Below are 47,562 nucleotides of genomic sequence, written 5' to 3' on the forward strand. Positions count from 1 at the left end.
CGGATGCCGGCCAGCATCAGCGTGGTCAGCGGGTAGTAGATCATCGGCTTGTCGTAGACCGGCAGCAGCTGCTTGCTGGCGACCAAGGTCAGCGGATACAGCCGGGTGCCGGATCCGCCGGCGAGCACGATGCCCTTCATCTGTCGGTCTCCGTGAGCGGCCCGAGCCGCGTGTCGAGGACGGCGTTCAGCGCCGCTTCCCAGGGCCGGCGCGGCACCGCGGCGGTGCCGGCCAGGGCGATGTCGAGGGTGCCGTTGTCGAGCACCGAGTAGGCCGGCCGCCGGGCCGGCGTCGGATAGTCGGCGGTCGCGATCGGCTGCACCGTCGGCCGGCGGCCCCAGTGCCGCTCGGCGCGCCGGAACACCGCCTCGGCGAGGCCGTGCCAGGTGGTCTCGCCGGCGGCGGTGCAATGGAAGGTGCCGCGCATCGCGTTGCCGTCGCGGCGCGCCGCCAGCAGCGCCGTGATCGCCGCGGCGATGTCGTCGGCCGAGGTCGGGGTGCCGCGCTGGTCGGCGACCACCCGCAGCTCGTCGCGCTCGGCCCCGACCCGCAGCATGGTGTTGACGAAGTTCCTGCCCTCGGCGGCGTAGACCCAGGCGGTGCGCAGGATCACGTGGTCGTCGTGGGCCTCGCGGACCGCCCGCTCGCCGGCTTCCTTGGAGATGCCGTAGACGCCGAGCGGGGCCACCGGATCGTCGCTCCGGTAGGGCCGGGTGCCGGTGCCGTCGAACACGTAGTCGGTCGACAGGTGGATCAGCGGGATGCCGCGTGCCGCGCAGGCTGCGGCCAGCGCCGCCGGGCCGTCGCGGTTGACCCGGAACGCGGTCTCGCTGTCCTCCTCGGCCTTGTCGACGGCGGTGTAGGCGGCGGGGTTGACCACGGCGTCCGGAGCCAGGGCGTCGACCGCCGCCGCCACGGAGCCCGGCGCCGACAGGTCGATCCGGTCGCGGCCGGCGGCGATCCACTCGATGCCCGCCGCCGGTCGTGCGACCAGGGCGCCGCCGACCTGACCGGTGACGCCGGTGACCAGGACCCGCATCGCTCAGCCCGCCTTGCGCGTCGTGGTTCCGACCCGGGCGAGGGCGTCCTGGCGCTGGATGATCGGCTGCCACCAGGCGGCGTTGTCCAGGTACCAGCGCACGGTCTTCTCGATCCCGCTCTCGAAGGTCTCGCGCGGGGTCCAGCCGAGCTCGCGGTCGATCTTGCCCGGATCGATGGCGTAGCGCTGGTCGTGGCCGGGCCGGTCGGCGACGAAGGTGATCTGGCTGCGGCGCGACACGCCGTCGGCGCGCGGGCTGAAGCGGTCCAGCAGGTCGCAGATCGTCTGCACGACCTCGAGGTTGGTCTTCTCGTTGTGGCCGCCGACGTTGTAGCTGGCGCCGGGCACGCCCTGGCTCAGCACGGTCCACAGCGCCCGGGCGTGATCCTCGACGAACAGCCAGTCGCGGACGTTGGAGCCGTCGCCGTAGACCGGCAGCTGCTCGCCGCGCAGCCCCTTGAGGATCATCAGCGGGATCAGCTTCTCGGGGAAGTGGAACGGCCCGTAGTTGTTCGAGCAGTTCGACAGCAGCACCGGCAGCCCGTAGGTCTCGCCCCAGGCCCGCACCAGGTGGTCGGACGCCGCCTTCGAGGCCGAATAGGGCGAGCGCGGGTCGTAGGCGGTGTCCTCGGTGAAGAAGCCGTCGGCGCCCAGCGAGCCGAACACCTCGTCGGTCGAGACGTGGTGGAAGCGGAAACCGGCGCGGGCCTCGCCCTCGAGGGTCTCCCAGTAGGCGCGCGCGGCCTGCAGCAGGCGGAAGGTGCCGACCACGTTGGTCTGGATGAAGTCCTCCGGCCCGTCGATCGAGCGGTCGACATGCGACTCGGCGGCCAGGTGCATGACCGCGTCCGGACGGTGCCGGGCAAAGATCCCGGTCAGCCGGTCGGCGTCGCGGATGTCGGCCTGTTCGAAGGCATAGCGCGGGCTGCCCTCGACTTCGGCGAGCGCGGTGCCGCTGGCGGCGTAGGTCAGGGCGTCCAGGTTCACCACCCGCGCCTCGGTCTCGGCGATCAGCAGCCGGACGACCGCGGAGCCGATGAACCCGGCGCCGCCGGTCACCAGGATGGTCTGCGGCATCGGCATGGCGGGTTCCTCAGAAGGTGAAGTGGGCCGGCAGATCGGCCAGCCGGGGATGACGGGTGTCCTTGTCGGACAGGGTCGGCCGGATGCCGTCGAGCGGCCAGGCCACCGCGATGTCCGGGTCGTCCCAGGCGATGCCGCGGTCGTGCTCCGGCGCGTAGGGCGCGGTCACCTTGTACAGGACCTCGGTGTCGGGCTCGAGGGTAACGAAGCCGTGGGCGAACCCCTTCGGCACCAGGATCTGGTTCCAGGCCTCGGCCGAGATCTCGGCGCCGACCCACTTGCCGAAGCTCGGCGAGCCGTGGCGGATGTCGACGGCGACGTCGAAGATCCGGCCGCGCACCACCCGCAGCAGCTTGTCCTGGGCGAATGGCGGGATCTGGAAGTGCAGGCCGCGCAGCACGCCGGTCGCCGCCGACAAGGACTGATTGTCCTGCACGAAGTCGAGATGCAGGCCCGCCGCCTCGAACGCCGGTTTGCTGTAGGTCTCCGAGAAGAAGCCGCGATGGTCACCGAATTTCTTCGGCGTGATGATCTTCACATCGGGGATCGCGAGCGATTCGACCTGCACGCTTCTGCCTCCGGAACCGGATCGGAACGCCGGGGCCTATAGCATGCTGCTCGAAGCCGGGACAAGAAGCGCGGCGGTTCCGGACGACGGGTGAATCCGCGGATCCGAGGGGGGCGGCCGTCCGTGTTGCTCGTTTCGCGCAATACCGACCCTGTGCTACTGTCGCAAGGTACGTTGCCGCGAATTCGGAATAGTGCGGTCTGAGCCCTGGTCTATGGTTGCCTGTCGAAGGCCCGTAAACGATTGGTTTGATCTCTTGAATATCCAACCGCTGCCAAATACCGAGCACTCCCAACTCGTCCCGTACCGGCCGAAGGCAGCGGCATCTTCCCAGGATCGAGTGGTGCGCACCAACAGCGGTTCTCTCGGGACCTGTTCGGTGGTGATCGTCTCGTATCGCACCGGGCCGGTGCTGATCGACAGCCTGCGCGCGGCGCTCGACCAGGAGGCGGTCGACGCCGTGGTGCTGGTCGACAACGGCAATTCGGCGGAGACCCGGCGGGCCGTCGACGGTCTGGCCGCCGCCGACAAGCGGCTGCGGATTCTCAGGGGGCACGGCAATGTCGGATTCGCCCGCGGCTGCAACCTCGGGGTCGCGGCCGCGACCGGAAGCCACCTGCTGCTGCTGAACCCGGACTGCATGCTGCGCCCCGGGGTGGTCGCGCGCGGACTGCAGGTGATGGCCGACAATCCCGGGACCGGCGCGCTGACGGTGCGGGTCGAGAACACCGACGGCACCGAGCAGCGCGGCGGCCGGCGCAACCTGATGACGCCCTGGACCTGCCTGGTCGAGCAGTTCCGGCTCGACCGGCTGATGCCGAATCACCCGCATTTCCAGCGCCTGAATCTGAACGAGGCCGAGCCGCTGACCGAGATCACCCCGGTGCAGTGCATCTCCGGCGCCTTCATGCTGATGCCGCGTACCGTCTACGAGCGGGTCGGCGGCATGGACGAGGACTATTTCCTGCACGTCGAGGACGTCGACCTCTGCCTGCGGATCCAGAAAGCCGGCAGCTCGATCCTGTACGTGCCGGATGCTGCGGTGACCCATGTGAAGGGTACCAGCCGGGTGTTCCCGCTGGTGGTCGAGTGGCACAAATCGGTCAGCGTCGCGAAGTACTTCGGCAAGCACTTCCGTCCGCAGTATCCCGACCTGGCGCTGCGCCTGATCAGCCTGGCGATCTTCATGCGGCTGGCGGTGCGCGCGGTGCCGCTGACCCTGGGCTGGCTGCTGGAGCGTCTCGGCCTCAAGGCCGCCAAGGAGGAGTAGGCTCGCGGCCGGCGCTCAGTCCCGCCAGCCCTCCAGCTGACCCTTCAGGATCGCGGCCAGCTTCGCCGCCTTGTCGTCCTCCCAGGCGATCGCCTTCCAGACATCGTACAGCGCCGCCGCCAGGTCGAAGGCCAGCCAGCCCAGGCAGGCCGTGCCATGCCGGCGCCACACCCGCACCCGATTGCGGTGGATCAGCCGGCGCCGCCACGCCTCGTGGGTGCTCAGCGTCTTCTCGCGGCCGAGCAGGCGGGCCGTCCGGACCTCGCCCAGCCGGTGCTGCAGCACGGCGTCGCCGACCCCGACGATCTCGAAGCCGGCGCGGCGCAGGCGCAGGCTGAACTCGACGTCGACGTAGTCGATGAAGAACCGCTCGTCCATGCGGCCGGCGACCTCCAGGACCCGGGCCCGCAGCAGGCTGCCCGACGCGATCGCGAACACCCCGTCGCGGACCACCGCGCCCGGCACCAGCGGCGTGCGGGCCAGGTCGAAGCGGCCGCGGGCGGTCAGCAGGCGCGGCCGCAGGGTGCCCTCCGGGTCGGTCAGGCGCGGGGTCAGCAGCGCCACCCGCCGGCGGTCCGGGAGCTCCCGCCAGGCCGCCAGCATGGCCGCGACCATGCCGTCGCCGGGCACGCTGTCGTCGTCCAGCAGCAGGATCCAGTCGGCCCCGGCGGCCAGCGCCGCCGCCAGCCCCTGGTTCTGGGCGGTCGCCAGCCCGACGTTGTCCGGATTGGCGATCAGGGTCAGCCGGTCGTCGTCGCGGGCGCGGGCGGCCAGCCGGTCCTGCACCGCGGCGCCCGACCCGTTGTCGACCAGCACCACCCGCCCGGCCTGGGCGAGGGCGGCGTCCAGCACCCGGTCGAGGGTCCGGTCCGGCCGGTAGCTGACGATCACCGCCACCACCCCGGCGCCGTCGCCCGGCGGCTCGGCCACCCGCGCCGGCAGGTCCGGGATCGGCCGCAGGTCGACGGCCCGGCGCAGATAGCGCAGCGGCGACCAGGTCAGGGCCCGCGCGAAGGCGCCGACCGTGGCCCGGCGCGACGACTGGATGGCCCGGCGCTCGGCCAGGGTCGGGCCGAGCCCGCGCGCCGCCTCGGCGAACGCCGCCGCCCGCGCGGTCCCGCGGCCGCGGACCAGGTCGACGAGCACGCCGGCCGCCCAGATCGCCGCGGTCGCCGGCAGGGTCGCCGCCAGCAGCGGCCCCGGCATGCCGCGCAGCCAGGCCCAGACCCGGTTGCGGGTGGCGTGGCGCAGCACGAAGGCGGACGGCGCCGAGGCCGAGCCGACATGCCGGACCACGGCGTCCGGGGTCACCACGGCGGACCAGCCGGCCAGCCGCAGCCGGACCGCCAGGTCGACGTCCTCGTAGAAGCAGAAGAACCGCTCGCAGAACCCGCCGGCTGCCTGGAAGGCGTCGCGCCGGTACAGGGCGGCGGCCGCGCACACCCCGAAGGTCGCGCTTTCCGCCACCGGCCGCGCCGGCTGCAGCCGGCCGCCGCGCCAGGCGGCCCCGGTGGCGTGCAGCGGGTCGCCGACGCCGTCGAACAGCCCGGGGTCGGCGTCGAGCAATTGCACCGAGCCGACCGAGCCGGCCTCGGGATGGCGCCCGGCGGCGGCCACCAGGGCGGCCAGCCAGCCGGGCTCGGCGAAGGCGTCCGGGTTCAGGGTGACGAGGTATTTCCCCCGCGCGAGCGCCGCCGCCCGGTTGTTGCCGGCGGCGAAGCCGAGGTTGGTCGCCGACCGCTCGATCCGCAGCCACGGCCGCGGCGCCAGGGCGTCGACCGCGCCGTCGGTCGAGGCGTTGTCGAGCAGCACGACCTCGAAGTCGCGCCAGGTCTGGCGGTCCAGCGCCTCCAGGCAGCGCGCCAGGTGCCGCCCGGACTGCCAGGCGACGATCAGGACCGAGACGGCCGGGGCGGGATCGGATGGAGCGGTCGGATCGGTCATGGCCGTCTGGTCTGCGATTCGGCGGCGACCATAGCACGCGGCGGCCGGCGCGTGGGGCCCGGATCGGCCGCCGCGCCGGTCGGGACGGCCCGTCAAACCGTCCTTGACAGCACACCCCGCGAACCGCCGAATGCCCGCGTCGCCCGTGCCGAGGTTCCGCCATGACCCGCATCGTCTCGCGTTTCCCGCTGCCGCCGATGAGCCTCGGCACCGAGCGCTATCTGACGGTGCATGCGTTCGGCGATCCCGAGGCCCGGCCGAAGGCCTACCTGCAGGCCGGACTGCATGCCGGGGAGCTGCCGGGCCTGCTGGTGCTGCACCACCTGATCCGGCGGCTCGACGCCGGCGAGGACCCGCTCCTCGGGCAGGTGGTGATCGTCCCGGTGGCCAACCCGATCGGCCAGAGCCAGGTGCTGCGCGGCCACATGCTGGGGCGCACCAGCATGGCCGACGGCAGCAACTTCAACCGCGAATACCCGGACCTGGCAGGCGCCGTCGGCGACATGGTCGACGGCCGGCTCGGCCCCGACGCCGCCGTCAACACGGCGCTGATCCGCGACGCCCTGGGCGAGATCCTGGCCGACCGCGCCGCCCGGTCCGAGGGCGAGGGCGCCTATCTGCGCCTGACCCTGATGCGGCTGGCGCACGATGCCGACGTCGCCCTCGACCTGCACTGCGACGACGAGGCCGGCTTCCACGTCTACCTGGCCGACCACCTGTGGCCGGACGCCGCCGACCTGCCGGCCTTCCTGGAGAGCCCGGTGACCATGCTGGCCGACGAATCCGGCGGCAACCCGTTCGACGAGGCGCTGAGCAAGCCGTGGCTCGACCTGCGCAACCGGTTCGGCGCGGCCACGCCGGTGCCGTCGGCCTGCCTGTCGGCGACCGTCGAGCTGCGCGGCATGGCCGATGTCGGCGACGCGCTGGCCGAGGAGGACGCCGACCGGCTGTACCGGTTCCTGCAGCACCGCGGCGTGATCGGCGGCGACCCGGGCCCGGTGCCGGCACTGGCCCGGCCGGCGACCCCGCTGGCCGGCATGGAGATCGTGAAGGCGCCGCTGCCGGGGATCGTCAGCTACCGGGTGCCGCTCGGCAGCGAGGTGACGGCCGGCCAGCCGATCGCCGACCTGATCGACCCGACCGCCGACGACCCGGCGGAGGGCCGCATCGAGATCGCCGCCGGCACCTCGGGCCTGCTGTTCGCGCGCAAGACCCACCGCTTCGTGTGGCCGGGCGAGACGATCGCCAAGATCGCCGGCGGCCAGGCCCTGGCCGGGCGCAGCGGCAAGCTGCTGACGGACTGACCCCGTAGTTTCCCGAATTTGCGGATTCCGGGTACGCCGCTAGGGTGGGGAGAGCGCGGCGCCGATGCGGGCGGCCGTGCCGATCCGGCTACAGCGAGATTGCCGTGACCACACTCCTGGCGCTGAAGGACCGGTTGCTCCGCTTCGAGCCGACCGCCCGGGTGCTCGACCACTGGCTCGCCCGGCAGGAGCTTGGCGCTCTGCGGCCGTTCGACTTCGACCCGGTCGCGGTGCCGTCGGTCCTGCCCTTCGTCTATCTGCTCGAACGGCTCGGCGACCGGCTGCGGTACCGGGTGTCGGGCGAGGAGGTGAACCGGCTGTTCGGCTCCAACCACACCGGCCTGCATCTCGACGAGGTGGTCCCGCCCGAGGTCTATCCGGTCGTCGCCCCCTACTTCCTGCGGGTGTTCGACCCGGCGGTCTGCATCTTCAAGGGACGCGTGGTGCTGCCGGACCGGGACTACCTGGAGTTCGAGCGGGTGCTGATGCCGGTCAGGCACAACGGCCGCCTGCACCTGCTGGGCTGCCTGGCGCTGAGCGGCGGCAGTCCGCTGCGCCGCGACGGCATCGTGGTCGAGGAGATCGGGCCGGGCTTCGACTTCACGGTGTTCGATCTGGCAACCGGCGCCGTCGAGCACGACCGCGTCGAGGCGGTCCCGGTGCTGCCGCGGACCGGGGTGTGGCGCCAGCAGCTGGGATGACGGCGTTCGGGGGCTATCGCCCCCTCGCCGTCACTTCAGCAGGTCGATCACGAATTTCGGCAGCGCGAAGCAGGCCTGGTGGATCGCCGGGGTGTAGTAGCGGGTCGCGATGCCGAGCGGCGCGAAGCGGGCCTCGACGGTGGCGACGTCGTGCCGGCGCTTGGCCGGGTCGTCGCTGGCCCAGCCCAGCGTCATGAAGCCGCCCTGGTAGGTCGGCACCGCCGCCACGTAGAACCACACGTCCGCGAACGACTGCCCGAGCCGGTTCCAGGAGTTGGTGACTTCAGAGCCCTGCAGCGACGGCACCCCGTTCTGGGTGACGACGATGCCGCCCGCGGTCAGGCAGCGCTTGCAGTCGGCGTAGAACGCGGCGGTGAACAGCACCTCGCCCGGGCCGATCGGATCGGTCGAGTCGACGATGATCACGTCGAACCGCTCGTCCGTCTCGGCCACGAATCGGGCACCGTCGGCGATCACCAGGTCGAGGCGCGGGTCGTCGAAGGCGCCGGCCGACAGCGACGGCAGGTGCTCGACGCTCATGTCGACCACGCCGCGGTCGATCTCGACCATGGTGACCTTCTCGACCGCCCGGTGCTTGAGGACCTCGCGGGCCATGCCGCCGTCGCCGCCGCCGACGATCAGCACCCGGCGCGCGGCACCGTGCGCCACGATCGGCACATGCGCCATCATCTCGTGGTAGACGAACTCGTCGCCCTCGGTGGTCTGCACCACGCCGTCCAGCGTCAGCACCCGCCCGAAGCGCTCGTTCTCGAAGATGATCAAGTCCTGGTGTTCCGTCTTGTCGCGGAACAGCACGCGGTCGATCCGGAGACGCTGCGCCAGCCAGGGGTGCAGCGTCTCCGTGAACCACTCGCTCATACCACCATGCCCCGCTTGTGGTCGCCGATGTTGACCGCGGTCGGCACGAAGGCCCGCTTCAGCACGTCGATCGCGGCATGCGGCCTGGCGTCGCCGCACATGAACACGTCGAGGGCGGCGTAGCCGCACTCCGGCCAAGTGTGGATCGAGATGTGCGATTCCGCCAGCACGGCCACGCCCGACACCCCGCCGTTCGGCGAGAAGTGGTGCAGGTGGATGTGCAGAAGGGTGGCGCCGGCGGCGGTCACGCACTCCTTGAGGGCTTCCTCGATGTGCTCGATCTCGTCGAGCCGCTTCGCACCCCACAGGTCGATGATCAGGTGGGTGCCCGCGAAGGTCAGGCCGTCGCGCTTGACGAAGTGGTCGAGCCGCTCGTCCGAGGAGGTGACCCCGGCGGACGGCAGGCGGATGACGTTGTCCTCCGACCGGGTGTCGCGGTCGAGGGTTTCGGCATGGAATTCGCTCGGCTGAGTGGCCGAGTCCATCCCCAATTTGGCGGCGAGCTTGTTGTCCAACACTCGTTCCTCCTAACCAGAAGATTGACCCAGCTACCCTTAGACCCTCCACCCCCATGGACCACGGCGGGCCCTACGGGACGAGCGGAATGGGCAGACAAGAAAACCCACCCCCAAGGGGGCGGGCTGACACGGGATTTCGCCGGGCGATTACCGTGCGTATGTGTGCGTCGAGTACCTCCGAACGGGCGGAATGCCGCCCCGAAAAGCGATCGGCCAGGAAACGTGGGGAACACCCCCGCCGCTGCCCAGCCGTTCGTGGTGCGGAGAATGGCGATCGGGGACCGGGGGGTCAAGGGGGAATCCGGGACTTTCCGTCGCATGGCGGCATCGCGGCCGGCGCATGGCGGGGCGGCCGCTTAAGGATTTGTGCACGCTTTGGGTATCTCATCGGCCGACGCGCGGCGCCATGATCCGGACGACGAGGCCGAGACCACCGTGAACGGCATACCCGATGCACCGCAACCGCCCGCCGGATCGGCGCACCTGGCGGCGGCCGAGGCCCTGAGCGTGGCGAGCGCGACGCTCGACGCGGCCGGCGTCGTCCTCGAGGCGTCGCCGCTGTTCGTGCGGTGGACGGCGGGTGCCAGGGAGCGCTGCGTCGGCAGCGGCTTCGCCGACCATCTGCACCCCGACGACCGCCCGGGCTTCGCCGCCGCGCTCGCGAACTGGCGCCGGCGCCTGGACGCCGACTCCGCAATCTACGTCTGGCGCCTCGGCGGCGACGGGGAGCGCCGTGTGCGCGCGGCGCTGCGGCCGTTCGGCGACGGCGGCAGGTCCTTCTACGCGCTGGTCCTGGCCGAGCACGCCGTCGGCCGCAGCGCCGTCGACGCGATCGCCGACAGCCAGCGCGCCGACGCGCAGGCGGTGGCCCTGCGGGCGGTGTTCGACAAGCTTCCGCTCGCGGTGGTGGTCGGGCACAACGCCGACCGTCGCTGGCTCTACGTGAACGGGCAGTTCACCCGGATGACCGGCTACACCCTCGACGACATCGGCAGCACCTTCGATTGGTACGAGCGGGCCTATCCCGACCCGGCCTATCGCGCCGAAGTCCTGGCCGGCTACGAGGCCCGGCGGTCGTCCGGCATGGCCAGGATCGACGACTACACCTCCAACGCCAGCGGCACCCACATCCGCTGCAAGGACGGTAGCGGGCGGTTCGTCCGGACCACGGCCTTCACCTTCCAGGAGACCACGATCGCCGTCCTGGTCGACATCACCGAGCACAAGGCGCTGGAGACCTCGCTGCTGGCGGCGCGCGAGGCGGCCGAGCAGGCGAACCGGGCGAAGAGCCAGTTCCTGGCGAGCATGAGCCACGAGATCCGCACCCCGATGAACGCGGTGCTCGGCTTCGCCCAGCTCTGTTCGATGCAGCCGGACCTGAACGAGCGGGTCCGCGACCACCTGGCGACGATCCTGCGCGCCGGGGAGCACCTGCTGACCCTCATCAACGGCATCCTCGACATGTCGCGGATCGAGAGCGGCCGGGTCGCGATCGACCTCGAGGCGTTCGATCCCGGCGACCTCCTGGCGTCGGCCTGCGACCTGCTGGCGGCGCGCGCCCGCTCGAAGGGCCTGGACTTCGACCTGGCCGGCGCCGGAACGCTGCCGCCGGCCGCGCTGGGCGACGCCGGGCGGATCCGGCAGATCGTGTTCAACCTCATCGGCAACGCCATCAAGTTCACCGCCCGCGGCCACGTCCGGGTCGAGGCGACGGTCGATCGGGACGGCGGTGCCGATGACGACATCTTCGTGCTGCGGGTCGCCGTCGAGGACAGCGGGCCCGGCATCGCCGAGGACGAGCTGGCGCGGCTGTTCCGCCCGTTCGAGCAGGCCGCCGCCGGGCGCGACGCCGGCGACGGCACCGGACTCGGCCTCGCCATCTCGCGCGAGTACGCCCGGCTGATGGACGGCGACATCACGGTCCGCAGCAGCCCCGGCCGCGGCAGCCGCTTCGTCTTCAGCGTGCCGCTGCGGCGGACCGATCGCGCGGCGGCGGCGCGGCCCGCGCTGCCCGAGCTGCCGCGCCGGCTGGCGCCCGGCCAGGCGGTGCCGCGCATCCTGGTGGTCGACGACCGCGAGGCGAACCGTCGCCTGCTCGTCGGCGCGCTCGAGGCGGTCGGCTTCGTGACGCGGGACTGCCGCGACGGCGTCGAGTCCCTGGCGCAGTTCGCCGAATGGGCGCCGGACGCCGTGCTGGTCGACCTCGAACTCCCCGGTATCGACGGCGCCGAGGTGATCCGGCGTATCCGGGCCGCTCCGCAGCGCTGCGACACGCCGGTGATCGTGGTGTCCGCCGTCGCCTTCGAGGCCGACCGCCAGCGCGCGCTGCGGGCGGGGGCCGACGCCTACCTCGCCAAGCCGGTGCAACTGGCCGACGTGTTCGGCCATCTGGGCCGGCTGCTCGACCTGCGCTACGCCTGACCCGCGGCCGGCCGGCCGCGCCCGCCGCTACCGCCAGTGCTCCGGCACCCAGCCGTGGCGGATCTGGTGCGGCTTCGGCTCGGTCGGGAAGGTCACGATCCGGATGCCGGTCCTGGCGAGGCCGGGGGAGTCGAGGTCCGGGTGAAGCCCGCGGTAGACGTGGGCGAGGCCGTGCGGGAACGTGTCGATCCCGGGCATGCACTCCTCGATCCAGTCCTGGTCGCCGGGCAGCCGGTCCATGTCCTGCTGCCGGAAGTCCCGGTGCAGCGGGGCCGCGAAGGCCCGGTCGAACAGCATGACGGAGGAGTTGAAGCCGGGCGCGTCGGGATGCTCCATGATGTGGAACCCGACCTTCAGCTCGCCGATGAACCGGAGGTCGCCGACGACCACCGTGTCGAGGTCGAGATACAGCACCGTGCGGTCGGCGATCGGGGTCGCCGGGTCGAACAGCGCCAGCTTCGTCCACCAGCCCCGCAACCCGGTCCGCGATATGTCGATGACGCCGACCTCCGGCCGGAGCCCGCTCGGGTCGTCGGTATGGCAGACGAACCGCCAGTCGCCCGGGAGATGCCGCCGCACCATGGCGTACAGGCGGTTGACGTAGTCGGGCCCGTATTTCGTCCCGTGCTTGACGCAGGCGACGGTCAGGGCGTTCAGGTCGACCGGCCGGGCGTCGCGGTGCTGCGACGGCGGCCCGTCGCGCAGCAGCGCCCGGGCGCGCAGCAGGGTCCGCCTGAGCAGCGGATGCCGGTTCGCCTGCGGGAAGTCCTCGATGACCCGTGCCGCCCGCGCCGGGTCGCCGGTGAGGACGAAGATCCGCGCCAGCCGCGCCAGCACGGCGCCGACGAACTGCGCCTGCTCGTCCTTCGGGTCGGCGCCGAACACCTCCCGGGCCTGCGAAAGCGTGCGTTCCAGCACCGCGGCGGCCCGGTCGAACTCGCCGCGGATGCGGTGCACCCGGGCGATCGCCGTGAGGACGTTGATCTCAAGCGGGCCGTCCGGCGACGCCGCGCGCAGCGCCTCCAGAACCGTCATCGCCTCGTCGCACCGCCCGGTGTCGGTCAGCAGGTTGCCGAGCTGGAAGGTCTGCCAGGTGTCCTGCGGAAAGGCGGCGTGCAGGGCCCGCCGGTGCCGGAGTGCGGCCTCGCGGTCGCGGTCCAGGTGGTTGACGCCGGCGTCCCGGCGGACTCCCGGCGCCCTGGTGTAGTGCTGGATCAGGGCCTTGCGCAGATCGGGGACGTGCTCGCCCGCCGGGGACTCGCGGATGTAGGCCTCGGCCCGCTCGACGGCCGCCGGTTCGCCCGCGATGATCCTCTGTATGAACGTCGCCAAGGGAGGGACCGAATAGCTGCGGGCCGTTCCGGCGCGCGCACCGAACCAGCCGGACCATGTATCACCCGCCGGCGGCCCCTGGCCACCGATTCCTGCCGGGCTGCGGGGACGTTGTCCGCCCCCGCAGCGGCCGACTCTCCTGGTGCCTTGCACACCATCGAATGTTCCCGCTACGTTCTCATCATGCGGAACGACTGGGTCTATGCCGGGGATGCGCTCGGGACGTTCGTCCGGCAGGGCGCTACGCATCTGCAGTTCTGGTGCGTCACGCCGAAATGCCTCAACCGCGACACCGTGCCGATCCAGACCCTGATCTCGCGCTACGGCCCGGCGATGCCGCTGGTGATGCTGGCCCGCAAGGCGCGCTGCCGGCATTGCGGCCGGCGCGGCTGCCACGTCCAGCCCGCCCCGCCGCCGGCCCAGGGCCAGCCCGGGCACCGGGAATGGCAGGCGCGCTTCGGGGCCAGGCAATAGCGGCGGGCCCGGCGCTCGGGGGTTGACGCGGGCCCCGGGAGCGGGATTGCTCCGGTGTGCGGTCGCCGCGCCCGTCGTCGTGGCGGCCGCCGCCAACCGGGAGGAACCGATGGCCTTCGAGACCTGGCTCGCCTTTGTCGCCGCGTCCTTCGCGATGCTGATCATCCCGGGGCCGACCGTGATGCTGGTGGTCGGCTATGCGCTCGGCGAGGGCCGCAGGGCGGCGTTCGGGACCATGACCGGGGTGCTGCTCGGCGACCTGGTGGCGATCTCGCTGTGCGCGGTCGGCCTCGGCGCCCTGCTGGCGGCCTCGGCGACCGTGTTCACGCTGTTCAAGTGGGTGGGGGCCGCCTACCTGGTCTGGCTCGGGGTCAGGCTGTGGCGGGCCCCGGTCAATCCCCAGGGGGTCGAGCAGGTGGCGGCGTCGGGCCGCAGCCGCCGGGCGATCCACGGCTTCGTCGTGACCGCGCTGAACCCCAAGGGGCTGGCGTTCTTCGTCGCCTTCCTGCCGCAGTTCATGACCGCCGAGGCGCCGGTGCTGCCGCAGCTGGCGGTCCTGGCGCCGACCTTCGTGCTGCTCGGCGGCCTGACCAACGCGGCCTTCATCCTGGCGGCCGGCGGGGTGCGGGCGCGGCTGCGCAGCCCGGCGGTGCTGCGTGCCATCAACCGGGTCGGCGGCTCGTTCCTGATCGGCGCCGGGGTGCTGACTGCCGCCATGCGGCGGGCGTGACGGCCATGAAGCTCAGGCAGATGTCCTTCGAGCCCGACGAGATCATCGTCGAGCCCGGCCAGCCCTGCGTCGGGGCCTTCCTGATCGAGTCCGGCAGGGTCGAGGTCTCGCGCATGGCGGGCGACCGCAAGGTCGTGGTGGCGGTGCTCGGCAAGGGCGAGATCTTCGGCGAGATGGCGCTGGTCGACCACGTGGCGCACGCCCGCACCGTGCGGGCGCTCGAGGGCACCGATTGCCTGCTGATCTCGCGCGCGCAGTACGAGACACTGCTGGCGGACACCCCGCCGATCATGAAGCTGATCCTGACCCGCGTGGTGCGCAAGCTGCGCAAGACCACCGACCTGGCGTTCGGGCGGTAGCCTGCCGCGAAGGGCCTACGTCCGGTTCAGCAGCCGCGCGCGGATGGTGCCGGGCAGGGTGCGGATCTCGGTCAGGATGTCGAAGGCGTTCGGGACCTCGCCCTCGGCGTCGAGCACCACGTAGCCGATCTCGCCGTCGGTCTGGTAGTGCTGGGCGGCGATGTTCAGGCGGTGCCGGGCGAACAGGTCGTTCAGCTTGCCGAGCTCGCCCGGCAGGTTGCGCTGGACCTGGATGAACCGGGTCACCGAGCCGCCCTTCGGCAGCTGCACCTGCGGGAAGTTGACGGCGCCGACGGTCGAGCCGACGTCGGAATACTCCACCAGCTTGCGTGCCACCTCGTCGCCGATGCGCTCCTGCGCCTCCTCGGTCGAGCCGCCGACATGCGGTGTGAGGATCACGTTGTCGAGGCCGACCAGCGGGCTCTCGAACGGGTCGGCGTTGGACTTCGGCTCGCTCGGGAACACGTCGACCGCGGCGCCGGCCAGGTGGCCGTCCCGCAGGGCGGCGGCCAGGGCGTCGATGTCGACCAGGCTGCCGCGGGCGTTGTTGATCAGGAAGCTGCCCGGCTTCATGGCGCGGATCCGGGCGGCGTCGAACAGGCCGCGGGTCTCCGCGGTCTCCGGCAGGTGCAGCGACACCACGTCGGCGCGCGCCAGCAGGTCGCCGAGGCTGTCGGTCGGCTCGACGTTGCCGTGGCGCAGCTTGTCGGTGCGGTCGAAATAGATCACCCGCATGCCCATGGCCTCGGCCAGCACCGCCAGCTGGCTGCCGATGTTGCCGTAGCCGACGATGCCCAGGGTCTTGCCGCGGATCTCGCGGCTGCCGGCGGCGCTCTTGATCCACTCGCCGCGGTGGGCGGCGGTCGACTTGGCGAAGATCCCGCGGGCCAGCATGACGATCTCGGCGATCGTCAGCTCGGCGACGCTGCGGGTGTTGGAGAACGGCGCGTTGAACACCGGCACGCCGAGCCGGGCGGCGGCCTCGAGCTCGACCTGGTTGGTGCCGACCGAGAAGCAGCCGACCGCCACCACCGACGGGGCCGCCTGCAGCACCGCGTCGGTGAGCTGGGTGCGCGAGCGGATGCCGAGCATCTGCACGTCCTTCAGGGCCTCGATCAGCGCCGGCTGCTCGAGCGCCTTCGGCAGCACCTCGACATTGTCGTAGCCGTTGCCGCGCAGCACCTCGACCGCCGACGGCGAGATGCCCTCCAGCAGCAGGAAGCGGATCTGGTTCTTCGGTCGCGACAGGCCCTTGCTCATCCTGGTCTCGCATGTCCGGTGAGGCGGCGGAACCTGCCAGGAAACGCGCCGGCGATCCACCGCGTTGATGCCGCAGGTGCGAACACGGCCCGCGACGGCTGTCGTGCCGCGCCGGCGGTTTGCATCGGCAGCCGGATCGGCTACCTGTTCGATATACGGAACGCACGTTCGATATGAAGGAGAGGCGGCCATGAGCGATCACCACCACCATCACGACGGCCCCCCGGCGAGCGGGACGGTCGACTGGAAGAACAACGGCATCAAGGTGATCCCGGGCGACCAGCTCGACCCGAACACCGCCCAGACGCCGGGCATGAACCGGGCCGCCGCGATCAATACCGCGCGCGCCGGCGCCAAGAAGCTGTGGGCCGGCACCGTCAAGATCTTCCCGAACGCCAAGACCGGCGCCCACCACCACGGCGAGCTGGAGAGCGTGATCTACGTGGTCAGCGGCCGTGCCCGCATGCGCTGGGGCGAGAACCTGGAATACGTGGCCGAGGCCGGGCCCGGCGACTTCATCTTCGTGCCGCCCTTCGTGCCGCACCAGGAGATCAACGCCTCGACCGACGAGCCGCTGGACTGCGTGCTGGTGCGCAGCGACAACGAGAACGTGGTGGTCAACCTGGACATCGAGCCGGTCGAGAAGCCGGAAGCCGTGAAGTGGGTCGACCCGATCCACCGCGGCGAGACCTGAGGGGCGGACCCTAGTGCCTGGCGAACGGGTCGAAGGTCGGAACGCCGAAGGCTGCGAAGTCGCGGGTATTGCGGGTTACCACGGTCAGCTGGTGAACCAGCGCGACGGCGGCGATCATCGCGTCCTCGTAGAGCGCGTCGGAGCGCCGGTGCATCAGCTTCGCCCAGGCGCGGAACGTCCTCGCGTCCATGGCGAGCACGTTGTAGGCCGCGGCAACCTGGTCGGCCCAGCGGTCGAGTTCGGCCGCCTTCGCCGGATCCTGCTCCCGGGTGATCTCGATCCCGGCCTGGATCTCGCCGAGCGTCACCGCCGAGAGATGCAGGTCGCCGTCGTCGACCGACCGCAGCCAGGCGACCACGCCGCCATGTGGCCGGGGCCGGCGCAGTTCCGAGACGACGTTGGTGTCCAGGAGATACACCCCGGCGTCAGCCCAGTTCGGCCGGCGGCCGGCGTCTCGCGACGCCGCGCCGGGGCAGGACGAACTCCGTTCGTGCCTCATCGGACAACAGCAGGTCCTTCAGGGCCGGACGGGCGGCCGCGGTCAGGCGACGCCAGTCGTCGACCGGAACCAGGACGGCGGCCTCGGCTCCCCGCCGCGTCACCATCTGCGGGCCCTCCGTGACGCAGGCGTCCAGCATCTCGCTGAAGCGGGCCTTGGCGTCCTGTACCTGCCAAGTCTTCATGATCGCCGATCGATCTGACTAGTTATCTGACTAGTCTGTAATGTGGCGCAACCTTGCGCCGTCGGCAAGACAGCCGCTCATCGGATCGTGATCGACACGCCGGCGCGCTCCGCTCCACACTCCGCCGCGTCTTTCCCCGCGGGTGGCCCGTGCCGCCCCGCCAACCTGCCGATACCGGAGGCATGCCGTGCTGAAATTCTACTACAACACCGGTCCGAACCCGATGAAGGTGGCCCTTTTCCTCGAGGAGGCGGGCCTGGAGTACGAGCCGATCCCGGTCGACGGCCGCAAGGGCGACCAGTTCAAGCCGGAATACCTGGCGATCAACCCGAACGCCAAGGCGCCGTCCCTGGTCGACGGCGACGTGAACGTCTTCGACAGCAACGCCATCCTGCTGTACCTGGGCGAGAAGACCGGCAAGTTCATGCCGGCCGGCGACCCGAAGTCGCGCGGCCAGCTGCTGTCCTGGCTGATGTTCGTGGCCACCGGCCTCGGCCCGTATTCCGGCCAGGCCGTGCATTTCAAGCGCATGGCGCCCGAGAAGGTGCCCTATGCCATCAACCGCTACGACTTCGAGGCCGAGCGCCACTACAAGATCCTGGACGACCAGCTCGCCCGGCACCGCTACATGCTCGGCGACACCTACACCATCGTCGACATGGCGGTCTGGGGCTGGGTGCGGATGGCGAACCTGGTGCTCGACGAGGGCGCGATGGCCAAGTTCCCGAACCTCAAGCGGCTGGTCGACGAGATCAGCGCCCGGCCGGCGGCGGCCGCGGCGGTTGCCTTGAAGGAGAAGGCCGGCCACGCCTTCAAGACCGAGATGGACGCCGAGGCCAAGAAGTTCATGTTCCCGTCGAACGAGCGCCTGGCCGGCTGAGCCGGTCGTTCAGGCTGCGGTGGCGCGGGGGCGCAGACGCCCCGGCGGCAGGGCGACCGTGACGGTGGTCCCGGTCCCGACCGCGCTCTCGATCGAGAGCGTGCCACCGTGCAGCTCGACCAGCTGCCTCGACAGGGGCAGCCCGAGGCCGCTGCCCTGGTAGCGGCGGCTGAGGCGGCTGTCGACCTGCCCGAACGGCTCCAGCGCCCTTGGAACATCCTCGGCGGCGATGCCGATGCCGGTATCGGCGACCGACACGGTCAGGCCGGCGCTGTCGACGGCGGCCGACACCGTCACCCGACCCCCCTCGGGCGTGAATTTCAGGGCGTTGGATACCAGGTTCAGCAGCACCTGCCGCAGCCGGCGGGCGTCGGCCGACAGGGCCGGCAGGTTGGCCGGAACCTCTGCCTCGAGCCGGAGACCGGCCTGATCCGCCTGGCCTTCCAGCATCCGCAGGGCCCCGTCCACCAGTTCGCCGACGTCGATGTCGGTCTCCTGCAGCTCGAGCCGCCCGGCGTCCAGGCCCGACACGTCGAGCACGTCGTTGATCAGGTCGAGCAGGTGCTGCCCGCTGCTCACGATGGTCCGCGCGAACTCGGCGTATCGCGGATCGCCGTGCGGGCCGTAGATCTCGCGGTTCATCATCTCGGCGAAGCCGATGACGGCGTTGAGCGGCGTGCGCAGCTCGTGGCTCATGGTCGCCAGGAACTGGGTCTTCGCCTCGCTGCCGGCGGCCGCCGCCTGGAGGGCGGCCTGCAGCTGTTCGGTGGTCGCCTGCAGGTCGCGCTTGGTCGCCTCGAGTTCGACGACGTGGCGGCGCAGGCGTTCGGCTTCCGTCGCGTTGCGGCGGGCCAGGCGCTCATCGATCATCGCTCCCAGCAGGCCGAAGCCGACGATAAGCATGGCGACCACCGCCACCGCCACCGCCAGCCAGTCCGGGGCGATCATGGTGTCCGGCAGGGCGATCCGCGGATCGGCCCGCAGGCTGAAGGCGGCCATGCCCGTGAAATGCAGCCCGCAGATCGTCAGCACCAGCAATCCGACGGACAGCGGACGTTCGAGCGGACCACGGCCGGCCGCCGCGAAGGCGCCGGCGCCGCCGGCAATGCCGATCAGGACCGAGGCCGCGACATAGGCCGGATCCCAGAGCTTGACCGCCGGCACCTCGAAGGCCGCCATTCCCAGATAGTGCATCGACACGACGCCGACGCCGATGACGGCGCCGCCGAGTACCGGGGCGCCTGCGACCACCGTCGCCAGCAGGCCGGTTCCGGCCAGCGCGACGGCGACCGCGACGGAGGCCGCCGTCAGCCCGAGGTCGTAGCCGACCGGTACGTCGGCCGTATAGGCCAGCATCGCGATGAAGTGGGTCGCCCACACGCCGCCGCCGGTGGTCGCCGCCGCGGCGGCGAGCCAGGCCAGGCGGGCCGACCGGTCGAGCGACCGGGCCCGGGCGACCAGGCTGAACGCCGTGTAGCTGGCGAACAGACAGACGGCCCCGGCCAGGACAACCAGCCAGGCTTCGTGCCGATCGGCTATGCAGTCGTAGATCTTCAGCATGGCGGGGGCGTATCATGCCGATCTTCAATGAATCATTAATTCGAGCCGCTTAGTCGGGTGTCGGTGCGGGGAATCGTGGTTTCCAAGGCGAAGCGAAGTTCGCTGAAGTGAATCGCTCCGCCTGCCAGCATTTGTGAAAAATGTCCGGGTGACTTTCGAAGTCCCTGCATGGTTTCCCCGGCCGGGCCGATGTGGCACCGTGGCCGCCGCGAACCGGTCCCGGAAGGATTGCACCGATGCGCTGGCTCCTCGGAACGTTGATGTGCCTTTGGGCCGGTGCCGTGGTCGCTCAGCCGGCTCGGCTGCAGGCGGTTCCCGGGCTCGGCCAGGACTCGGTCACGGTCTCCGGCCTTTCGTCCGGCGCGTTCTTCGCGCACCAGCTGCATGTCGCGTTCTCCCGGGTGATCGAAGGGGCCGGACTGGTGGCGGGCGGGCCCTACGGCTGCGCCGAACCGCCCGACGAGCCCTGGTGGCTCGCCATCCACCCCTACGGCCGCACCCTGACCGCCCTGAGCGTGTGCACCCGGGTGGCCCGCGACACGGTGGAGGCCTGGGCCGGCTGGTGGGGCGAACTGCCGGAGGTGCCGACCGTCGAGCGGGCCATCACCGTGACCGACGTGACCCGGGCCGGAGCCGGGATCGACGATCCCGCCAACCTCGCCGACGACCGGGTCTGGCTGTTCCATGGAACCCGGGACACCGTGGTCCCGCCGGCGACCGGGGCGGTCCTGGCGGAGTATTACCGCCGGGCCGGGGTGACCGGCGACCGCCTGGCGGTGGTCAGCACCGTGTCCGCCGGGCACGGCTTTCCGGTCGACGACTTCCGCGGTGAGAGCCGGTTCCGCAAGCTGACCTGTGCCGAGCAGGCGCCGCCCTTCGTCGTCGACTGCGATCGCGACGCCGCCGGCGAGCTGCTCCGCCACCTGCTGCCGGACGGGTTCGCCGGGATGCCGGCAGAGCCGCGGCGCGAGCGCCTGATCGGCTTCGACCAGCGCGAGTTCTTCGACGCCGGGACCAAGAGCGCCAGCCTCGCCGACATCGGCTACGTCTATGTGCCGGCGGCCTGCGACTCCGCGGATGCCGGCTGCCGGCTGCATGTCGCGCTGCACGGCTGCAGCCAGAATGTCGAGGCGGTCGACGACGACTTCGTCTGGGACGCCGGCTACAACCGCTGGGCCGAGGCCAACCGGATCGTCGTCCTGTATCCCCAGACAACGGGCTGGACGCCGGCGTGGGATGCGCTCGGCTGGGGCGGCAATCCGCAGGGCTGCTGGGACTGGTGGGGCTACAGCGGCGAGGCCTATGCCGAGCGCGGCGGCGTCCAGATGCAGGCGGTGCGGACGATGATCGCGCGCCTGCGTGCCGAGTAGTGCTGCCCGGCTTCCCAGCCCCGTCCGGTCGTCCCTAGACTGGGAGACCACCCGCGAGGCCCGCCCGATGCCGACTGTCCGTACTCCCGCCTTCTGCACCCAGTGCCGGTCGCGCTGCGGCTGCGTCGCCGTCGTTGCGGACGGCCGACTGACCGGGATCGAGCCGCTGCCCGACCATCCGAGCGGCGAGAAGCTGTGCCCCAAGGGACGGGCCGCCCCCGAGCTGGTCTATCACCCCGACCGCCTGACCCGGCCGATGCGGCGCACGGCGCCGAAGGGCGCCGCCGACCCCGGCTGGGTGCCGGTCTCCTGGGACGAGGCGCTGTCGGAGATCGCCGGCCGGATGGCCGCGGTCGCCGCCGAGCACGGCCCGGAACAGGTGGCGTTCTCGGTCACCACGCCGAGCGGGACCCACATCTCCGATTCGATCGCCTGGATCGAGCGGCTGATCCGCGCCTATGGCAGCCCGAACACCATCTACGGAACCGAGATCTGCAACTGGCACAAGGACTTCGCCAGCCGCTTCACCTTCGGGACCGACATCGGCACGCCGGATTTCGCGAACGCCGACTGTGTGCTGCTGTGGGGCAACAACCCGTCGGCCACCTGGCTGGCCCGGGCCGTCGAGGTCCAGAAGGCGATGCGGCGCGGCGCCCGGCTGATCGTCGTCGATCCGAGGCCGACCGGCCTGGCCCGCCGGGCCGACCCGTGGCTGCCCGTGCGGCCGGGGACCGACCAGGCGCTCGCCCTCGGCCTCGCCAACCTGCTGATCGAGCGCGGCCGCTTCGACGCCGGCTTCATGGCGCGCTGGAGCAACGGGCCGCTGCTGGTGCGCGCCGACAGCGGGCGGTTCCTGCGCGCCAGCGACCTCGTTCCGGGCGACCTCCTGCCGGACGGCTGCGACGACGTTCTGCTGGCGGTCGATGCCGAGGGCCGCCGACTGCGCTTCGATGCCGGCCGCGGCGACTGGCTCGACGGCGGCGAGCCGGCGCTGTGGTCGAGCATCGAGGTGGCGACGGTCGACGGCCGGGTCGCCTGCCGCAGCGCGTTCGAACTGTATGCCGAGGCCGCCGCCGCATGGCCGCCCGACCGGGTGGCGGCGGTGACCGGGGTCGCGCCCGAGGACCTGGATGCGGCGGCCCGGGGCCTCGCGGAGGCCGGCTCGGTCGCCTACTACGCCTGGAACGGCGTCGGCCAGAGCCCGACCGCCACCCAGACCGACCGGGCGATCTCGCTGCTCTACGCCCTGACCGGCAGCTACGGGAAGGCGGGCGGTAACGTGCCGGGCGGGGCGGCGGCGTTCCGCGACATCGCCGGCGGCGACCTGCTCGCGCCGTGGCAGCGGGCCAAGGCGCTCGGGCTCGACGCGCGGCCGCTCGGCCCGGGCCTGAACGGCTGGGTGACGGCGCGCGACGTCTGGCGGGCGGTGCTGGACCGCGATCCCTATCCGGTGCGGATGCTGGTGTCGTTCGGCACCAACCTGCTGGTGTCGCAGCCGGACGCCGACGTGACGGCCCGGGCGCTCGCCGCCCTCGAGTTCCACGTCCACGCCGATTTCTTCCTGAACGCCACCGCGCGCCATGCCGACATCGTGCTGCCGGCGGCGACGTCCTGGGAGCGCGAGGGCCTGCGCACCGGCTTCGACTCCAGCCTGGAGGGCCTGCGGCGCGTGCAGCTCAGGCCGCCGGTGGTCGCGCCGGTCGGCGAGGCCCGGTCCGACACCGACATCGTGCTCGGCCTGGCCGATCGGCTCGGGCTTTCCGACCTGTTCTTCGGCGGCAGCGCCGACGCCGGCCACGACCATGTGCTGGCCGATACCGGGCTGACGGTCGCCGCGCTACGGGCGTCGCCGGAGGGGCTGGCGGTCGGCGGAGAGGCCGTGCTGGAGGCGCATGCGGCGGCCGATGCCGACGGCATGCCGCGCGGCTTTCCGACCCCGACCCGCCGGATCGAGGTGTATTCGGAACGGCTGCACGACCACGGCCAGCGGCCGGTGCCGGCCTTCGAGCCGGCCGACCTGATCCCGGCCGACCCGCGCTACCCGCTGCGCCTCGGCTCGGCCAAGACCGTCGCCTACTGCCACAGCCAGCACCGCAACATCGCCTCGCTGCGCCGGCTGATGCCGGACCCGGTGGTCGAGATGGCGGCCGCGGACGCGGCGGCGCGCGGCCTGGCGCAGGGCGACTGGGCGGCGGTCGTGACCGCGCGCGGCCGGGCGGTGGCGCGGGTCTCGATCCTGCGCGACCTGCCGGCCGGCGCGGTGTTCGGCCAGCACGGCTGGTGGGTCGACGGGCCGGACGGCAGCCCCTACGACGGGTCGCACCCGCTGGCCGCCAACATCAACGCGGCCATCGACACCGGCCGGTCGGACCCGGTCAGCGGCTCGATCCCGCTGCGCTGCTCATGGTGCGAGGTCGAGCGGCTGTGACGGCGGGTCAGCCGGGCGCCGGGCCGGCGGCCCGCTCGTCGCTGACCAGGCGGCCGTCGACCAGGTGAATGCGCCGCCCCATGCGGGCCGCCAGCTCCAGGTCGTGGGTGACGGCGACGACGGTCTTGCCGCGCTCGCGCACCAGGTCGGCGAGGATCGCGAACACCTGCTCGGAGCTCTGGCTGTCCAGGCTGCCGGTCGGCTCGTCGGCCAGCACCAGCGGCGGGTCGTTGGCCAGCGCCCGGGCGACCGCCACCCGCTGGCGCTGGCCGCCGGACAGCTGGTCGGGCCGCTTGTCGACATGGCCGGCCAGCCCCAGCGACTCCAGCAGCTCGCCGGCCCGCGCCCGGGACCGCTCGCGCGGCAGCCGGCCCAGCCGGCGCATCGGGATCTCGACGTTCTCGCGGGCGGTGAACTCCGGCAGCAGGAAGTGGAACTGGAACACGAACCCGATCAGGGCCAGCCGGTGCGCCGCCCGGGCCGCCTCGTTCATCGGCGCGGTGTCCTCGCCGGCCAGCCGCAGGGTCCCGGCGGTCGGCCGGTCGAGCAGGCCGAGCAGGTACAGCAGCGACGACTTGCCCGACCCGGACGGCCCGGTGATGGCGACGAACTCGCGCGTCCCGATCGCCAGGGTGACGTCCTCGACCAGGGTCACCGGCACCACCTCCGGCAGGATCCTGGTCAGCCCCTCGGCCTCGATCAGCGCGCTCATGACGTGCACCGGATCACGAGGCGCCCCGGATGATGTCGACCGGATGCTGGCGGGCGGCCCGCCGCGCCGGCAGGTAGCCGGCGACCGCCGCCGAGGCGACCGCGAAGCCGGCCGCGATCGCATAGTGCAGGGGATCCCAGGCGATCGGCAGCCGGGTCAGCTCGCGGCCGCCGGCGGACAGCTCGAAATGCACCAGCGAGAGCGCGTAGACCAGGGCGAAGCCGAGCAGCCAGCCCAGCGCCGAGCCGGCGGCGCCGATCGCCACGCCCTCCAGCACGAACAGCCGCTGCATGTCGCCCCGGCTGAAGCCGAGCGACTTCATGATGGCGATGTCGCGTGCCTTCTCGTGGGTGATCGTGGAGATGATGTTGAAGATGCCGAAGCCGGCGACCAGCATGATGGCGGCGACCACCGTGTACATGATGACGTTGCGCACCACGACCGCCTCCAGGATCTGCCGGTTGGCCTCCTGCCACGACACCGACTTGTAGCCGAGCCGCGCCTCGGCGCGGCGCGCGGCCGCCGGAGCCGCCGCCGGGTCGTCCAGCTTGATCCGGATCTGGTTGATGACGTTGATGCGCTCGTCGAGGATCTGGGCGCTCTTGAGCAGGACGTAGACCTCGTGCTCGTCGCGCGCCGTGATGCCGGTGTGGAACAGCCCGGCGATCTTGAAGCCGCGCGACTGTCCGGTCGCCGCCACCACGGTGACGGTGTCGCCCATCCCGGCCCCCAGCCGCGCCGCCATGCGGTCGCCGATCACGGCGTTGTTGCCGCCGGCGCCCAGGGCCTCGAAGCTGCCCTGGACAAAATTCCCGATGATCGGCGAGACGCCGCGCTCGGCCTTCGGCTCGATGCCGACGACGGTGGCGCCGACGTCGCGCCCGAGATAGCGGATCACGCCCTGGGTCTCGAGGCTCGCGGCCACGCGGCCGGGCACCCATTCCCGCAGCCAGGTGAAGGCCGCCGTCGGGTTGATGATGCCGCGGCGGTCCTCGCGCGGGCGCAGGCCGGCGATGGCCACGGCATCGAACGCCGCCTCCGCCGGCTGCGTCGGCGGCTGCCGCCGGTCGTCGGTGATCTCCACATGCGGCATGGTGTCGACCAGCTTGGCGATCAGATCGTCCTGCCCGCCCTGCATCAGCGCCGCCATGGCGATCGAGAACCCGACGCCGACCGCCACGCCCAGCACCGCGACCAGGGTCTGGCGGCCGCGCCCGGCGATGTGGGTGACCGCGATGTCGAGGATCAGCCGCACGGCCGGGTCACTCGGGCCGGACGGTGACGCGCGCGCCGTCCGTCAGGTCCGGCGGATAGGGCACCACGACCCGCTCGCCGGGGCCGAGTCCGGACCGGATCTCGGTGGCGCGGATGCCCCGGATGCCGACCTCGACGGGCCGGCGTCGCGCGACGCCGTCCTCGGCGACGAACACCGCGCCGCCCTCGACCGCCAAGCCGGGGACCAGCAAGGTTTCCTCGGACACCCGGACCACGACGTTCACGTCGACCGTCATTCCGATATGCAGCGGCGTGTCCGCCGGCAGCCGGAGCCGCACCCGGAAGGTCTTGGTCACGGGGTCGCCCTTCGGGGTGACGCTGTCGACCACCGCCGCCAGCTCGCGCTCGGGAAAGGCGTCGGACCGCAGCAGCGCGCGCTGGCCGACCGCGATCCGCGGCACGTCCTCCTCGTTGACGTCGGCGATCACCAGCAGCGGGCGCGGCCGGCCGACCCAGAACAGCACGGTTCCGGGCTCCGCGATCTCGCCGACCTCGCCGTCCTGCCGCAGCACCACGCCGGCCATCGGCGCCCGTAGCAGGTAGCTCTCCAGCCGGGCGCTCTGGCCGGCCACCAGCGCCTCGTACTGCGCGACCTCGCTGCGGGCCCGGTCGAGGGCCTGCTGGCTGGTCACGTTCCGCCCGGCCAGGACCGCCTGCCGCTCGAGCTCGTCATGGGCCAGGCGCAGCCGCGCCTTGAGCTCGGCCAGCGCCGCCTGGGCCTCGCGGTCGTCGAGGCGGGCGAGTTCGGCACCGGTCGCGACCGCCTCGCCCTCGCAGTTGCACAGCGCGGTGATGCGCTCGCGCAGCAGCGGCGTGACCTTGGCCCAGGTCCGCGGCTCCACGACGCCGGTGGCGTAGACGATCTCGGCGGCGTCGCCGCGCCGGGCAGCCGCGGTCTCGACCGGGACCGGCCGCAGATACAGCCAGTAGCCGGCCGCTCCGGCGGCGGCCAGCACGGCCACCGCGAACAGGCTGCGCAGGAAGGTCACGGTCGGGCTCCGGTGGCCACGGGGCGACGGCGCAGGCCGGGACCGGTCCGACACCGGGCAGCAGGCTGTGGCGCCCGCCCGGGGGATGTCAACCGGCGCGCGGGTAGGTCTGCGGGATCGGCCGCTGGATGCGGCGTTCCAGTTCCTCGGCCTCGGCCCCGGACAGGATCCGATGGCCGACCGGCAGGTTGCAGACCAGGAACCTCGCGCACGGCCTGTCGCGATCGGACAGCGGCAGGATCAGCCGGCGCCAGGAGCGGGCGTTGAGATAGGGCGGCGACAGGTGCTCGCTGAACAGCGGTGCCGGCCGCAGGCATACGGCGCGGTAACAGGCCCGGTACAGCAGGGCCGCCGGAGTCCGGGTGGTCAGGTTCATCTCGGACACCCGGAACCCGGTCCAGTCGCGGGCCGCCCGGTCGGCCACCGCGGTGCCGTAGACCCGGTACACCGCGTCGAAGCCGTCGCGCTCGGGCTCCAGCATCATCAGGTTGCCGAGCGCCGGCACCAGGTCGAGCACGTCGACGGCGCCGCGGTCCGGGATGCCGCCGGCCGCCGCCTTCAGGGACAACCAGTGCTCCAGCATGAAGGCCAGCTTCGGCTCATCCAGCTGGTCGGGGCGCTCGATCCAGGCGATCCGCTCGACGCAGGCGTCGATGGCCTTGACGACGCCGGGCGCGACCTCGCCGGACGCGCGCAGGATTTCCGTCGCCGCCGCCGCGATGGCGGCGTCGGTCGGATCGATCCAGTCCGTGCCGTCGGGCGACGGCGCGGCCTTGCGGCCCGGGTCTTCGGTCAACTTGGTGATCCCCTGGATGCGTGCGGTCGACTGTTCAGCCCGATCGGATGCGTCGCTGCTGTTCCTCGACCTCCTGCTTCGAGAGGACACGCTGTCCGACCGGCAGGTTGCCGACCAGATAGCGGGCACAGGCGACACCGTCCTGCGACAGCGGCAGGATCAGGCGCCGCCACGTATACACGCCGAGCCATTTCGCCGACGCATGCTCAGTATACAGCGGCGCCGGCCGCCGGGACACCGCGCGGTAGCAGCTCCGGTACAGCAGTGCCGCCGGTGTCCTGGTGATGCGGTTCATCTCGGAGACCCGGTACCCCGTCCAGTCGCGCCCGGCCCGGTCGGCGACGCCGGTACCGTAGACCCGGTAGACCGCGTCGAAGCCGTCGCGCTCGGCTTCCAGCATCATCAGGTTGCCGATCGTCGGCACCAGGTCGAGCACGTCGAGTTCGCTGCGGTCCGGGATGCCGCCGGCCTTGTCGGCCAGCGCCCGCCAGTGCTCCAGCAGAAAGGCGAGCTTCGGCTCGTCGAGCTGGTCGGGCCGCTCGATCCAGGTGATCTCCGTGGCGTCCGGGTCGATATCCTTGACGATCCCGCGGTCGACCGCGGCGGGGAATCCCAGGATACGGTCGGCGGCGGCCTCGATGGCCTGATCGGACGGGTCGGTCCAGGGGTCGTTCTCGCCGGCGGTCATTCCCGAGCCCGTTGCGGTTTCCGGTGCGGCAGGGGAGCGCCCCCGCGAACCGGAGTAAAGCGCCGGGCCGGTTTCGGATCGGTTAACGGGCCAGCCGTTCGACCGCGGCGATCACCTGCTCGGGGTCGAGCCGCCGGGTGTAGTCCGGGTCGACGTCGGCCAGGGCGACCCGGCCGTCGGCATCGACCACGAAGGTGCCGGGGACCGGCAGCTCCCAGGACCCGTCGCCGTTGCGCCTCTCCAGGTCGTTGCCGTTGCGCCGGTAGATCTCCACCAGCTCGTCGCTGAGCCGGAACACCAGGCCGAAGGACCGGGCGACCGCGTTGCCGGCGTCGCTCAGGACGTCGAACGCCAGCGCGTTGCTCGCGACGGTCTTCGCGGTCTCGTCGGGAACCTCCGGCGAGATCGCCACGACCGTGGCACCTGCCGCCGCCAGACGCGCGGCCTGGGCCTGGTAGGCGCGCAGCTCGAGATTGCAGTACGGGCACCAGCCGCCGCGGTAGAAGGTCACGACCAGCGGCCCCCGGCCCAGCAGGTCGGCGGACCGCACCGTCGCGCCGTCGGCGTTCGGCAGCGCGAAGCCGGGCATGCTGTCGCCGACCGCGAGGGCCCGGCCGGCGATGCCGTCGGCGCGCAGCTCGTCGATGCCCTTCTCGTAGGCGGCGATCACCTCGGCGCCGCGCTTCTCCACCGACATCCGCTTGATGCCCGCGAGTTCGTCCTGGAAGCTCATCGTCCTGGCTCCGTTCGGTCACAACCAACGGTCAATGACGTAGACCGCGCGGCGGTAACGGCCAACCGGGCCGAACGGCGGTGATCCCGTTCCGCCCTGGCGGCAATGCCCCGGCGGCCGGGAGCGGCGCGGGTCCGGTTCAGGGGCGCTGGTCAGGGCCGCCTGGCCACGAAGTCGATCTCGACCAGCCCGCCGCGGGCCAGAGCGGTGACGCCGATGCAGGTGCGGGCCGGGCGCCGCTCGGCGGGGAAGTAGGCGGCGTAGACCGCGTTCATGGCGGCGTAGTCGCGTTCGAAATGCGTGAGGAACACCCGGGCCTGCAGCACATGCTCGAAGCCGAGGCCGAGGCCGGCGAGCACCCGGCGCAGGTTGTCCATGGTCTTGTGGGTCTGGGCCTCGATGCCGTCCGGCAGCGGCGTGGCGTCGTCGTCCGGGTCGGTCGGCAGCTGGCCCGTGACCAGCACCCAGCCGTCGGTCTCGACCGCGTGGCTGTAAGGGGCGACCGGGGCCGGCGCCCCCGCCAGCATGTGAAAGATCGGACCGGGCATCGCGGGCTCCTTCTGTCGGTTCTAGGCTCGCCGCCGGCGGCCGCGCCGCCGCTCGGAGTCGTCGCCGCCGGGGCCGCCGGGGCCGCCGGGGCCGCCGATCTCGCTGCCGGCCAGCCGCCCGGGCTTCGCCCAGGGGGCGCCCAGCACCTCGGTGACGCGCGCCAGGTCGGGGCGCGCGCCCGGGACGTAGCCGGCCAGGGCGTCGGCGATCGCCTTGACGTGCACGGCGGTCGACCCGCAGCAGCCGCCGACGATGCGGGCGCCGGCGTCGCGCACCAGCCGGGCATAGGCGGCCATCGCCTCGGGCGTGCCGTTGTAGACGATCTGCCCCTCGACATACTGCGGTATGCCGCAATTGCCCTTGGCGACGACCATGGCGGCCGGGTCGGCAGCGGTGATCGCCAGAATGCTGTCGGCCAGTTCGGCCGGCCCGACGCCGCAGTTCGCGCCGATCGCCGCCGGAACCGGGTCGAGGCTGCGCGCGAAGTCGGCGAAACCGCCCGGCGTCAGCCCCATCATGGTGCGGCCGTTGGTGTCGAAGGTCATGGTCACCACCACCGGCAGCCCGGTCCGGGCGGCCCCGGCGACCGCGGCCGAGACCTCCTCCGGCGCCGACATGGTCTCGACCCACAGCAGATCGACGCCGCCCTCGGCCAGGCCGGCGGCCTGTTCGGCGAAGGCCGCGACGGCCTCGTCCGCGGTCAGGCTGCCGAGCGGCACGAACAGCTCGCCGGTCGGCCCCATGGAGCCGGCGACCAGGGCCCGCCGGCCGGTGCGCGCGGCATGGGCGTCGACCGCGGCGCGGGCGATGCGGGCGGCGGCGGCGTTCAGCTCGCGGACCCGGTCCTGGGCGTGGTGCAGCTTCAGGCGATGGCGGCTGCCGCCGAAGCTGTTGGTCAGCACGATGTCGGAGCCGGCGGCCAGGAAGTCCCGGTGCACCGTCGCCACCCGGTCGGGGTGCTCGACGTTCCACAGCTCCGGGGAATCGCCTGTCTCGAGGCCGAGCGCGAACAGGTTGGTGCCCATCGCGCCGTCGGCGATCAGGTGGCCGCGGTCGGCCAGCAATTCGGTCAGGCAGTCGGTCACGGCGGGCTCCGGGTCTTCAAGCGGTCAAGGGGTTCCGGCGGAATCCTGCCGGGCCTGGCGCCGCCTCGTGACCCGGCGGCGGTCCTGGCCGGCTTCGCGCTGGCGCTCGCGCAGGCGTTCCAGCACCTCCAGGCGCTGGGGATCGCCATAGCGCGACCAGTGCGCGATCTCCTCGATGGTGCGCCAGCACCCGAGGCAGAAGCGGGTGTCGCGGTCGATCTGGCAGACCCCGACGCACGGGCTCGCGATGGTACGCGGCACGTCGGCTGCGGCCGGGTTGGTCGAGGGCTGCTGGGGGTTCATCATGGAAACGGACACTAGGCGGATTCGAGGGCGGGCGCTCCAACGAAAAACGACGCCGACGGTTCCGTCGGCGTCGCTTTCGCGGCGATTCTTCGGTCCGGTCCGCGCGATCGCGGCGCCGGGATCAGGCGGCCGTGATCAGGCTGCCTGGGCGTCGGTCTCGCGCTCGTAGGCGGCGACGACCTCGATGAAGCGATCCATCGCCTCACGCACGCCCTCGACGCCGTTGGCGGTGACCAGCGAGCCCTCGACCACGACCGGGCCGGCTTCCCAGCTGGCGCCGGCGGTCTCCAGGTCGGCCTTGGCCTCCTCGCTCGAGGTCAGCGTGCGGCCCTTGGCGGCCTCGACGACAGCCAGCAGCTTGCCGGCGTCGCCGATCACGGCGACCGGCATGGAGGCGCGCATGAACGCCTTCAGAACGCGCTTGGAATGCGGTTCCTCGGACAGCTTCTCGACCGCGCGGAACCCACCGGGAACCACCAGGCCGTCGAAATCGACCGCCAGGGTCTCCGCCAGATCGACGTCGACCGGGAAGAAGTGGCCCCAGGAACCTTCGTACCAGCCGTTGACCAAGCCGTTGGCGCGCGAGACCACCTTGGTGGTGGCGCCGGCCTCGATCAGCTTCTTCTGCGGCTCGGTGAATTCGATTTCGTCGAAACCATTGGCAAGCATTACGGCAATGACGCGTCCGGCGAGCGGCTTATCAGCCATACAGAACCTCCTCTCGATGTTATGGCGTCGCGCCGAAAATACGGGCCGATTGCCGGCTCTCAGGCGCGAACGACGCGCAGGCTGGCCGGCATTCGACCAACGGGGCGCGTGTATGATGGGAACTCGAAGGCGCCTCACTTAGCGCCTGAGCCCGATTATTTCAAGACTGTTCCGGGGGTGGCCGCGACACCATGCCGCGATCGGTGGCGTTTCCCGCGGTCGGATCGCCGTCATCCCGCGCGGCGGCCACCGATTCGCCGTGCGTAGCGGCAGCGACGTCGGTGGCATGCGGTTCGGCGTCGGAGCGCGGATCGAGGGCGCCCAGGGCCGGCGAGGTGCCCGGTGTCGCAACGAAGTCCGGGCGGTCCTCCGGCGCCGGCGCCGCCCGCGCCCGCATCCGGACCACCACGAACCCCGTGAAGCCGAGATAGACCACCGCGATGTACGGGAACAGCAGGTCGGCGTCGGCGATGCCGGTCGCCCAGGAGGCGATCATCGGGCCGGCGATCGCGCCGATCGCAAACACCATGAGCATGCCCGAGGACGCCTCCACGAACCCGTCCGGCTCGACGAAGTCGTTCATGTGCGCGACCGACAGCGAGTAGACCGGCATGGCGGTCAGGCCGAACAGGAAGGCCCCGACATACAGTCCGGGCGCGAACAGGCCGGCCACCACCGGCAGCAGGGCAGCGGTCGCGCACACGCCGATCGTCGCCCCCAGGATCACCCGGCGGCGGTCGGTGCGGTCGGACAGCTTGCCGAGCGGGTACTGGCCGATCGCGCCGCCGAGCACCACCAGGCTCATGAAGGTCGCGACACCGTTGACGGTGAGGCCGCTGCCGGTCGCGAACACCGGCGCCAGCGACCAGAACGCGCCGTTCCCGAGCCCGACCGCGAAGGCGCCCATGAATCCGACCGGCGAGATCCGGTAGAGCCGCATGAGCCGTATCTTGGTGCTTCGCAGCGGGGCCGGCGCCAGCGCGGTGGTCAGCGCTACCGGCAGTGCCGCCAGCGACACCAGGATCGAGGCCAGGGCAAAGGGCGCGAAGGACGCCGGGTCGTAGACCGTCAACAGCATCTGGCCTGCCATGATCACGGTCAGGTTGATGACCGTGTAGATCGACATGACGGTGCCGCGGGTCTCGTTGCTGGCGCGCTCGTTCAGCCAGCTCTCGATGACCATGTACAGGATCGCGAAGGCGAAGCCTGTCAGCGCGCGGAACGGCCACCAGGCCCAGGGTTCGGTGATCATGGCGTGGGCCAGCGCCACCGTGGAGGCGAGCGCGGTGGCCGCGGTGAAGGTGCGGATGTGCCCGACCCGCCCGACCACCACCGGGCCGTACAGGCAGCCGAGCGCGAAGCCCAGGAAGTAGGCCGAGCCCATGACGCCGATGGCGACCGGGCCGAATGTCTCGATCTCGGCGCGGATCGGGAGCAGCGTTCCCTGCAGGCCGTTTCCCATCAGCAGCAGGGCCACGCTGGCCAGCAATGCCCCGACCGGGGCGACGACCTGAATCATGATGTGTCCGGATTTTCCTTTTGCGCAGTGTGCCGTGCCCGGCACCCGGTTGAGAACCCCCTCCGAACCGCGCGGTCGTTGCAGGCGGAGGCCTCCGAAGCTCGCGGCCGGGCGGTTCACGGCTCCGTGAGCGGGTCGCCGTCGTTTGTGTTTTGCATAAAATGCTGATAAAAAATTGATTTAATGACCGCTTAAGCGGGGAACGGGCTTTGAATTCAAGGGCCTGGGTGTGGGGACAGCAATGCCGGATGCGATGCGGCCCGGGTCGGTAATCGCCGACTACGACCGCGACTCGATCCATACACTGCCGTTGACCGTGCTGCCGGTGTCGAACGCCGCGCTGAGCAAGGCGCGGTTGATCAAGAATCATCGCCTGGAGACCCGGGTCGAGCTGTTCCGCGAGACCGGCATCGGCTCCGGCCAGATCGCCATCGACGAGATCCCCGACTTCTTCTCGGGCGACCCGGCCGGCCTGCAGGACGACATGGCGCTGCTGCGCCGGATCGGCCAGCTGCCGGCATTCGACCCCTATACGCTGCGCATCGGACTGCGCCAGGCCGGTGTCGACGTGCTGAGCCTGGAGGCGCTGCGGCTGTCGCCGGCCAAGCGTGCCGAGCTGCTGCCGCTGATGCGCAACATCACGCGGCCGCTGATCGTCCATCTGTATGGCGACGGCACGGTCGATCCGGACGACCTGGAAGCCATCATCCATATGATCGCCTACCCGAACACCCCGAAGGTGCGTGCCCGCATCCAGTCGATGGCGGCCGGCCTGAAGGTGGGTATCGACGCCCTGCCGGACATGCTCGAGGACTACGGCGACACCTGCCTGGCGCTGTCCTACTACCGCAGCTACTTCCAGTACGCGCTGCCCGTGCTCGACCGGATCCTGGAATGGATGCGCGAGGTCCGCGACAACTCCTTCCTGCGCAGCGACCCGAACGCCCGGCAGGCCTTCCAGCAGGTCGAGGACGTCATCACCCATGTGTCGGCCTCGGTGATCCGGCGGTTCGACGGCTTCGACCGTCACACGGTCGTGAACTGGGAAATGGTCACGGTCGGTACCTTCGGCGGGGTCCGCGAACTGATCTCCGCACACCAGCGGTCGCTGGCCCAGGTGCTGTGCGGCCTGACCGTGAAGATCTACGAGTGGGAGCAGCGCTTCCCGAACGGCGGCGGCAGCCCGGACAAGCGCGCCGAGTTCATCGCCTCGGACCTGCGGCCGGGGCTCGATGCGCTCTGGGGCGTCGAACGCCGTGCGCCGCGTTTCGAGAACGGCGGCGAGGCGGCGGCCTGAACCGGCACGCGATCCGTAGTTCTACGAATGGCGGGTTCGATAAAAGATTCATAAAATTATCGGCAAATTAGTTCACACAACCGCGCCGAGCCTCGTACCCGGTCGCGGGCGGGGTAACAGATGCCGGACGCGACTCTGCCAGTCCCGACGATCGCCGACTACGACCGGGACTCGATCCATACCCTGCCGTTGTCGGTCCTGCCGATCTCCAACGGTGCGCTCGCCCGCGCCAGGCTGATCAAGAACCATCGGCTGGAGACCAAGGTCGAGCTGTTCCGGGACGACCGCGGCGGCTCGGGGCAGATCGCGATCGACCAGGTGCCGGACTTCTTCCCGGGCGAGGGCGTGACCCTGCAGCGCGACATCGACCTGCTGCGCCGGATCGGCGAGCTGCCGGCCTTCGACCCTTACTCCCTGCGCGTCGGGCTGCGCCAGGCCGGCATCGACCCGCTGGACCTCGACGCCCTGCGGCTGTCGGCGGCCAAGCAGGCGGAGCTGCGGCCGCTGATGCGCGGCATCGCCCGGCCGCTGGCCGTGCATCTGTTCGGCGACGGCGCGCGCGGCGACGACCTGGACCGGATGATGCGCAAGCTCGACGGGTCGACCACGCCGCTGGTCCGCCAGCGCATCCTGTCGATGGCGGCGGCGCTGCGGGTCGGCATCGACGCGGTTCCCGACATGCTCGAGGACTACGCCGACACCTATCTGGCGCTGTCATACTACCGGGGCTACCTGCTGTACGCGCTGCCGGTCGCCGACCGGATCATCCGTTGGATGCGCGATGTCTCGGCGACCTCGTTCCTGCAGTCCGACGCCAACACCCGGCGGGTGTTCCAGCGGGTCGAAGGGCTGCTGACCCTGCTCGTCAACTCGGCGACCGCCCGGTTCAACGGGTTCGACCGCCAGAAGATCCTGAACTGGGACGCCGTCACCCTCGACAGCTTCCGGGCGACCCGCCGCATGGTCACCCAGCACCAGCAGTCGCTGGCCCAGGTGCTCTGCGGGCTGACCGTGAAGATCTACGAATGGGAGCAGCGCTTCCCGAATGGCGGCGGCAGCCCCGAGAAACGGGCCGAGTTCGTGGCCACCGACCTGGCGCCGGGACTCGAGATGCTGTGGACCGTCGAGCGGGCCGCCGCCCGCCTGACGGGCGACCGCAAGGCCGCATAGCGCCCGCGGCCGGTGCCCCGGCGCCGGCGGTCGCCCGGTGCGTCGTGGCCGGATACAATCCCCTCTATCATGGCGAGAGCCGCCCGGACGGTGTGATCGAGCCCGGCACGGAACGCCCGTCGGCGTCCGGCGTTGCCTGATCGCCGCCCGCCGGGTGCGCCGCGGGTCGCCGCGGCCGCCGGGGCGGATGGGAGGGGATCGCATGGACTTCACGCTCGTCGCCTACACCGCCTCGATTTTCGCCGCCTTGCTGGCGATGAACACCTATTCCGGCTGGGGCGTCGCCGAGGTCCATGCCTACACGGTGCCGCCCTATCTCGAGGAGCGCGGCTACTCGCCCCAGATAGTGGCCAACCAGGTGGTCGACGCGATGCGCCGGATCCAGCTCGAGGTGGCGTCGCTCGACGAGGCCGAGGTTCTGGTGCAGGGCCAGGTCCAGCCGGTCGGGCAGCTGGCGTCGTATTTCGGCATCGTCGATCTTCTGCGGGCCACGGAGACGGCCCTCGGGCTCGGGCCGGCGACCGTCGTGATCGAGATCACCCAGGACGACAAGCTCGCGCACTGGCGGGTCCGCGGCGACCACGCCGTGCGCGGCGCGCTGGTCAAGCAGGGCGACATCCCGATCGGCGAGCCGGCGGCGCTGATCGACGAACTCGGGCTGCAGGTGATCGACTTCGTCTCGCCGTTCGAGGCGCTGGCCTACCGGTTCATCCAGGGTTCCGCGGCCAACGAGCACGAAGCGACGATCTCCTCCGCTTCCGCCCTGCTACTCGACTGCCAGCGCCGCTGGGCGTGGACATGCACCGACGCCAACATCCGGAACGCCTACCTGCTGCGCGGCATGGCCTATCTGAGCGCCGAGCAGACCGCGCGGGCCTTCGACGACTTCGACTCCGCCAACAAGATCGGCAACCAGAACGCGCTGGGCGTGGCGTTCTACGGCGACGCCTTCGCGGCCCTCGGCCAGGAGGACGCGGCCCAGCGGCAGTACGAGCGCGCGAAGCGGCTCGACCCGGAGATCGGCGAGCGGTTCTACCAGCTGGCCCGGGGCTACGCGCAGGGCGGCAACCAGCTGCTCGCCGACCGCCGCTACACCACCGCCGCGGATCTCGGGATCGACTCCGAGGCGTTCCTGGTGGACTGGGGCGACACGCTGTTCGCCCTCGGCTGGTACGATGCTGCGCTCGAGCGCTACCGGGCGGCCGAGGCCGCCAACCCCGAGAACGATCTGTACTCGGAACGGATCGACCGGACCCTCGAGGCCCGCGAGGCGGCCAATGCCAGCCAGCCCGGCCAGCCGGCGGCCGAGCCGCCGAAGGCACCGGAGCCGGCCGCGGCGCCGCCTTCGGGCGGCTGATCCGGGCAACGCTGATCCGGGCAGCGCCGATCCGGGCAGCGCCGATCCGGGTGCCGCGCTCAGGCGGCCTGCAGCACCAGGTTGACGAAGATCGCCGGCAGGTAGCGGCGGGCCAGCGGCAGCTTGGGCTGCTCGGGCTGGTCGCGCAGCATCGCCAGGTTGTCGTGCTGCGGGAAGTTCAGCTCGAACAGCCGGCCCTCGATCTCGAACGGCGTGCGGTCCAGGTCGACCCGGCCGTCGACGGTGATCTTGTAGGCGGCGTCCAGGCCGCTGCCGGTCGCGCTGTAGTACATGTCGACCGGCCGCAGCTCGGGAAACAGCTCGAGCAGCCCGCGGAACGAGAACCGCCAGTAGTCGTCGGGATAGCCGTGGAACGCCTGGACCCAGGGCGTGGCGACATACAGCGTGCCGCCGGGGGCCAGCAGCGCAGCCAGGTTGTCGGCGGCGTCGAACGGTCGCTTCACATGCTCCAGCACGTGCTGGCACAGGATCAGGCCGTAGCGCCGCCCGCCGAGCGCCGTGTCCAGACGTTCGAACGGCCAGCACAGGTCCGCGACCACGTCGACGCCGTCGCCATCGGCCACGTCGAGCCCGGTGAAGTCGGCCCCGGCGAGCATCTGGCGCCAGGCGCGCGGGCCGCGGTCGACCACGGTCTCGCGGGCGCCGACCTGCAGCACCGGCCCGGCGGCGCGCTCGGCCAGCGCCGCGGTCTCGGCGGCGGTGGTGGTCGACACCACGTCGATCTTCCCGGCGTTTCCCTGCATCCCGCGAGACTGCCGGGTCGGGCGGTCTCGATCAAGCGATCGCCGGGCCGCGCACCGATCCCGGGGCGAGGCGGCGCCCCGCCGGGGACCGGATCGGCTGGGGACCGGGGGTCCGAACCGGCGTGACGGCCCGGCCGAGACCGGCGCGCACCCGGGTCATGCCGTGCACGGTGCCGGACCCCGCGGTCCGGGCGATCCGGCGGCGTCGGGTCCGAATGCGTGCAGTGCAGCGCCGGTCGCTTGCCCCGCCCGGGAAATCGGAGTATGTCGCCCCGCACGCCTCCGGCCGCCGACGGCCGTTCTCCGCCGCCGGCCGCCGCGGGTGTTTGACGCATCACCGCTGCGACACAGGGGAGATCATGGCTCGCAACAAGATCGCGCTCGTCGGCGCCGGGAACATCGGGGGCACGCTGGCACTGCTGGCCGGCCTCAAGGACCTTGGCGACATCGTGCTGTTCGACATCGTCGATGGCGTGCCGCAGGGCAAGGGCCTCGACATCGCCCAGGCCTCTCCGGTCGAGGGCTTCGACGCCTCGGTGACCGGCGCCAGCGACTACGCGGCGCTCGCCGGGGCCGACGTGGTGATCGTCACCGCCGGCATCCCGCGCAAGCCGGGCATGAGCCGCGACGACCTGATCGGCACCAACACCAAGGTCATGAACGCGGTCGGCGCCGGCATCAAGGCGAACTGCCCGGATGCCTTCGTGATCTGCATCACCAACCCGCTGGACGTCATGGTCGGCGTGCTGCGCGATGCCTGCGGCCTGCCGCACGAGAAGGTCGTCGGCATGGCCGGCGTGCTCGACAGCGCCCGCTTCCGGCTGTTCCTGGCCCAGGAGTTCGGGGTCTCGGTCGAGGACGTGACGGCCTTCGTGCTGGGCGGCCACGGCGACACCATGGTGCCGCTGACCCGCTACTCCACGGTCGCCGGCATCCCGGTCCCGGACCTGATCAAGATGGGCTGGACCACCCAGGAGAAGATCGACGCCATCGTCCAGCGCACCCGCGACGGCGGCGCCGAGATCGTCGGTCTGCTGAAGACCGGCTCGGCGTTCTACGCGCCGGCCAGCTCGGCGATCGCGATGGCCGAGTCCTATCTGAAGGACAAGAAGCGGGTTCTGCCCTGCGCCGCCTACGTCAAGGGCGCCTACGGCCTGGACGGGCTGTATGTCGGCGTGCCGGTGGTGATCGGCGCCGGCGGCGTCGAGAAGATCGTCGAGATCTCGCTGAACGCCGACGAGAAGGCGATGTTCGACCATTCGGTCGGCGCCGTCCGGGCGCTCAACGAGGTGGTGGTGAAGCTGGGCGCCTGATCGCTCGGTCGGTATCCGGTCCGGCCGGTTGCTCCGGCCGGGTCCCGGCCGTAGAGTGACGCGCCCTTCATGCGAGCCGGAAGCGAGATGGCCGACGCGCCCGTATCCGACGCAGAGTGCAGCGAGACGGCCGGCGTCGCGGTCGTCCGGGCGGTCGCCGTGGCGGGCGGCCGCAACACCACGAGCGGGGAACCATGAACATCCACGAGTATCAGGCCAAGTCGCTCTTGGCCAAATTCGGCGTGACCGTGCCGCGCGGCGGGGTGGCGTTCACCCCTGACGAGGCGGTCAAGGCCGCCGAGAAGCTCGGCGGGCCCGTCTGGGTCGTCAAGGCGCAGATCCACGCCGGCGGCCGCGGCAAGGGCGGCGGCGTGAAGGTCGTGAAGTCGCTGGACGCCGTGAAGGCCGAGGCCGAGCGGATGCTGGGGATGACCCTGGTCACCCACCAGACCGGCCCGCAGGGCAAGGAGGTCAAGCGCCTCTACGTCGAGGACGGTTGCGACATCGCCCGCGAGCTGTACCTGTCGCTGCTGGTCGACCGCGGCACCAGCCGGGTGACCGTGATCGCCTCGACCGAGGGCGGCATGGACATCGAGGAGGTCGCCGCGCACACGCCGGACAAGATCCTCAGCATGCCGATCGACCCGGTGACCGGCATGAGCCCGCATTATGCGCGGCGCATCGCCTTCAGCCTCGGGCTCGAGGGCAAGCAGGTCTCGGCGGCGGTGAAGTTCCTGACCGCGCTGTACAAGTCGTTCGTCGACCTGGACGCCTCGATGATGGAGATCAACCCGCTGGTGGTCACCGGCGGAGGCGACGTCATCGCGCTCGACGCCAAGATGAACTTCGACGACAACGCGCTGTACCGCCACCCCGACATCGCCGAGCTGCGCGACGAGGACGAGGAGGATCCGGCGGAGCTGGAGGCCGGCAAGTACGAGCTGAACTACGTGAAGCTCGACGGCAACATCGGCTGCATGGTGAACGGCGCCGGCCTGGCGATGGCCACCATGGACATCATCAAGCTGGTCGGCGGCGAGCCGGCCAACTTCCTGGACGTCGGCGGCGGCGCCACCAAGGAGCGGGTCACCGCGGCGTTCAAGATCATCCTGTCGGACAAGAACGTCGAGGGCATCCTGGTCAACATCTTCGGCGGCATCATGCGCTGCGACGTGATCGCCGAGGGCGTGGTGGCGGCGGCCCGCGAGGTCAGCCTGCACGTGCCGCTGGTGGTCCGCCTGGAAGGCACCAACGTCGAGCTCGGCAAGCAGATCCTGGCGGATTCCGGCCTGCCGATCGTGTCGGCCGACAACCTCGGCGATGCCGCCGAGAAAATCGTCAAAGCGGTGAGGGAGGCAGCCTGATGTCGGTTCTGGTCGACAAGAACACGAAGGTCATCTGCCAGGGCTTCACCGGCAGCCAGGGAACCTTCCACAGCGAGCAGGCCATCAAGTACGGCACCAAGATGGTCGGCGGCGTCACCCCCGGCAAGGGCGGCCAGACCCATCTCGACCTGCCGGTGTTCGACACCGTGCACGAGGCGGTCGCCAGGACCGGCGCCAACGCCAGCGTGATCTACGTGCCGCCGCCGTTCGCCGCCGACTCGATCCTGGAGGCGGTCGACGCCGAGCTGCCGCTGGTGATCTGCATCACCGAGGGCATCCCGGTGCTCGACATGCTGAAGGTCAAGCGCGCGCTCTGCGGCACCAGGACCCGGCTGATCGGCCCGAACTGCCCGGGCGTGATCACCCCGGACGCCTGCAAGATCGGCATCATGCCGGGGCACATCCACAAGCGCGGCAAGATCGGCATCGTGTCGAAGTCCGGCACCCTGACCTACGAGGCGGTGGCGCAGACCACGGCGGCCGGCCTCGGCCAGTCGACCTGCGTCGGCATCGGCGGCGACCCGGTGAACGGCACCAGCTTCATCGACGTGCTGGAGATGTTCCTGGCCGACGACGAGACCCAGGGCATCATCATGATCGGCGAGATCGGCGGATCGGCCGAGGAAGAAGCGGCAGAGTTTCTTAAGACTTCCAAGGTTAAGAAGCCGGTTGCCGGCTTCATCGCCGGTGTGACCGCCCCTCCGGGTCGGCGCATGGGCCATGCCGGGGCGATCATCGCCGGCGGCAAGGGCGGCGCCGGCGACAAGATGGAGGCCATGCGCTCGGCCGGCATCAGGGTGTCGGACTCGCCGGCACGCCTCGGCGAGACCATGCTCGCCGCGATGCAGGGCTGAGCGCGGCCTGTTGAGGCGGAGAAGGGCGGGACCGGGTCCCGCCCTTGATCCGTCGGGCGGTTGCGACGACCATTTGGATTGGGTCGACCGCAATCGACCCGTGGTGGGACGCCGGCAAGGCCGGTTGCCGGATCGGCCTGGAGGGACGGTCGATCCGGTTGTGACGAGAGGCGGTGTGCGCTCATGTCGACGGACTTCACGGATCTGACCTTCCTGAACGGCGCCAATGCACCGTTCATGGCTGAGCTCTACGCCCGCTACCTGACCGACCCGAACGCGGTCGACGCCAGTTGGCGGAGCTATTTCGATCAGTTGCAGGACGAGGCCGGGGCCGCGCGGAGCGACGCGGAGGGTCCGAGCTGGGCGCCGCGCAGCACCAAGGTGATCGGCGCCGTCGATCCGGCGAACGAGAACCTGAAGACCGCCGGGAAGCCGGCCCGGGCCGCGGCCCCGTCGGCTGCCGACGTGCGGGCCGCCACCCTCGACTCGCTGCGCGCCATCATGCTGATCCGGGCCTATCGGATCCGCGGCCACCTGCGCGCCAAGCTGGATCCGCTCGGCCTCGACGAGCCGACGCCGCATCCCGAGCTCGACCCGGAGACCTACGGCTTCACCGAGGCCGACTGGGACCGGCCGATCTTCATCAACCATGTGCTCGGGCTCGAGACCGCCACGCTCCGCGAGATCATGGATCTGCTGGAGGCGACCTATTGCGGGTCGATCGGCGTCGAGTTCATGCACATCCAGGACCCGGCCCAGAAGGCCTGGATCCAGGAGCGGATCGAGCAGATCCGCAACCAGACCGACTTCACCGACCGCGGCAAGAAGGCGATTCTCGACCGCCTGACCGCCGCCGAGTGCTTCGAGAAGTTCCTGGCGGTCAAATACGTCGGCACCAAGCGCTTCGGCCTGGACGGCAGCGAGACCCTGATCCCGGCGCTCGAGCAGATCCTCAAGCGCGGCAGCCAGCTCGGCCTCGAGGAGGTGGTGCTGGGCATGCCGCACCGCGGCCGTCTGAACGTGCTCTGCAACTTCATGGACAAGCCGTTCCGGGCGATCATCTCGGAGTTCCTGGGCAACCCGGCGAACCCCGAGGACGCCGGCGGCTCCGGCGACGTGAAGTACCACATGGGGGTGTCGGCGGACCGCGAGTTCGACGAGGCCAACGTCCACCTGACCCTGAACGCCAACCCGTCGCACCTGGAGATCGTCAACCCGGTGGTGCTCGGCCGGGTGCGGGCCAAGCAGGTGCAGCGCGGCGACCGCGACCGCAAGAAGGTCATGGGCATCCTGCTGCACGGCGACGCGGCGTTCGCCGGCCAGGGCGTGGTGGCCGAGACCTTCGATTTCTCCGGCCTGCGCGGCTACCGCACCGGCGGCACCATCCACATCATCGTGAACAACCAGATCGGCTTCACCACCAGCCCGCACTACTCGCGCTCGTCGCCGTATCCGACCGACGTCGCGAAGATGGTCATGGCGCCGATCTTCCACGTGAACGCCGACGACCCGGAGGCGGCGGTCCACGTCGCCCGGATCGCCACCGAGTTCCGCCAGGAGTTCGGGGTCGACGTGGTGGTCGACATGATCTGCTACCGCCGCTTCGGCCACAACGAGGGCGACGAGCCGCGGTTCACCCAGCCGCTGATGTACGCCAAGATCGGCGAGCAGCCGAGCACCCGCCAGCTCTATGCCGAGCAGCTCACCCGCGAGGGCGTGATCCCCGAGGGCGACGGCGACCGGCTGGTCGAGGAGCAGAACGCCTACCTGGCCCAGGAGTTCGAGGCCGGCCTGTCCTACAAGCCGAACAAGGCCGACTGGCTCGAGGGCAAGTGGTCCGGCCTGAAGGTGGCGTCCGGTGATGCCCGGCGCGGCGAGACCGCGGTCGACATCGGGGAGCTGAAGCGGATCGCCGACCGGCTCTGCGAGGTGCCGGGCGACTTCGACCTGAACAGCAAGCTGAAGCGCTTCATCGACGGCCGCAGGAAGGCCATCGAGTCCGGCGAGGGCGTCGACTGGTCGTTCGGCGAGGCGCTGGCGTTCGGGACGATGCTGGCCGAGGGCGACCCGGTCCGGCTGTCCGGCCAGGATTCCGGGCGCGGCACCTTCTCGCAGCGCCATTCGGTCTACATCGACCAGACCACCGAGGAGCGCTACGTCCCCCTGAACCACGTCAAGGAGGGGCAGGCGCAGTACGAGGTGATCGACAGCCCGCTGTCCGAGGCCGGCGTGCTCGGCTTCGAGTACGGCTACAGCCAGGCCGAGCCGAACGCGCTGGTGCTGTGGGAGGCGCAGTTCGGCGACTTCGCCAACGGCGCCCAGGTGATCGTCGACCAGTTCATCTCGTCGGGCGAGGCCAAGTGGCTGCGCATGTCCGGCCTGGTGATGCTGCTGCCGCACGGCTACGAGGGCCAGGGGCCGGAGCATTCCTCGGCGCGGCTCGAGCGCTATCTGCAGCTCTGCGGCGAGGACAACATGCAGGTGGTCAACTGCACCACCCCGGCCAACTACTTCCACGTCCTGCGCCGGCAGCTGAAGCGCGACTTCCGCAAGCCGCTGATCATCATGACCCCGAAGTCGCTGCTGCGGCACAAGCTGTGCGTCTCGAGCTTCGCCGAGATGGGGCCGGGGACCACCTTCCACCGGGTGATGTACGACAACGAGGTCCTGTGCGACGACATGGACGTCAAGCGGGTCGTGCTGTGCTCGGGCAAGGTCTACTACGACCTTTACGAGGAGCGCGCCAGGCGCGGCATCAAGGACGTGTTCTTCCTGCGGATGGAGCAGATCTATCCGTTCCCGGAGAAGGCCCTGCTGCACGAGCTGTCGCGGTTCCCGCAGGCCGAGGTGGTGTGGTGCCAGGAGGAGCCCCAGAACATGGGGTGCTGGACCTTCCTCGACCGCCGGCTGGAGAACGTGCTGATCGAACTCGACGGCGCCTGCCGCCGGCCGCGCTATGTCGGCCGGGGCGAGGCGGCGTCGCCGGCGACCGGCAACCACGGCCGCCACGTGCGCGAGCAGCAGAAGCTGGTCGACGAGGCGCTGACCGTCAGCGCCACGGTCCGCAAGGGCCGCATGGCCGCGGAGTGACCGGGCCCATCAATCTCGGGACGGGCGGCCGCGGCCGCCCGTCGGCTTCCGAACGACAGACAAGAGGCGCATAGGCGATGGCGACGCAGATCACCGTTCCGGCTCTCGGCGAATCCGTGTCCGAGGCGACGGTCGCGAAGTGGATGAAGGCGGTCGGCGACGCCGTCCAGGCGGACGAGCCGCTGGTCGAGCTCGAGACCGACAAGGTGACCCTCGAGGTCAACGCCCCGACCGCCGGCGTGCTGATTGAGATCGCCGCCAAGGAGGGCGCGGAGGTCGCGGTCGGCGCCCTGCTCGGCAACATCGACGAGAGCGCCAAGGCCGCGGCGAAGAAGCCGGAGGCGCCCAAGGAGGCCCCGAAGGCGGAGACCCCGAAGGCCGCCGAGCCTGCGAAGGCCGAGGCTCCCAAGGAAGCGCCGAAGCCGGCTCCGGCCGCCGCCCCGGCCCAGGCCGCCGGCTCCCACGACGTCAAGACACTGTCGCCGGCGGTCCGCAAGCTGGTCGAGGACAACGACCTGGATCCGTCGAAGATCAAGCCGACCGGCAAGGACGGGCGGCTGGTGAAGGAGGACGTCCAGAAGGCCATCGAGGCCGGCAGCGCCAAGCGCAGCTACTCGGCCGCCCCGGCCGCCGGTGCGGCGCCTGCCGCCGGCCCGCTGCCGCCGCGCCCGGAGGACCCGCGCGAGGAGCGCGTGAAGATGACCCGGCTGCGCCAGGCCATCGCGCGGCGCCTGAAGGACGCCCAGAACACCGCCGCCATGCTGACCACCTTCAACGAGGTGGACATGTCCGGCGTGATGGCGCTGCGCAACGAATACAAGGACAGCTTCGAGAAGAAGCACGGCGTCAAGCTCGGCTTCATGAGCTTCTTCGTGAAGGCCTCGATCGCCGCGCTGCAGGAACTGCCGGCGGTCAACGCCGAGATCTACGGCGACGAGATCGTCTACAAGAACTTCTACGACATCGGGGTCGCGGTCGGCACGCCGCAGGGCCTGGTGGTGCCGATCGTGCGCGACGCCGACCAACTGTCCTTCGCCGGGGTCGAGAAGGCGATCAACGCGCTCGGGGTGAAGGCCCGCGACGGCAAGCTGAGCCTGGCCGACATGCAGGGCGGCACCTTCACGATCTCGAACGGCGGCGTATACGGCTCGCTGATGTCGACGCCGATCCTGAACCCGCCGCAGTCCGGCATCCTGGGCATGCACAAGATCCAGCCTCGCCCGATGGCGATCGGCGACAAGGTCGAGGTGCGGCCGATGATGTATCTGGCGCTCAGCTACGACCACCGGATCGTCGACGGCCGCGAGGCGGTGACCTTCCTGGTGCGCCTCAAGGATGCGATCGAGGATCCGCGGCGCCTGCTGCTGGACCTCTGACCGCCCGAACCGAAACGACTTCGACTCCGAGGAAACCATGGCGGACAACTACGACCTGGTGGTCATCGGCGCCGGCCCCGGCGGCTACGTGGCGGCGATCCGCGCCGCCCAGCTCGGCATGAAGGTGGCCTGCGTCGAGAAGCGGGCCGCGCTCGGCGGCACCTGCCTGAACGTCGGCTGCATCCCGTCCAAGGCGCTGCTGAACGCCTCGCACAAGTTCGAGGAGGCCGGCCACCAGCTGGCCGAGTTCGGCATCGAGGTCGGCAAGCCGAAGCTGGACGTGAAGAAGCTGATGCAGGCCAAGACCGGCATCGTCACCGGCCTGACCGACGGCATCGGCTTCCTGTTCAAGAAGCACAAGATCGACTGGATCCAGGGCGAGGGCTCGATCCCGGCGGCCGGCAAGGTGGAGGTCAAGCCGTCCGGCGGCGGCAACAAGCAGACCCTGACCTGCGAGCGGATCCTGATCGCCACCGGCTCGGAGTCGACGCCGCTGGCCGGTGTCGAGGTCGACGAGAAGAAGATCGTCACCTCGACCGGCGCGCTCGAGCTGACCAAGGTCCCCGGCCACCTGGTGGTGATCGGCGCCGGCGTCATCGGCCTGGAGCTCGGCTCGGTGTGGAAGCGGCTCGGCTCCAAGGTGACGGTGGTCGAGTTCCTCGACCGCATCGTGCCCGGCACCGACAGCGACACCGCCAAGCGCTTCCAGCGCTCGCTGGCCAAGCAGGGCCTGGAGTTCAAGCTGTCGACCAAGGTCACCGGTGCCAAGGCCGGCAAGTCGGGCGTCAAGCTGACCATGGAGCCGGTCAAGGGCGGGCAGCCTGAGGAGATGACCGCCGACGTGGTGCTGCTGGCGATCGGCCGCCGGCCGCTGACGGCGGGCCTCGGCCTCGACAAGCTCGGCGTCGAGCTCGACAAGCGCGGCTTCGTGGTGGTCGACGAGGACTTCGAGACCAGCGTGAAGGGCATCTTCGCGATCGGCGACGCGATCCCGGGGCCGATGCTGGCCCACAAGGCCGAGGAGGACGGGGTCGCCTGCGCCGAGATCATGGCCGGCCAGTCCGGCCATGTGGACTACAACCTGGTGCCGGGCATCGTCTACACCTGGCCGGAGCTGGCGACCGTCGGCAAGACCGAGGAGCAGCTCAAGGAGGCCGGGGTCGAGTACCGCAAGGGCGTGTTCCCATTCACCGCCAACAGCCGGGCCCGCGCCAACCTGGACACCGAGGGCCAGATCAAGATCCTGGCGGACGCCAAGACCGACCGGGTGCTGGGCGCCCATATCCTGGGTCCCGACGCCGGCACGCTGATCCACGAGATCTGCATGGCGATGGCGTTCGGCGGTTCGGCCGAGGATGTCGCCCGCATGTGCCACGGCCACCCGACGCTGTCCGAAGGCGTCAAGGAAGCCGCGCTGGCGGTGGACGGACGGCCGATCCACATCTGAACCACCGGGACCTGGCGCCGCTCAGACAGCGGCCGGGCGACTTAGCCGCTGCTTCCGTTTACTGTACCCTGCCGCCGTTGGATTGGGCTGGCGGCAACGGGTGGACGACCATCGTCCGCTTCGGCGCCAAGACAGGTTGCTGAGCGATGGTGGAGTACCGTATCGATCGTGCCCGGCGCCTCATCGAAATCGAGATCGTCGGTGACTACTTTCTCGAAGATGCACAGGCTCTCACCCGTGGGCTGTTGGCGGATCCGGATTTCGACCGGGCGTTCTCCCAGATCATCGATTGTCGAGACGCCGATCTTTCGAACCTGACATCCGACGATCTGAAAGCAATCGCGGCCGATTTGCTGTCGGTTCCGGGAAGGCGGATCGCGATCGTCACTGCCGACAGCTCAAACCAGGCCCTGGTGCGGCTGTATACGACGCATGTGCAGCTGAGCGAGAACAGGAGCGTGCTGCGGGGCTTCGACGACCGCGGCAGCGCTCTCGCCTGGATCGAGGATTTCGGCTAGGTTCTGTACCCATAAAGGGGATTCCCGTTATGGGCTGATTGTGATTCAAGCTTCCAAACTGCGGGAGCTTGATGATGAAGCGTCGTCACGATCTGACGGATCTGGAGTGGCGTGTCATCGCGCCGCTGCTTCCG

Annotated in this window: 45 protein-coding genes; 21 read left to right on the forward strand and 24 right to left on the reverse strand. The window is 70.9% G+C overall.

Annotated elements, in window-relative coordinates; translation table 11 throughout:
* The 4 genes from RIC31_RS21415 to rfbC all read right to left on the reverse strand — a co-directional run.
* A partial coding sequence (locus RIC31_RS21415; protein WP_350112754.1) for a sugar phosphate nucleotidyltransferase occupies positions 1 to 140 on the reverse strand: 140 nt, incomplete at its 3' end.
* Positions 137 to 1,039: a dTDP-4-dehydrorhamnose reductase gene (gene rfbD, locus RIC31_RS21420; RefSeq protein ID WP_350112623.1), complete on the reverse strand. Its 903-nt coding sequence runs from the start codon at positions 1,037 to 1,039 to the stop codon at positions 137 to 139. The genes rfbD and RIC31_RS21415, both read right to left, overlap by 4 nt.
* A gap of 3 nt (positions 1,040 to 1,042) precedes the next feature.
* Entirely contained in the window at positions 1,043 to 2,122 is a 1,080-nt protein-coding gene (gene rfbB, locus RIC31_RS21425) for a dTDP-glucose 4,6-dehydratase (protein WP_350112626.1), read from the reverse strand.
* Positions 2,123 to 2,132: 10 nt separating this feature from the next.
* Positions 2,133 to 2,690, reverse strand: coding sequence for a dTDP-4-dehydrorhamnose 3,5-epimerase (gene rfbC, locus RIC31_RS21430; RefSeq protein ID WP_350112629.1), 558 nt, complete (start codon positions 2,688 to 2,690; stop codon positions 2,133 to 2,135).
* Between the two features lie 343 nt (positions 2,691 to 3,033).
* Between rfbC and RIC31_RS21435 the strand changes: the two genes are divergently transcribed.
* Positions 3,034 to 3,960 (forward strand): glycosyltransferase family 2 protein, encoded by a 927-nt coding sequence (locus RIC31_RS21435; RefSeq protein WP_350112631.1) that lies wholly within the window; start codon positions 3,034 to 3,036, stop codon positions 3,958 to 3,960.
* Positions 3,961 to 3,975: 15 nt separating this feature from the next.
* On the opposite strand, the gene RIC31_RS21440 is transcribed toward RIC31_RS21435, so the two are convergent.
* Positions 3,976 to 5,904 carry a glycosyltransferase gene (locus tag RIC31_RS21440; RefSeq protein WP_350112634.1) on the reverse strand — a complete coding sequence of 643 codons (1,929 nt, stop codon included), beginning with the start codon at positions 5,902 to 5,904 and terminating at the stop codon, positions 3,976 to 3,978.
* Positions 5,905 to 6,065: 161 nt separating this feature from the next.
* Here RIC31_RS21440 and RIC31_RS21445 point away from each other — a divergent pair, with 161 nt between their 5' ends.
* The gene (locus RIC31_RS21445) at positions 6,066 to 7,208 is read left to right on the forward strand and encodes a succinylglutamate desuccinylase/aspartoacylase family protein (RefSeq protein ID WP_350112637.1); all 1,143 of its coding nucleotides are present in this window, start codon (positions 6,066 to 6,068) and stop codon (positions 7,206 to 7,208) included.
* A gap of 104 nt (positions 7,209 to 7,312) precedes the next feature.
* A complete protein-coding gene (locus tag RIC31_RS21450; RefSeq protein ID WP_350112640.1) occupies positions 7,313 to 7,909 on the forward strand; it encodes a PAS domain-containing protein in 597 nt (198 codons plus the stop codon).
* Between the two features lie 30 nt (positions 7,910 to 7,939).
* Here RIC31_RS21450 and speE read toward each other — a convergent pair whose 3' ends face one another.
* Complete coding sequence (speE, locus tag RIC31_RS21455) at positions 7,940 to 8,788, reverse strand: polyamine aminopropyltransferase (RefSeq protein ID WP_350112643.1); 849 nt, start codon at positions 8,786 to 8,788, stop codon at positions 7,940 to 7,942.
* Positions 8,785 to 9,306: an adenosylmethionine decarboxylase gene (speD, locus tag RIC31_RS21460; RefSeq protein WP_350112646.1), complete on the reverse strand. Its 522-nt coding sequence runs from the start codon at positions 9,304 to 9,306 to the stop codon at positions 8,785 to 8,787. Before speD ends, speE begins: the two co-directional genes overlap by 4 nt.
* A gap of 435 nt (positions 9,307 to 9,741) precedes the next feature.
* Here speD and RIC31_RS21465 point away from each other — a divergent pair, with 435 nt between their 5' ends.
* Entirely contained in the window at positions 9,742 to 11,727 is a 1,986-nt protein-coding gene (locus RIC31_RS21465; protein ID WP_350112650.1) for a hybrid sensor histidine kinase/response regulator, read from the forward strand.
* Between the two features lie 27 nt (positions 11,728 to 11,754).
* On the opposite strand, the gene RIC31_RS21470 is transcribed toward RIC31_RS21465, so the two are convergent.
* Positions 11,755 to 13,059, reverse strand: coding sequence for a hypothetical protein (locus RIC31_RS21470; protein ID WP_350112653.1), 1,305 nt, complete (start codon positions 13,057 to 13,059; stop codon positions 11,755 to 11,757).
* A 183-nt stretch (positions 13,060 to 13,242) separates the two neighbouring features.
* On the opposite strand from RIC31_RS21470, the gene RIC31_RS21475 reads away from it, so the two are divergent.
* The 3 genes from RIC31_RS21475 (at position 13,243) to RIC31_RS21485 (ending at position 14,622) form a co-directional block, all read left to right on the forward strand.
* A complete protein-coding gene (locus tag RIC31_RS21475) occupies positions 13,243 to 13,533 on the forward strand; it encodes a hypothetical protein (RefSeq protein ID WP_350112656.1) in 291 nt (96 codons plus the stop codon).
* A 109-nt stretch (positions 13,534 to 13,642) separates the two neighbouring features.
* Positions 13,643 to 14,263 carry a LysE family translocator gene (locus tag RIC31_RS21480; RefSeq protein WP_350112659.1) on the forward strand — a complete coding sequence of 207 codons (621 nt, stop codon included), beginning with the start codon at positions 13,643 to 13,645 and terminating at the stop codon, positions 14,261 to 14,263.
* A 5-nt stretch (positions 14,264 to 14,268) separates the two neighbouring features.
* Entirely contained in the window at positions 14,269 to 14,622 is a 354-nt protein-coding gene (locus tag RIC31_RS21485) for a cyclic nucleotide-binding domain-containing protein (protein ID WP_350112662.1), read from the forward strand.
* A gap of 15 nt (positions 14,623 to 14,637) precedes the next feature.
* Here RIC31_RS21485 and serA read toward each other — a convergent pair whose 3' ends face one another.
* Positions 14,638 to 15,882, reverse strand: coding sequence for a phosphoglycerate dehydrogenase (serA, locus tag RIC31_RS21490; protein WP_350112665.1), 1,245 nt, complete (start codon positions 15,880 to 15,882; stop codon positions 14,638 to 14,640).
* 190 nt (positions 15,883 to 16,072) lie between these two features.
* Between serA and RIC31_RS21495 the strand changes: the two genes are divergently transcribed.
* Positions 16,073 to 16,576, forward strand: coding sequence for a cupin domain-containing protein (locus RIC31_RS21495; protein WP_350112668.1), 504 nt, complete (start codon positions 16,073 to 16,075; stop codon positions 16,574 to 16,576).
* Positions 16,577 to 16,586: 10 nt separating this feature from the next.
* Here the strand turns inward: RIC31_RS21495 and RIC31_RS21500 are convergent, their stop codons facing one another.
* Together RIC31_RS21500 and RIC31_RS21505 are read right to left on the reverse strand one after the other, a co-directional pair.
* Complete coding sequence (locus RIC31_RS21500) at positions 16,587 to 16,994, reverse strand: type II toxin-antitoxin system VapC family toxin (RefSeq protein ID WP_350112671.1); 408 nt, start codon at positions 16,992 to 16,994, stop codon at positions 16,587 to 16,589.
* A gap of 7 nt (positions 16,995 to 17,001) precedes the next feature.
* Entirely contained in the window at positions 17,002 to 17,259 is a 258-nt protein-coding gene (locus tag RIC31_RS21505) for a type II toxin-antitoxin system Phd/YefM family antitoxin (protein ID WP_350112674.1), read from the reverse strand.
* Positions 17,260 to 17,446: 187 nt separating this feature from the next.
* Here RIC31_RS21505 and RIC31_RS21510 point away from each other — a divergent pair, with 187 nt between their 5' ends.
* A complete protein-coding gene (locus RIC31_RS21510; protein ID WP_350112677.1) occupies positions 17,447 to 18,139 on the forward strand; it encodes a glutathione S-transferase family protein in 693 nt (230 codons plus the stop codon).
* A 9-nt stretch (positions 18,140 to 18,148) separates the two neighbouring features.
* On the opposite strand, the gene RIC31_RS21515 is transcribed toward RIC31_RS21510, so the two are convergent.
* A complete protein-coding gene (locus RIC31_RS21515) occupies positions 18,149 to 19,699 on the reverse strand; it encodes an MHYT domain-containing protein (protein ID WP_350112680.1) in 1,551 nt (516 codons plus the stop codon).
* Between the two features lie 236 nt (positions 19,700 to 19,935).
* On the opposite strand from RIC31_RS21515, the gene RIC31_RS21520 reads away from it, so the two are divergent.
* Positions 19,936 to 21,069, forward strand: coding sequence for an extracellular catalytic domain type 2 short-chain-length polyhydroxyalkanoate depolymerase (locus RIC31_RS21520; RefSeq protein ID WP_350112683.1), 1,134 nt, complete (start codon positions 19,936 to 19,938; stop codon positions 21,067 to 21,069).
* 67 nt (positions 21,070 to 21,136) lie between these two features.
* Positions 21,137 to 23,497 (forward strand): molybdopterin-containing oxidoreductase family protein, encoded by a 2,361-nt coding sequence (locus RIC31_RS21525; protein WP_350112686.1) that lies wholly within the window; start codon positions 21,137 to 21,139, stop codon positions 23,495 to 23,497.
* Between the two features lie 7 nt (positions 23,498 to 23,504).
* Here the strand turns inward: RIC31_RS21525 and RIC31_RS21530 are convergent, their stop codons facing one another.
* The 11 genes from RIC31_RS21530 to RIC31_RS21580 all read right to left on the reverse strand — a co-directional run bounded on the left by RIC31_RS21530 (position 23,505) and on the right by RIC31_RS21580 (position 32,857).
* Positions 23,505 to 24,209, reverse strand: coding sequence for an ABC transporter ATP-binding protein (locus RIC31_RS21530; protein WP_350112689.1), 705 nt, complete (start codon positions 24,207 to 24,209; stop codon positions 23,505 to 23,507).
* A gap of 13 nt (positions 24,210 to 24,222) precedes the next feature.
* Positions 24,223 to 25,464, reverse strand: a complete 1,242-nt coding sequence (locus RIC31_RS21535; protein ID WP_350112692.1) for an ABC transporter permease — start codon at positions 25,462 to 25,464, stop codon at positions 24,223 to 24,225.
* 7 nt (positions 25,465 to 25,471) lie between these two features.
* Positions 25,472 to 26,473 carry an efflux RND transporter periplasmic adaptor subunit gene (locus tag RIC31_RS21540; protein ID WP_350112695.1) on the reverse strand — a complete coding sequence of 334 codons (1,002 nt, stop codon included), beginning with the start codon at positions 26,471 to 26,473 and terminating at the stop codon, positions 25,472 to 25,474.
* A gap of 88 nt (positions 26,474 to 26,561) precedes the next feature.
* Complete coding sequence (locus RIC31_RS21545) at positions 26,562 to 27,269, reverse strand: PAS domain-containing protein (protein ID WP_350112698.1); 708 nt, start codon at positions 27,267 to 27,269, stop codon at positions 26,562 to 26,564.
* A 34-nt stretch (positions 27,270 to 27,303) separates the two neighbouring features.
* The gene (locus RIC31_RS21550; protein WP_350112701.1) at positions 27,304 to 27,957 is read right to left on the reverse strand and encodes a PAS domain-containing protein; all 654 of its coding nucleotides are present in this window, start codon (positions 27,955 to 27,957) and stop codon (positions 27,304 to 27,306) included.
* Between the two features lie 82 nt (positions 27,958 to 28,039).
* Entirely contained in the window at positions 28,040 to 28,690 is a 651-nt protein-coding gene (locus tag RIC31_RS21555; protein WP_350112704.1) for a peroxiredoxin-like family protein, read from the reverse strand.
* Between the two features lie 152 nt (positions 28,691 to 28,842).
* A complete protein-coding gene (locus RIC31_RS21560; RefSeq protein WP_350112707.1) occupies positions 28,843 to 29,238 on the reverse strand; it encodes a RidA family protein in 396 nt (131 codons plus the stop codon).
* Between the two features lie 21 nt (positions 29,239 to 29,259).
* Positions 29,260 to 30,324: a betaine--homocysteine S-methyltransferase gene (bmt, locus tag RIC31_RS21565; RefSeq protein ID WP_350112710.1), complete on the reverse strand. Its 1,065-nt coding sequence runs from the start codon at positions 30,322 to 30,324 to the stop codon at positions 29,260 to 29,262.
* Between the two features lie 24 nt (positions 30,325 to 30,348).
* Complete coding sequence (locus RIC31_RS21570) at positions 30,349 to 30,630, reverse strand: DUF1289 domain-containing protein (RefSeq protein ID WP_350112713.1); 282 nt, start codon at positions 30,628 to 30,630, stop codon at positions 30,349 to 30,351.
* A 135-nt stretch (positions 30,631 to 30,765) separates the two neighbouring features.
* Entirely contained in the window at positions 30,766 to 31,338 is a 573-nt protein-coding gene (locus tag RIC31_RS21575) for a DJ-1/PfpI family protein (protein ID WP_350112716.1), read from the reverse strand.
* A 160-nt stretch (positions 31,339 to 31,498) separates the two neighbouring features.
* Positions 31,499 to 32,857 (reverse strand): MFS transporter, encoded by a 1,359-nt coding sequence (locus RIC31_RS21580; protein WP_350112719.1) that lies wholly within the window; start codon positions 32,855 to 32,857, stop codon positions 31,499 to 31,501.
* Positions 32,858 to 33,098: 241 nt separating this feature from the next.
* Here RIC31_RS21580 and RIC31_RS21585 point away from each other — a divergent pair, with 241 nt between their 5' ends.
* The 3 genes from RIC31_RS21585 to RIC31_RS21595 all read left to right on the forward strand — a co-directional run bounded on the left by RIC31_RS21585 (position 33,099) and on the right by RIC31_RS21595 (position 36,681).
* Positions 33,099 to 34,154, forward strand: a complete 1,056-nt coding sequence (locus RIC31_RS21585) for a hypothetical protein (protein ID WP_350112722.1) — start codon at positions 33,099 to 33,101, stop codon at positions 34,152 to 34,154.
* A gap of 120 nt (positions 34,155 to 34,274) precedes the next feature.
* Entirely contained in the window at positions 34,275 to 35,324 is a 1,050-nt protein-coding gene (locus RIC31_RS21590) for a hypothetical protein (RefSeq protein WP_350112725.1), read from the forward strand.
* A 202-nt stretch (positions 35,325 to 35,526) separates the two neighbouring features.
* A complete protein-coding gene (locus RIC31_RS21595) occupies positions 35,527 to 36,681 on the forward strand; it encodes a tetratricopeptide repeat protein (RefSeq protein WP_350112728.1) in 1,155 nt (384 codons plus the stop codon).
* A gap of 59 nt (positions 36,682 to 36,740) precedes the next feature.
* On the opposite strand, the gene RIC31_RS21600 is transcribed toward RIC31_RS21595, so the two are convergent.
* Positions 36,741 to 37,445 carry a methyltransferase domain-containing protein gene (locus RIC31_RS21600; RefSeq protein WP_350112731.1) on the reverse strand — a complete coding sequence of 235 codons (705 nt, stop codon included), beginning with the start codon at positions 37,443 to 37,445 and terminating at the stop codon, positions 36,741 to 36,743.
* A 359-nt stretch (positions 37,446 to 37,804) separates the two neighbouring features.
* Here RIC31_RS21600 and mdh point away from each other — a divergent pair, with 359 nt between their 5' ends.
* The 7 genes from mdh (at position 37,805) to RIC31_RS21635 (ending at position 47,428) form a co-directional block, all read left to right on the forward strand.
* Positions 37,805 to 38,758, forward strand: coding sequence for a malate dehydrogenase (gene mdh, locus RIC31_RS21605; protein WP_350112734.1), 954 nt, complete (start codon positions 37,805 to 37,807; stop codon positions 38,756 to 38,758).
* 194 nt (positions 38,759 to 38,952) lie between these two features.
* Positions 38,953 to 40,122: an ADP-forming succinate--CoA ligase subunit beta gene (sucC, locus tag RIC31_RS21610; RefSeq protein ID WP_350112737.1), complete on the forward strand. Its 1,170-nt coding sequence runs from the start codon at positions 38,953 to 38,955 to the stop codon at positions 40,120 to 40,122.
* Positions 40,122 to 40,997 carry a succinate--CoA ligase subunit alpha gene (sucD, locus tag RIC31_RS21615; protein ID WP_350112739.1) on the forward strand — a complete coding sequence of 292 codons (876 nt, stop codon included), beginning with the start codon at positions 40,122 to 40,124 and terminating at the stop codon, positions 40,995 to 40,997. Before sucC ends, sucD begins: the two co-directional genes overlap by 1 nt.
* Positions 40,998 to 41,180: 183 nt before the next feature.
* Positions 41,181 to 44,087 carry a 2-oxoglutarate dehydrogenase E1 component gene (locus tag RIC31_RS21620; RefSeq protein ID WP_350112742.1) on the forward strand — a complete coding sequence of 969 codons (2,907 nt, stop codon included), beginning with the start codon at positions 41,181 to 41,183 and terminating at the stop codon, positions 44,085 to 44,087.
* Positions 44,088 to 44,164: 77 nt separating this feature from the next.
* The gene (gene odhB / locus RIC31_RS21625) at positions 44,165 to 45,463 is read left to right on the forward strand and encodes a 2-oxoglutarate dehydrogenase complex dihydrolipoyllysine-residue succinyltransferase (RefSeq protein ID WP_350112745.1); all 1,299 of its coding nucleotides are present in this window, start codon (positions 44,165 to 44,167) and stop codon (positions 45,461 to 45,463) included.
* 37 nt (positions 45,464 to 45,500) lie between these two features.
* A complete protein-coding gene (gene lpdA, locus RIC31_RS21630; RefSeq protein ID WP_350112748.1) occupies positions 45,501 to 46,910 on the forward strand; it encodes a dihydrolipoyl dehydrogenase in 1,410 nt (469 codons plus the stop codon).
* A gap of 146 nt (positions 46,911 to 47,056) precedes the next feature.
* Positions 47,057 to 47,428: a hypothetical protein gene (locus tag RIC31_RS21635; protein ID WP_350112751.1), complete on the forward strand. Its 372-nt coding sequence runs from the start codon at positions 47,057 to 47,059 to the stop codon at positions 47,426 to 47,428.
* The last annotated feature ends 134 nt before the right edge of the window (positions 47,429 to 47,562 follow it).

Origin of the sequence: Thalassobaculum sp. (assembly GCF_040219615.1) — a bacterium.
Lineage (GTDB): Bacteria > Pseudomonadota > Alphaproteobacteria > Thalassobaculales > Thalassobaculaceae > Thalassobaculum_A.

What these genes read in the sequence shown, in the direction of transcription:
- sucC (WP_350112737.1), top strand. Translation starts at nt 38,953, where the DNA reads ATGAACATCCACGAGTATCAGGCCAAGTCGCTCTTGGCCAAATTCGGC.
- RIC31_RS21495 (WP_350112668.1), top strand. Translation starts at nt 16,073, where the DNA reads ATGAGCGATCACCACCACCATCACGACGGCCCCCCGGCGAGCGGGACG.
- RIC31_RS21595 (WP_350112728.1), top strand. Translation starts at nt 35,527, where the DNA reads ATGGACTTCACGCTCGTCGCCTACACCGCCTCGATTTTCGCCGCCTTG.
- sucD (WP_350112739.1), top strand. Translation starts at nt 40,122, where the DNA reads ATGTCGGTTCTGGTCGACAAGAACACGAAGGTCATCTGCCAGGGCTTC.
- serA (WP_350112665.1), bottom strand. Translation starts at nt 15,882, where the DNA reads ATGAGCAAGGGCCTGTCGCGACCGAAGAACCAGATCCGCTTCCTGCTG.
- RIC31_RS21515 (WP_350112680.1), bottom strand. Translation starts at nt 19,699, where the DNA reads ATGCTGAAGATCTACGACTGCATAGCCGATCGGCACGAAGCCTGGCTG.
- RIC31_RS21590 (WP_350112725.1), top strand. Translation starts at nt 34,275, where the DNA reads ATGCCGGACGCGACTCTGCCAGTCCCGACGATCGCCGACTACGACCGG.
- RIC31_RS21570 (WP_350112713.1), bottom strand. Translation starts at nt 30,630, where the DNA reads ATGATGAACCCCCAGCAGCCCTCGACCAACCCGGCCGCAGCCGACGTG.
- RIC31_RS21520 (WP_350112683.1), top strand. Translation starts at nt 19,936, where the DNA reads ATGCGCTGGCTCCTCGGAACGTTGATGTGCCTTTGGGCCGGTGCCGTG.
- RIC31_RS21555 (WP_350112704.1), bottom strand. Translation starts at nt 28,690, where the DNA reads ATGAGCTTCCAGGACGAACTCGCGGGCATCAAGCGGATGTCGGTGGAG.
- RIC31_RS21560 (WP_350112707.1), bottom strand. Translation starts at nt 29,238, where the DNA reads ATGCCCGGTCCGATCTTTCACATGCTGGCGGGGGCGCCGGCCCCGGTC.
- rfbD (WP_350112623.1), bottom strand. Translation starts at nt 1,039, where the DNA reads ATGCGGGTCCTGGTCACCGGCGTCACCGGTCAGGTCGGCGGCGCCCTG.
- speE (WP_350112643.1), bottom strand. Translation starts at nt 8,788, where the DNA reads ATGAGCGAGTGGTTCACGGAGACGCTGCACCCCTGGCTGGCGCAGCGT.
- RIC31_RS21485 (WP_350112662.1), top strand. Translation starts at nt 14,269, where the DNA reads ATGAAGCTCAGGCAGATGTCCTTCGAGCCCGACGAGATCATCGTCGAG.
- RIC31_RS21525 (WP_350112686.1), top strand. Translation starts at nt 21,137, where the DNA reads ATGCCGACTGTCCGTACTCCCGCCTTCTGCACCCAGTGCCGGTCGCGC.
- RIC31_RS21620 (WP_350112742.1), top strand. Translation starts at nt 41,181, where the DNA reads ATGTCGACGGACTTCACGGATCTGACCTTCCTGAACGGCGCCAATGCA.
- RIC31_RS21440 (WP_350112634.1), bottom strand. Translation starts at nt 5,904, where the DNA reads ATGACCGATCCGACCGCTCCATCCGATCCCGCCCCGGCCGTCTCGGTC.
- RIC31_RS21575 (WP_350112716.1), bottom strand. Translation starts at nt 31,338, where the DNA reads ATGGCTGATAAGCCGCTCGCCGGACGCGTCATTGCCGTAATGCTTGCC.
- RIC31_RS21550 (WP_350112701.1), bottom strand. Translation starts at nt 27,957, where the DNA reads ATGACCGCCGGCGAGAACGACCCCTGGACCGACCCGTCCGATCAGGCC.
- RIC31_RS21585 (WP_350112722.1), top strand. Translation starts at nt 33,099, where the DNA reads ATGCCGGATGCGATGCGGCCCGGGTCGGTAATCGCCGACTACGACCGC.
- RIC31_RS21600 (WP_350112731.1), bottom strand. Translation starts at nt 37,445, where the DNA reads ATGCAGGGAAACGCCGGGAAGATCGACGTGGTGTCGACCACCACCGCC.
- rfbB (WP_350112626.1), bottom strand. Translation starts at nt 2,122, where the DNA reads ATGCCGATGCCGCAGACCATCCTGGTGACCGGCGGCGCCGGGTTCATC.
- RIC31_RS21445 (WP_350112637.1), top strand. Translation starts at nt 6,066, where the DNA reads ATGACCCGCATCGTCTCGCGTTTCCCGCTGCCGCCGATGAGCCTCGGC.
- mdh (WP_350112734.1), top strand. Translation starts at nt 37,805, where the DNA reads ATGGCTCGCAACAAGATCGCGCTCGTCGGCGCCGGGAACATCGGGGGC.
- RIC31_RS21505 (WP_350112674.1), bottom strand. Translation starts at nt 17,259, where the DNA reads ATGAAGACTTGGCAGGTACAGGACGCCAAGGCCCGCTTCAGCGAGATG.
- odhB (WP_350112745.1), top strand. Translation starts at nt 44,165, where the DNA reads ATGGCGACGCAGATCACCGTTCCGGCTCTCGGCGAATCCGTGTCCGAG.
- RIC31_RS21635 (WP_350112751.1), top strand. Translation starts at nt 47,057, where the DNA reads ATGGTGGAGTACCGTATCGATCGTGCCCGGCGCCTCATCGAAATCGAG.
- lpdA (WP_350112748.1), top strand. Translation starts at nt 45,501, where the DNA reads ATGGCGGACAACTACGACCTGGTGGTCATCGGCGCCGGCCCCGGCGGC.
- RIC31_RS21480 (WP_350112659.1), top strand. Translation starts at nt 13,643, where the DNA reads ATGGCCTTCGAGACCTGGCTCGCCTTTGTCGCCGCGTCCTTCGCGATG.
- RIC31_RS21475 (WP_350112656.1), top strand. Translation starts at nt 13,243, where the DNA reads ATGCGGAACGACTGGGTCTATGCCGGGGATGCGCTCGGGACGTTCGTC.
- RIC31_RS21580 (WP_350112719.1), bottom strand. Translation starts at nt 32,857, where the DNA reads ATGATTCAGGTCGTCGCCCCGGTCGGGGCATTGCTGGCCAGCGTGGCC.
- RIC31_RS21530 (WP_350112689.1), bottom strand. Translation starts at nt 24,209, where the DNA reads ATGAGCGCGCTGATCGAGGCCGAGGGGCTGACCAGGATCCTGCCGGAG.